The 57,671-nt window shown below is 51.4% G+C and carries 46 protein-coding genes and 1 riboswitch (2 of these 47 cut by a window edge); of the genes, 19 read left to right on the forward strand and 27 right to left on the reverse strand.

Annotated elements, in window-relative coordinates; genetic code table 11:
- A protein-coding gene (locus QWY82_RS16880; RefSeq protein ID WP_290264750.1) for an extracellular catalytic domain type 1 short-chain-length polyhydroxyalkanoate depolymerase crosses the window boundary here: on the forward strand, positions 1-240 show its 3' end. It extends 1,905 nt beyond the left edge of the window; 240 of the gene's 2,145 nt are visible here — the last part of the coding sequence; its start codon lies beyond the left edge, outside the window; it ends in the stop codon at positions 238-240.
- A 160-nt stretch (positions 241-400) separates the two neighbouring features.
- On the opposite strand, the gene QWY82_RS16885 is transcribed toward QWY82_RS16880, so the two are convergent.
- From QWY82_RS16885 to QWY82_RS16905, 5 genes are all read right to left on the reverse strand, one after another.
- Positions 401-1,879: a sensor histidine kinase gene (locus QWY82_RS16885; RefSeq protein ID WP_290264752.1), complete on the reverse strand. Its 1,479-nt coding sequence runs from the start codon at positions 1,877-1,879 to the stop codon at positions 401-403.
- The gene (locus QWY82_RS16890) at positions 1,876-2,610 is read right to left on the reverse strand and encodes a response regulator transcription factor (protein WP_290264754.1); all 735 of its coding nucleotides are present in this window, start codon (positions 2,608-2,610) and stop codon (positions 1,876-1,878) included. Before QWY82_RS16890 ends, QWY82_RS16885 begins: the two co-directional genes overlap by 4 nt.
- Before the next feature lie 158 nt (positions 2,611-2,768).
- Positions 2,769-3,506, reverse strand: coding sequence for a spondin domain-containing protein (locus QWY82_RS16895; protein WP_290264758.1), 738 nt, complete (start codon positions 3,504-3,506; stop codon positions 2,769-2,771).
- A gap of 10 nt (positions 3,507-3,516) precedes the next feature.
- Complete coding sequence (locus QWY82_RS16900; protein ID WP_290264761.1) at positions 3,517-4,239, reverse strand: spondin domain-containing protein; 723 nt, start codon at positions 4,237-4,239, stop codon at positions 3,517-3,519.
- A 178-nt stretch (positions 4,240-4,417) separates the two neighbouring features.
- Positions 4,418-4,819, reverse strand: coding sequence for an SMI1/KNR4 family protein (locus tag QWY82_RS16905; RefSeq protein ID WP_290264765.1), 402 nt, complete (start codon positions 4,817-4,819; stop codon positions 4,418-4,420).
- A gap of 388 nt (positions 4,820-5,207) precedes the next feature.
- On the opposite strand from QWY82_RS16905, the gene sstT reads away from it, so the two are divergent.
- The 6 genes from sstT (at position 5,208) to QWY82_RS16935 (ending at position 11,042) form a co-directional block, all read left to right on the forward strand.
- Positions 5,208-6,413, forward strand: coding sequence for a serine/threonine transporter SstT (gene sstT, locus QWY82_RS16910; RefSeq protein WP_290264768.1), 1,206 nt, complete (start codon positions 5,208-5,210; stop codon positions 6,411-6,413).
- A gap of 80 nt (positions 6,414-6,493) precedes the next feature.
- On the forward strand, positions 6,494-7,885 hold the full coding sequence (locus QWY82_RS16915) for an alpha/beta hydrolase (RefSeq protein WP_290264771.1): 1,392 nt from the start codon (positions 6,494-6,496) through the stop codon (positions 7,883-7,885).
- Positions 7,886-7,970: 85 nt separating this feature from the next.
- Positions 7,971-8,705: an ABC transporter ATP-binding protein gene (locus QWY82_RS16920; RefSeq protein WP_290264772.1), complete on the forward strand. Its 735-nt coding sequence runs from the start codon at positions 7,971-7,973 to the stop codon at positions 8,703-8,705.
- On the forward strand, positions 8,702-9,868 hold the full coding sequence (locus QWY82_RS16925) for an ABC transporter permease (RefSeq protein ID WP_290264775.1): 1,167 nt from the start codon (positions 8,702-8,704) through the stop codon (positions 9,866-9,868). The genes QWY82_RS16920 and QWY82_RS16925 overlap by 4 nt, the downstream gene beginning before the upstream one ends.
- A 29-nt stretch (positions 9,869-9,897) precedes the next feature.
- Complete coding sequence (locus QWY82_RS16930; RefSeq protein ID WP_290264776.1) at positions 9,898-10,320, forward strand: DUF1801 domain-containing protein; 423 nt, start codon at positions 9,898-9,900, stop codon at positions 10,318-10,320.
- Positions 10,321-10,388: 68 nt separating this feature from the next.
- A riboswitch (SAM-I-IV-variant riboswitch) is annotated at positions 10,389-10,534 on the forward strand.
- Between the two features lie 142 nt (positions 10,535-10,676).
- Positions 10,677-11,042, forward strand: a complete 366-nt coding sequence (locus tag QWY82_RS16935) for a hypothetical protein (protein ID WP_290264778.1) — start codon at positions 10,677-10,679, stop codon at positions 11,040-11,042.
- A gap of 124 nt (positions 11,043-11,166) precedes the next feature.
- Here QWY82_RS16935 and QWY82_RS16940 read toward each other — a convergent pair whose 3' ends face one another.
- The 6 genes from QWY82_RS16940 to QWY82_RS16965 form a co-directional block, all read right to left on the reverse strand.
- The gene (locus QWY82_RS16940; protein WP_290264779.1) at positions 11,167-13,758 is read right to left on the reverse strand and encodes a TonB-dependent receptor plug domain-containing protein; all 2,592 of its coding nucleotides are present in this window, start codon (positions 13,756-13,758) and stop codon (positions 11,167-11,169) included.
- Positions 13,759-13,933: 175 nt separating this feature from the next.
- The gene (locus tag QWY82_RS16945) at positions 13,934-16,528 is read right to left on the reverse strand and encodes a TonB-dependent receptor plug domain-containing protein (RefSeq protein ID WP_290264780.1); all 2,595 of its coding nucleotides are present in this window, start codon (positions 16,526-16,528) and stop codon (positions 13,934-13,936) included.
- Positions 16,529-16,748: 220 nt separating this feature from the next.
- Positions 16,749-19,601, reverse strand: coding sequence for a TonB-dependent receptor (locus QWY82_RS16950; protein WP_290264782.1), 2,853 nt, complete (start codon positions 19,599-19,601; stop codon positions 16,749-16,751).
- Positions 19,602-19,672: 71 nt separating this feature from the next.
- Positions 19,673-20,656, reverse strand: a complete 984-nt coding sequence (locus QWY82_RS16955) for a FecR family protein (RefSeq protein ID WP_290264783.1) — start codon at positions 20,654-20,656, stop codon at positions 19,673-19,675.
- Positions 20,657-20,710: 54 nt separating this feature from the next.
- Positions 20,711-21,277: an RNA polymerase sigma factor gene (locus QWY82_RS16960; RefSeq protein ID WP_290264784.1), complete on the reverse strand. Its 567-nt coding sequence runs from the start codon at positions 21,275-21,277 to the stop codon at positions 20,711-20,713.
- 148 nt (positions 21,278-21,425) lie between these two features.
- On the reverse strand, positions 21,426-22,319 hold the full coding sequence (locus QWY82_RS16965; protein WP_290264785.1) for a LysR substrate-binding domain-containing protein: 894 nt from the start codon (positions 22,317-22,319) through the stop codon (positions 21,426-21,428).
- Between the two features lie 161 nt (positions 22,320-22,480).
- Here QWY82_RS16965 and QWY82_RS16970 point away from each other — a divergent pair, with 161 nt between their 5' ends.
- The 5 genes from QWY82_RS16970 (at position 22,481) to QWY82_RS16990 (ending at position 29,112) form a co-directional block, all read left to right on the forward strand.
- On the forward strand, positions 22,481-23,893 hold the full coding sequence (locus tag QWY82_RS16970) for an aldehyde dehydrogenase family protein (RefSeq protein ID WP_290264786.1): 1,413 nt from the start codon (positions 22,481-22,483) through the stop codon (positions 23,891-23,893).
- 524 nt (positions 23,894-24,417) lie between these two features.
- Positions 24,418-24,933, forward strand: coding sequence for a hemerythrin domain-containing protein (locus QWY82_RS16975; protein ID WP_290264787.1), 516 nt, complete (start codon positions 24,418-24,420; stop codon positions 24,931-24,933).
- A 236-nt stretch (positions 24,934-25,169) separates the two neighbouring features.
- A complete protein-coding gene (locus QWY82_RS16980) occupies positions 25,170-27,170 on the forward strand; it encodes an FAD-dependent oxidoreductase (protein ID WP_290264788.1) in 2,001 nt (666 codons plus the stop codon).
- A gap of 4 nt (positions 27,171-27,174) precedes the next feature.
- Positions 27,175-28,521, forward strand: coding sequence for a cytochrome c3 family protein (locus tag QWY82_RS16985; protein WP_290264790.1), 1,347 nt, complete (start codon positions 27,175-27,177; stop codon positions 28,519-28,521).
- A 36-nt stretch (positions 28,522-28,557) separates the two neighbouring features.
- Entirely contained in the window at positions 28,558-29,112 is a 555-nt protein-coding gene (locus QWY82_RS16990) for a Tll0287-like domain-containing protein (protein ID WP_290264792.1), read from the forward strand.
- Between the two features lie 274 nt (positions 29,113-29,386).
- Here QWY82_RS16990 and nhaD read toward each other — a convergent pair whose 3' ends face one another.
- Positions 29,387-30,628 (reverse strand): sodium:proton antiporter NhaD, encoded by a 1,242-nt coding sequence (gene nhaD / locus QWY82_RS16995; RefSeq protein WP_290264793.1) that lies wholly within the window; start codon positions 30,626-30,628, stop codon positions 29,387-29,389.
- Positions 30,629-30,810: 182 nt separating this feature from the next.
- Between nhaD and QWY82_RS17000 the strand changes: the two genes are divergently transcribed.
- Entirely contained in the window at positions 30,811-31,311 is a 501-nt protein-coding gene (locus QWY82_RS17000) for a DUF6491 family protein (RefSeq protein ID WP_290264795.1), read from the forward strand.
- Positions 31,312-31,331: 20 nt separating this feature from the next.
- Here QWY82_RS17000 and QWY82_RS17005 read toward each other — a convergent pair whose 3' ends face one another.
- The 4 genes from QWY82_RS17005 to QWY82_RS17020 all read right to left on the reverse strand — a co-directional run bounded on the left by QWY82_RS17005 (position 31,332) and on the right by QWY82_RS17020 (position 35,646).
- Positions 31,332-32,519 (reverse strand): glycine C-acetyltransferase, encoded by a 1,188-nt coding sequence (locus QWY82_RS17005; protein WP_290264796.1) that lies wholly within the window; start codon positions 32,517-32,519, stop codon positions 31,332-31,334.
- A 99-nt stretch (positions 32,520-32,618) separates the two neighbouring features.
- Positions 32,619-33,644: an L-threonine 3-dehydrogenase gene (gene tdh / locus QWY82_RS17010; RefSeq protein WP_290264798.1), complete on the reverse strand. Its 1,026-nt coding sequence runs from the start codon at positions 33,642-33,644 to the stop codon at positions 32,619-32,621.
- Positions 33,645-33,883: 239 nt separating this feature from the next.
- A complete protein-coding gene (locus tag QWY82_RS17015) occupies positions 33,884-34,864 on the reverse strand; it encodes a hypothetical protein (protein WP_290264799.1) in 981 nt (326 codons plus the stop codon).
- Positions 34,865-35,007: 143 nt separating this feature from the next.
- Complete coding sequence (locus QWY82_RS17020) at positions 35,008-35,646, reverse strand: helix-turn-helix domain-containing protein (protein ID WP_290264800.1); 639 nt, start codon at positions 35,644-35,646, stop codon at positions 35,008-35,010.
- Between the two features lie 243 nt (positions 35,647-35,889).
- Here QWY82_RS17020 and gcvP point away from each other — a divergent pair, with 243 nt between their 5' ends.
- The gene (gene gcvP, locus QWY82_RS17025; RefSeq protein WP_290264803.1) at positions 35,890-38,763 is read left to right on the forward strand and encodes an aminomethyl-transferring glycine dehydrogenase; all 2,874 of its coding nucleotides are present in this window, start codon (positions 35,890-35,892) and stop codon (positions 38,761-38,763) included.
- 560 nt (positions 38,764-39,323) lie between these two features.
- Positions 39,324-40,217 (forward strand): chemotaxis protein, encoded by an 894-nt coding sequence (locus QWY82_RS17030; RefSeq protein WP_290264805.1) that lies wholly within the window; start codon positions 39,324-39,326, stop codon positions 40,215-40,217.
- A 258-nt stretch (positions 40,218-40,475) separates the two neighbouring features.
- On the opposite strand, the gene QWY82_RS17035 is transcribed toward QWY82_RS17030, so the two are convergent.
- On the reverse strand, positions 40,476-40,817 hold the full coding sequence (locus QWY82_RS17035; protein WP_290264807.1) for a PBPRA1643 family SWIM/SEC-C metal-binding motif protein: 342 nt from the start codon (positions 40,815-40,817) through the stop codon (positions 40,476-40,478).
- 518 nt (positions 40,818-41,335) lie between these two features.
- Between QWY82_RS17035 and QWY82_RS17040 the strand changes: the two genes are divergently transcribed.
- Positions 41,336-41,836 (forward strand): 6TM ABC transporter family protein, encoded by a 501-nt coding sequence (locus QWY82_RS17040; RefSeq protein WP_290264808.1) that lies wholly within the window; start codon positions 41,336-41,338, stop codon positions 41,834-41,836.
- Positions 41,837-42,048: 212 nt separating this feature from the next.
- Here QWY82_RS17040 and QWY82_RS17045 read toward each other — a convergent pair whose 3' ends face one another.
- The 3 genes from QWY82_RS17045 to QWY82_RS17055 all read right to left on the reverse strand — a co-directional run bounded on the left by QWY82_RS17045 (position 42,049) and on the right by QWY82_RS17055 (position 43,929).
- Positions 42,049-42,402: a DUF1428 domain-containing protein gene (locus QWY82_RS17045; RefSeq protein WP_290264809.1), complete on the reverse strand. Its 354-nt coding sequence runs from the start codon at positions 42,400-42,402 to the stop codon at positions 42,049-42,051.
- Positions 42,403-42,522: 120 nt separating this feature from the next.
- Positions 42,523-42,990, reverse strand: coding sequence for a YehS family protein (locus QWY82_RS17050; protein ID WP_290264810.1), 468 nt, complete (start codon positions 42,988-42,990; stop codon positions 42,523-42,525).
- A gap of 459 nt (positions 42,991-43,449) precedes the next feature.
- Positions 43,450-43,929, reverse strand: coding sequence for an Hsp20 family protein (locus tag QWY82_RS17055; protein WP_290264811.1), 480 nt, complete (start codon positions 43,927-43,929; stop codon positions 43,450-43,452).
- A 470-nt stretch (positions 43,930-44,399) separates the two neighbouring features.
- Between QWY82_RS17055 and QWY82_RS17060 the strand changes: the two genes are divergently transcribed.
- Entirely contained in the window at positions 44,400-45,239 is an 840-nt protein-coding gene (locus QWY82_RS17060; protein ID WP_290264812.1) for a substrate-binding periplasmic protein, read from the forward strand.
- 681 nt (positions 45,240-45,920) lie between these two features.
- Here QWY82_RS17060 and QWY82_RS17065 read toward each other — a convergent pair.
- The 4 genes from QWY82_RS17065 to pdsR form a co-directional block, all read right to left on the reverse strand.
- Entirely contained in the window at positions 45,921-46,937 is a 1,017-nt protein-coding gene (locus tag QWY82_RS17065; RefSeq protein WP_290259239.1) for an IS110 family RNA-guided transposase, read from the reverse strand.
- A gap of 288 nt (positions 46,938-47,225) precedes the next feature.
- Positions 47,226-47,930, reverse strand: coding sequence for an OmpA family protein (locus tag QWY82_RS17070; RefSeq protein ID WP_290264813.1), 705 nt, complete (start codon positions 47,928-47,930; stop codon positions 47,226-47,228).
- A gap of 169 nt (positions 47,931-48,099) precedes the next feature.
- A complete protein-coding gene (locus QWY82_RS17075) occupies positions 48,100-50,157 on the reverse strand; it encodes an ATP-binding protein (RefSeq protein ID WP_290264814.1) in 2,058 nt (685 codons plus the stop codon).
- Between the two features lie 12 nt (positions 50,158-50,169).
- Positions 50,170-50,862, reverse strand: a complete 693-nt coding sequence (pdsR, locus tag QWY82_RS17080; RefSeq protein ID WP_290264815.1) for a proteobacterial dedicated sortase system response regulator — start codon at positions 50,860-50,862, stop codon at positions 50,170-50,172.
- 175 nt (positions 50,863-51,037) lie between these two features.
- Here pdsR and QWY82_RS17085 point away from each other — a divergent pair, with 175 nt between their 5' ends.
- Both QWY82_RS17085 and QWY82_RS17090 read left to right on the forward strand, forming a co-directional pair.
- A complete protein-coding gene (locus QWY82_RS17085) occupies positions 51,038-53,296 on the forward strand; it encodes a marine proteobacterial sortase target protein (RefSeq protein WP_290264816.1) in 2,259 nt (752 codons plus the stop codon).
- Entirely contained in the window at positions 53,293-53,886 is a 594-nt protein-coding gene (locus tag QWY82_RS17090; protein WP_290264817.1) for a class GN sortase, read from the forward strand. Before QWY82_RS17085 ends, QWY82_RS17090 begins: the two co-directional genes overlap by 4 nt.
- Before the next feature lie 22 nt (positions 53,887-53,908).
- Here QWY82_RS17090 and QWY82_RS17095 read toward each other — a convergent pair whose 3' ends face one another.
- The 3 genes from QWY82_RS17095 to QWY82_RS17105 all read right to left on the reverse strand — a co-directional run.
- Positions 53,909-54,865, reverse strand: a complete 957-nt coding sequence (locus tag QWY82_RS17095; protein ID WP_290264818.1) for a sensor domain-containing diguanylate cyclase — start codon at positions 54,863-54,865, stop codon at positions 53,909-53,911.
- Positions 54,865-55,923: a response regulator gene (locus QWY82_RS17100; protein WP_290264819.1), complete on the reverse strand. Its 1,059-nt coding sequence runs from the start codon at positions 55,921-55,923 to the stop codon at positions 54,865-54,867. The genes QWY82_RS17095 and QWY82_RS17100 overlap by 1 nt, the downstream gene beginning before the upstream one ends.
- A 150-nt stretch (positions 55,924-56,073) precedes the next feature.
- A protein-coding gene (locus QWY82_RS17105) for an aminopeptidase P family protein (RefSeq protein WP_290264820.1) crosses the window boundary here: on the reverse strand, positions 56,074-57,671 show its 3' portion. 205 nt of this gene lie beyond the right edge of the window; the window shows 1,598 of its 1,803 coding nt (coding positions 206-1,803); the start codon falls outside the window, past its right edge — the gene reads right to left on this strand; the stop codon is at positions 56,074-56,076.

Genomic DNA, 57,671 nt, shown 5'->3' on the forward strand with positions numbered 1-57,671 from the left:
GATAGCGATTCCGACGGCTTAGGCGATGCGTGTGACAGCACACCGAACGGCGACTTTCAGTGTACCCAAACCACGTCGAGTAACTATGCACACGTGCAGGCAAATCGAGCTACCACGAGCGGCGGTTATGTTTACGCGAAAGGTTCGGGCACAAATATTGGCTTGTACAATATTTTTGTCAGCAAAACACTGGCGCAAACGAGCAGCGGCTTTTACATTCTAGGCAGTTGCCCAAACTAAAATAGCCATTGGGCCTGAGCGAGTTGTAAAAAACCGCCAGGTCCACACCCTACTCATAACTAAAACTCAGTCACAAAATCTACCGCCACACATTGATGCAGCGCGCAGCTTTGATGCCCTCTCACCGCTAACAAACAATGTATTCACAAACTAGCCAAGGCTAGGCTGCGTGTAACATAAACGCAAAACAACTGCCCTGCCCTAAGCGCGAGGTCACCTGAATATTGCAGCCATGCAAATCTAAAATCCGCTTCACGATAGCCAAACCTAAGCCCGTGCCTTGGTCAGATTCAACATTGGAACGCGCTACGCGATAATAGCGATCGAATAGTTTTGGCAACTCTTCCTCGCTCACGCCAACACCGGTATCGGCAACGCTGACCTGAATGTCGGCAACACCCGACTTCAACCCCAAGGTGACGCGGCCGCCGGCTGGCGTATAGCGCAAGGCATTGTCCACCAGGTTTTCTAACACCCGCTCTATCAGTGCAATATCGGCATCCACTTGAAACAAGCCACCGTCCACTTGAAATACCAGCTCAACAGTTCGGTCCTTTGCTTTCAGCTCAAATTTTTGCATCACATCTTGAAGCAATTCTGCCAGTGAAAAACGCTCCAACTTAGGCGCCACTCGACCCGCGTCTAGCTTGCTCAACTCGAACAGCTCACTGATAAGACGCCCTAAACCTTGGCAATGTTTATAGGCCGTAGACAAATACCGAGACCGCTCAGCCTCGGTCAGCTTTTGACCCGGTAAACTTAACACTTCGAGATAGCCCTGCATCGATGCCAGCGGCGTGCGCAAATCGTGAGAGACATTCGAGATCAGCTCGCGCCGCAGACGATCGGTTTCTTCTAGGCTGTGCATCTGCGCCTCAATGCGACTTTGCATGGCATGAAAAGCTTGGCTCATATGGGCTATTTCATCGCGCCCTAGCGCCAAGGTATTTTCACTCGATGCGGGCACCAATTGTTGCGCGCGGGCAAATTTATGCATATCCAAAGACAGTTTTCGAAGCGGTTTTGTCAGGCTACTAAACATTAAAAAGCCCACTGCCACAGCAAAACTCAACAGTGCAAATATCGCGCCGGCAGCTAATTGCAATGAATAACTTCCCTTCAGTGAATCGCCTAAGGTGTTATAGCGCTCGCCGCCGAGTATCACGTACAGGTAGCCTTCAGGCTCCTGCGCCGAGCCCACGGGAAAGACCGAAAATATTTTTTCACCGGTGACTGAACGCGGATCTGTGCCTAAAACCGTTGCCGCATCGGGCTCTGCCAACCAGTGTAGTAGCGGCGGCAATGCCACCTGAGCCCGTTTTACCGAGTCGGCGGGAACCCCCTGGGACAAAATACGCCCGTCGGCATCCAGTAAATAAACCTCAACAATAGGGTTGACCACCATCACCAAGCCGGCCAACTCTTGCATGGCAGCTTCGTTCACCACGCCTTGCTCTATGAGTGGCGCACGATTGACAATATACATGGCCAAACTGCGGTTTAGCTTTTGCGTGATTTCATCGTAATAGCGGTCACTGCTCCAAAAAATAAGCGATACATAACTTAAGCCAATCAAGCAAAACAACAAAATAAAACTTACACTCAGCCGCGATCTGAGGCTCCAGGCTCGCCAGTTCATAGCGCCTCCTGAAACTTATAACCCACACCCCAAACGGTCAAAATATATTTAGGCTGCGATGGGTCCCGTTCAATTTTGGCGCGCAATCGATTGATGTGGCTGTTGACCGTGTGTTCGTAGCCATCGTGACCGTAACCCCAGACTTCTTGCAGTAAATCCATGCGGCGAAAAACTTTACCTGGGTTGCTCACAAAGTAACGCAACAGATCAAACTCCTTTGCCGTGCAATCTATGTTTTGCCCTCGCACTTCAACCCGACGCTGCTGGCTATCAATCAGTACATCGCCCACGTGCAATAGGTTATCCACAGAATTTGGCGCGGGCGTCTGATGCATAGCCGCGCGCCTTAGTAGCGCCTTGACTCTCGCCACCAGCTCCAATGAGCTAAAGGGTTTGGTCAGATAATCATCGGCACCCAATTCCAAGCCGAGCACACGATCTAATTCCGTCGCGCGCGATGTCAGCATCAACACCGGCGTTGTTATACCCTTGGCGCGCAACTCACGGCAGACATCTAAGCCGTCCATACCCGGTAAACGCAAGTCGAGTAAAATCAGATCCCATTGTTGCGCAAGCGCGAGCGCAAGGCCCTCACTACCGCAATGACATTTGATGCATTCAGCCGACAGATCGCGCAATTGCAGCTGAACCAATTCCGCTAAATCCTTTTCATCTTCGATAATGAGAAAGCGTCGCTCCGGCGTTGGGTAGGCCAAAATTTTCGCGCTCATAGGCACTCCTTAAGCTGCAAGGTGAATGACATAGCTGACCAAAAACAGACAGAGAATTCGCTCGAGCGTGGTTTAGCTTTTTTGGCAAAAACCAAACCTAATACAACCCGAGCGAACAGCGCGATACGGCCATGGACGATAAATGCGGTTAAGACGCACTATTGCATGCGGGTAACCACAACCCTTAACACCGGGTTATCGAAGCGATGGGCATGGGTTAATACCGACGTCATCAGGCCTTCGTCGCTGGTTAATACTCCCGCATGCATAGCCACTTCATCGCGTATATCATCGCGCAGCGCATTAAAGCCCTCCTGCGCACCGCCGGCCGCCGCTGGGCCTGGCACCGTATCTGCCGACTCGGTGTTTGCCTCTGTACCGGCATCATAAGCCAGAGTGGTTAGCGACATTGAGTCACCCACGGCGAGGTTTGTTACATCCAAACCATTAAAGCCGGTGATGGCATCATTGGTATTGACCAACATAGTCACGGCACTTAACTGCACCGAGGCCAATTGCGCCGCATCAAACTCGGCACTCACCGTTAAGGTTTCGCTCACGCCTGGCATCAACACCCCGGCTCCACCCACGTTGTTAAAGGTCATGCTGTTGGCGTTCAATTGCGCGAGCAGGTCTGCATTGGCGCCGCTTTCCGCCAGCTGCTCCAGCGCAGCACTTGCCGCCGCGCCCACGGTCATCAAACGCACCGACTCATTGTGCAGGCTTGCAACCAATGGCGACACGGGTTGAGCATAGGTGAGGTTAGTAACCTGAATGGCATACTCGCGCATTTCGGTGCTCGGTTCAGGGTCGTCGTTCTTTGGGCAGCCGGCCAGCAGCGCTACCGCGCAGGTCAGCAGACTCCAGCGCCCAAGTAAGGTTAATGGCTTATTCATAGGTTTCTCCTTACTGCACAGTGACAGTGATGCGCGCCACAGGGTTCAACCAACGATGTGCCGTGGCACTGATATCGCTGAGGCCACCGGTTGCATCCATATCACCCAAAACACCGCGATGAATGTGCACGAAACCTTCAGCTGAGCCCGCCTGCCCGGTACCGTTCATGCCAATCTCGGCCTCCAGCGGTGGCGGCACAGGCATACCGGCTTGTCCGGGCATACCAGAGCCACGCAATTCATTATTGGCTTCGGTACCGGCGTCGTAGGCATTCAGGTTATAGGTATAGGTGCCCGGCTCGGTGGGCAGGGTTAAGCTATCGATACCAACAAAGCCATCGTTGGTGGGCAATAGCATGGCCACAATGGAAAGCTGGGTATTGGCAGCATTGGCGTCGTTATTGATCATCGCCGTCGTGCTAGCGCCCGGGAGCAATAATCCAGCGGCTGGGTTTGCCACCATATCTCCGGCCACGGCAGTAACCGCCGCCGCTAAACCTGATATATCCCCCCCTTCAGCCATGGCCTGTAAGGCACTGCTAGACGCCATGCCCGACTGAAACAAATGGGTGCTTTCGGGATGCGCGGCCACTAATAGCGGTGTGAAATAGGTGCCTCGGGTTAAGTTTTGAATTTCTATGGCGTAATCCGCTGCAACACTGGGGAGCGACGATAAACTCGCGGCCAGAAAAGCGAGCGGAGCGAAAAGCCGTGCGGTATTTTTTATTTGCATGAGACTGTCCTTGAGAATGCTGTTGATGAATGAGCTATCAGTCTGCTCTTCAAGCACAGCGCAATCCTCACAGAAGTATCACAAGAGAGTCACTTTTTTGTCGACCCAAGCGCGACAAGGCTAAGCCCATAAAAAAGCCCGCAGCAGCGGGCTTTTGAATTTTCACTTAAAGCTAACGCTAACTTTCCAACCAAACATCGCGCGCCCAGTACCAAATGGTTTCCCAGGTTTCGCCGGTCAAGTCGCCATCGGCCCAAAGTACCACTTCGCCTTCTGGCTCCAAACAATAGTACGCGTCTTGATGTTTACAAAAGGGCAGTAAATGCCGTGGCACACCGTCAGACCAAGCGGTGGCGCAAAGTTCAGGTAAGTAATTGTGTGCCGAAGAATCGGCAACAACGGCAGGCTCTAACGAGCCGACAATCACATCGCTAACTTCTAATAAAAATTCGCGATAATCGCGCGGCATAGGCAATAGAATTTGCTCCTCTGCCTCCACGGTCATTTCGTGTGTTGGTAGCTCCATACCCCAGGCAACGGCGGTATTGGCCTCGCGCAACATGTCAACAATTTCGTCCATAGCTCTCCCTCAATCTGGCGGCATTAAACACTATGCATTTAACAGCTGCAATCAAGATAATGTGTCGACTAAAAAGCACTCGACCGCGAGCACCGTTATCAAGCAACAAAGGCGCTGCCGGGTTTGCTTTAGCGCCGCAAGATTGACGCTAAAATACGGAAAAATTAGGTTAATATTGCTAAGAATCAGCTAATTTGCTGCTGTCTAGCCGACAACCATGGCATCCACCAAAATATCCTTGCGCAACAGGGCTAATGCCATTACTTTTGTTGCCAATCTCATTGGCTAAGGATAGGGCTCAAGCCTAACAACCGGTCAACAAATCTAAACCGACACCCATAGCTAAATCGATCATCAATAATTTATAACTTATAAAACAGGCGCGTACATGCAGTCGACATCGGTAATATCCCGCATTCTCAACACCAGCCTCATCAGCCAAATTGCCGTGGGCATTGTCGCCGGTATCGCACTCGGCCTAATCGCACCAAAGGGCGCCGAACAAGCTGCCATGCTAGGCAACCTTTTTGTTCAAGCATTAAAGGCTGTAGCGCCGCTGCTGGTGTTCATCCTTGTGGCCTCAGCCATTGCCAACCAAAGCAACACAGCCAAGGGGCAAATGCGCCCTATTATTGGCCTCTACCTCATTGGCACCTTGAGCGCTGCCATGATTGCCGTCGGCCTCAGCATGTTATTTCCAAGCGAATTAACCCTAACGCTCACCAGCAAAAGCTTAGATGCGCCACAAGGCGTGGGTGAAGTACTGCAAAATTTGCTGTTTAAGTTGGTCGATAACCCCATAAACGCGCTGCTTACCGGCAATTTCATTGGCATCTTGGTCTGGGGCATTGCGCTCGGTCTAGGCTTAAAACACGCACAGGCAAGCTCCAAACAAGTACTTGCCGATAGCGCTCACGCCATCACCCAAGTGGTGCGCATCGTCATTCGCACCGCGCCCTTAGGTATCTTTGGTTTAGTGGCCGGTAATCTAGCTGAGGGCGGCTTAGACGTTTTAGGTGGCTACCTACATGTGTTAGCAGTGCTGATCGGCGCAATGTTATTGATGGCGCTATTGGTTAACCCGCTCATCGTTTGGTTTAAAACCGGTGCCAACCCCTACCCGCTGGTGTTCACCTGCTTGCGCGAGAGTGGCATCACCGCATTTTTCACTCGCAGCTCTGCCGCAAACATTCCCGTCAACTTGGCGTTATGCGAAAAGCTGGCACTGGATAAAGATACCTACGCCGTTTCCATTCCACTGGGCGCCACCATCAACATGGCCGGTGCGGCAATTACCATTACGGTGCTAACCTTGGCGGCGGTTAATACGCTCGGCATTCAAGTGGATCTGCTCACCGCGCTACTGTTAAGTGTTATTGCCGCAGTTTCCGCCTGCGGCGCCTCGGGGGTAGCCGGTGGCTCGCTGCTATTAATTCCACTCGCCTGCAGCTTATTCGGCATTCCCGATGATGTTGCCATGCAAGTGGTTGCCGTCGGCTTCGTTATCAGCGTGGTGCAAGACTCGGCCGAAACCGCGCTCAATAGTTCCACCGACGTGGTTTTTACCGCCGCTGTTTGCCGAGCCAAAACCTAGCTTCATCGAATAGCCTGCCTAGACGGGGTCTAAATTGATAAGATTCAGGCCTCGCTTTCATAACACCCAAGGATTGCTGTGTGAAATTACTGATTGCCATCACGCTGACGCTGCTACTCTCGAGCCAGCCCAGTTTCGGTAACGAACTTAATAGCACCGAATGTCACTTAAAAGCCCTGCCCGACCTCGCCCAGTGCTTCAGCCTCGAGCGCTTAGAAAACCCCAAAGACCCGAACAGTAAAACCTTCACCCTGCATGCGGCTCGGTTAAATGCACTGACGCCCAGTCAAAAGTCACCCTTGGTTTTCTTGGCCGGCGGGCCAGGGCAATCTGCCATCGAGGTGGGCGGTCAAGTGGGGCTGGTATTAAAAGCGCTGCTCGCAGATCGCGATATCGTATTCCTTGAGCAACGGGGCACGGGCAGCAGTAACGGCTTCAAATGCGAAGCGGAAAACGAAGACATTTACGCCGACCTTTTCAATGCCTCCATCAGCCAAACTTTAGCTAAAACCTGCATTGAAAATTTTTCCGGCGATTTAAGCCAATACAACACGCCCAATGCTATTGATGACTTTGCCGCGATGGTAGTGGCCATGGGTTATGGCAAAATTAATCTGTACGGCGGCTCCTACGGCACGCGCGCGGCCTTGGTGTTTATGCGCGCCTACCCAGACTTAATTGATAGCGTTGTGTTAGACAGCATTGCGCCCGTGCAAACCATTGTTGGCCCCTTTGCCAGCCACGGTTATCGCGCCCTAAACCTTTTATTTGACGAGTGCGAAGCGACGCCAACGTGCAACAATTCGTTTCCACAACTGCGTCAGCACTACTGGGAACTTTGGCAGCAAGTTAAACGAGCACCGATCGACACCACCATTTTTCACCCCACCAGTTTGCAAACACAGCGTTTTCAACTCGATACCAGCAAATTGTTTCAACTCACCATCAGCAACCTCTACAGTCAACAACAGCGGCAATTGTTGCCGATCGTTATCAGCCAAGCCCAGCAGCAAAACTACGCACCCCTGGCAGGGCTACTCGCGGCCGGTGGCGATAACAGTATTTACACAGGTTTAATGGCAAACATTATCTGCAATGAAGACATTCGTCGCGCTACACCGGCACAACTGCAACAAGATACCAACACGCCCTTTGGCGATGTGTCGGTAAAATTTTGGCAAAGCCTGTGCGAAACTTGGCCTGAGTACAGGCTCGATGACAACCATTATCTTCCGGTAAAAAGCGATATTCCCGTGCTCGCGTTATCGGGCGAGCTCGACCCTGTCACACCGCCGGCTTGGGGCAATATTGCAGTTGAACACTTGCCCAATGCCACTCACCTGATAGCCAAAAATGCCGGCCATATCGTGGGTTTAAAAGGTTGTGGCCCCAAACTGGTTCGGCAGTTTTTTAAACCACCCGAACCAACCCCTCGACAATGCCGAGTGCCTAGCAACATTGCCGACGGTTAGATTTATGCGCAGTATTAATGCCCATTAATTAGCGATCATTACACAGCCTTCCCATGACGCCAAAACACGTAGGAAAGATGACACCATGTTAAACGTGCAATCGCTGACCAAACATTTCGGTAAACTTCGCGCTTTAGACAACATGAGCTTTTCCGCACTCGACGGCGAGATCACGGGCATATTAGGGCCTAATGGCGCGGGGAAAACCACCGCCTTGCGCATTCTCTACGGGCTATTAAAAACGGAATCAGGCCAAGCCTATGTCGATGACATTGATGTGGCAGTGCGCCCCATTGAAGCGCGCAAACGCCTGGGCGTATTTCCCGATAAGTTTGGCCTATATGAACGTTTAACGGCGTTTGAGCAGATTAATTATTTCGCCGGGCTGCACGGGCTGCATGGCGCTGAAGGCAAAGCCGCTACGCACAACATCATCACCCAATTAGCGCTAGAAGATATTGCACAGCGCAGGAGCCAAGGTTTCTCACAGGGCCAGCGCATGAAGGTGACCTTAGCGCAGGCGCTGGTGCACAGACCGCAAAATTTGGTGCTGGACGAACCAACGCGCGGGCTAGATGTTATGAGCACCCGTATCCTGCGCGAGCAACTCAAAAACCTGCGCGATGCCGGTCACTGCATTTTATTTTCCAGCCACGTCATGCAAGAAGTTGCGGCGCTCTGCGATAAGGTCATTATTGTCGCCCAAGGCAAAGTAATTGCCACAGGCACACCGCAGCAACTGTGCGAACAAACGGGTGAAACGCAGTTAGAAGAAGCCTTTGTAAAACTCATTGGTAGCGACGAGGGCATTGCCGCATGAATCGCATTTTCTACACTCTGCTCCATAAAGAAATTATCGACGCCTTAAGGGATAGGCGCGCACTCATGGGCGCACTCCTCTACGCCTTTTTTGGCCCTTTGGTACTGGCCGCGGCGCTCAACTTTGCCATCTCAAATAATGAAGAAGAGCTATCTCTGTATATTGCCATAGAGGGCGCAGCGAACGCGCCGGTTTTAGTCGAGCGCCTTGCACAGCAACGCATTTTTCAGCTCGGCACAGGCACTGAGAGCGACGAAAAGCGCTGGCGCGACAAGCCAATCACGCTGGTGATTCCCGATGATTATCAAAGCCAAATAGAACAAGCAAAAGCGCTGGCGCTGGTGTTAAAAATCAATCAAGCCGATAAAAATCGACAGGCAGCTAGCCATCGTATCAGAGCCGTGTTGCAACAATACGCCAACGAAGTAGCAACCTATCGGTTGGTATTGCGCGGCATTGATGCACATTTGCTTAATCCCTTTTCCATTGAGCTACAAGATCAAGCCAGCGCCCAGGAAAAGAGCGGTATCGTGATGGGTATGCTCGCGGTATTCGTGCTGATGAGCGTGTTTGTCTCGAGCACAAGCATCGCCATAGATACCTCAGCGGGCGAGCGCGAGCGACATTCGCTCGAACTTATTCTGACCCAACCCATATCGACCCAACAACTGATCGGCGCAAAACTGATCGCTGTTGCCATGCTCGGCACCTTGGGCGCACTACTTACCCTGTGCATCACCTCTGTGGTGATGGGTTTCGTGCCCTTGGCTAAAATGGGCATCGGCTTTGAACTCGAACCGCTCACCATCGCCACTATCATGCTGGCGTTATTGCCCTTGGCTTTTTTTGCCGCCGCGTTTCAATTATTTTGCGCCTTTCAGGCGCGCAGTTTTAAGGAAGCGCAATCTTATATTTCACTCACTATTATGGTGCCGCTCACCATACCCTTCGCCATTCAATTCATGCCCCACAAGCCGGAGTGGATCGACTGGGTGCCAGTGGCCAGCCAAAGTAATCTGATTGAAACCATTGCCAAAGGCCAAGCCATAGATCTGCTAGCCACCGCAACTGGCGCGGCGTTGACACTGGCGCTAGCGGCGCTGCTAGCGCTTTGGTTGACGCGTGCGCTCAAGTCAGAGAAAACCATTTTGTCTTTGAGCTAGACTTCAATAAAACCTTGTAGGTACACCTGATGATCTCGCTTAAAACTCAACCCTCCAAGCAAAGCGTTGTCGCGTTTATCCAGCGCCTCGAGCACGCGGTGCGACGGTCGGACGCATTGCAGTTATTAACGATTTTTCAGGATATTACCAGGGAAAAACCGGTCTTGTGGGGCGACAGTATCATCGGCTTTGGCAACTACCTCCACACAACCCTAAGCGGCGATAGTTACCCTTGGTTTTACACCGGGTTTTCACCGCGTAAACAAAACCTGACACTGTATATCAATTGCTCACTCAATGATGTGACGCCTCTACTCGCCGCACTAGGAAAACATAAAACGTCGGTCGCCTGTTTGTATATCAATAAATTAGCCGACGTTGATATTGCGGTTTTGAGGCAGCTCATCGCGAGCGAGTTTGCTCATCGCCAAGGCAAGAATCAATCTTGTTAGCTAGCCAGTTTATGGTGTGCAACTTCGTGCTATAGTCTTGACTTGTGCCGGCCACTGGCGGTAGAGTGCGCGCACATCAAGAGAGTGGCTGACGCCAACGCCAACCTGCCGAATCTGGGCAAGGTGGTACTCGAACCAACTTACTGGCAGTTAACTGCAAGTAACGCGGAACGAGATGCGGTCTGAAAAACTTCAGACAATCATGCAGAAATAGCTAGCACAAAGTACCTAGCTAACCGTCAGCCCTCACCTAAGAGGGTTTTTTTATGTGTTTTTTATCTGTAAACAATCTATTCCGAATGTGTAGCTGATAGTGCTTTATACCTATCCTTACTCATTTTTTTGGAATTTTTGACATGCCACTGCACGCTATCTCATCACAACTTTTAGGCCACGCAGCAAAGCCTGCGCACACCTTTACCGATCACTTTGTAGGCCAGCAACACCCCTTTTTCGGTATCACCAGCCAGCGCTGCCACACCCTGCTGAAACTGTCCAACTGGCAACAAAAGGGTATTCTTGAGGGGCACAACTATATTTTTGTGGCGCCAGCTTTTCAGGCCAAGGGCCGGCTAAAAGGTTATTGCATTAATCACTGGTCGCAGGAAACCCATGGTTTCGTTAGCCAAACCTTCGTCACAGAATTGCGCTTAGCCTTGGTACTGGCAAACAGTTTGGCCCAGGGGTTACGAATGTCTAGCTACAGACGCTTGGCCGCCTGACATTACACCCTTAGGGCAAAGCTCCGAACAATTCACGCCTTAAAATGACCGGTATAAAAAAAGCCCTCGCTCCCAATAACTGCAGCAGCTATTGGAACCGAGGGCTCGATAACGCTATCCCTTACTAAAAGCTGGCGTTTGCCCGCAAATACCAGTAAGAGCCATTAAAGCCGAAGGGCGACGTTACCGCATACTGCTGACCTAAAAAGTTTAGCGTGCCATTAGCTTCCTTATCTGGGTATTCATCCGTGATGTTTTCCCCACCAATGGATACCGAGTAATTGTCGTTTATATCCAGCGTAAACTGCACGTCCACTAGAATTGCACCACCGTAGCTAGCGGCATCAGATGCATCGCCAGGGCCAAATAAACCGCCTGTACTAGACCAGCCATCGTAGCGGTTGAAGCGCAGCAAACTGCTAAGCTCCATGCCGGCAACAGGCTGAACAAAATCAAAACTTAATACCGTGCTGTGATTGGGAATTTGATTTTCCAGATCATAGACTCTACCTGCATCAATGGTGCCCGCAGCCACATCAGAAACTTCCTGCGTGTTGTAGTTATGGCGGAAATCAATATCCAAATTACCGCCACCTATTTGGTGACCCGAGTGAATATTTAGATCAATACCGGAAACCGTCGAGGTAAATGCGTTAACAAAATAATTGCCATTGCTTCCCACCAAAAGATTCGCATCGGGAATACCGGCATCGACCAACAACTGCAGTTCATCCGCGCCAATGGTAAAGCTCTTCAGCGCCAATCGGTCATTAATTTCAATATTGTAGTAATCCAAGGTGACGTTGATGTTATCCATTGGCGTGTAAACCAAGCCCAAGGTGTAACTCACCGATTCTTCTGGCACCAGTTCTATCGCGCCCAACGCGCTGGCGATGGGGTGACTTACGGGGTAAGTGCCACTGGGCACAAGATTGCCCGAGGAATCAGACGTCGTGGTGACGTTTAAGGTATTCACCTGACCCGGGGTTGGCGCGCGGAAGCCCGTGCTAACTGTGCCACGTAAAGCAAAGTTATCGCTCACGTCAAAACGGGTCGACAACTTATAGTCGAGAGTTGAGTCATAGGCGTCGGAATCTTCGTAGCGCAAAGCAATAGCGCCGGACCAACGTTCGGTAATATCGGTTTCCAAATCCACATAGGCACCGTAGCTATCGTTTTCAAAAGATCCCGCCGACTCAGTTGGGAAGCCTTGGAAGCCATCCGATCCAACACCGAATTGTGCATAGGTTGGGCCTACCGCGATAGACGCCGCATCGCCCGCACCTATCTTGTAAGTTTCATTTCGCCATTCGACACCAAAGCCCAAGTTAAGCGGCGAGTCGTCCCAGGTTTTGACAAAATCGGCATTCACGCTGCTTTCTTGTTGGGTCAAGGTGCCTGGGTTAAACGTAGTGGGCGAAAGACGTCCCAAGCTTGGGTTAATACTATCTTCCAATACATAGGCGACCTCATTCTCGGCAGTGCTGCCACGTAGATCCCAGGTTAGATTCGGATTGAATTCACCTTTGGCGCCAAATACCAACGAGTAATCACTGATATCAGCACCGAACAATGGGCTATAGCCACCCGGAAATTGCGTGTGGATAGGGTTGAGTAGCGCATAACCGCTGATACTCGTGCTGTCTTCGGTTAAATAATCGGCTGGGTCTAAGCCGCGACCAAGAATTTCGCTAATTAGCGCATTACTCGCGCCGTCTGCAATGCCGTCACTGTTAGCGTCGATCATCAACGTGGTGCGCGGCGGGTTGGCAATATTGTCGGCGGCGGTGGGCAGCACGGGGCCACGGTAGAAAAAGCCAGACAGGGTTTGCGTATCCATATAGCTCGCGTGGCCATACAGGGTTACTTTGTCATTGAGGTCATAACCCGTATTAACGAATAGTTTTACCGACTCAATATCTGGGTCGCCCCAGCGCTGACCAAAACCGTTATAGGGCACCTGATCGGCACCAACAATCTCGGCAATAGCGGCAGCGTCTGGCCTGGCTGTACCACGACTCGTGATTTCAGAATTGTTGTACTCGGCAGTAACGTTGACAAAGCCCTGCTCACCCAGCGCAAAACCGGCATTGGCCGCCAGCGCTGTCCGCGCGCCATCACCCTCAGAGTACTCACCGTATTGGCCACTTAAACTAAAACCTTCATTGGCGTCGTCTAACACCAAATTGACAACACCGGCGATAGCGTCTGAACCGTACTGCGCCGACGCGCCATCGCGCAACACTTCAACACGCTTAATCGCGGCCGAAGGGAATGCAGAAAAATCCACGCCTTGCGAACCTTGGTTCACCGTGCCGAGGGGTGCCAGCTGTAAATTCACCAGTGCAGAGCGATGCCGACGACTGCCGTTAACCAGCACGAGGGTGTGATCTGGCGATAGGTTCCGCAGCGTTACCGGCCGCACAAACGCGGTGCCGTCGGCAATAGGAAAACGCTGGGTGTTGAGCGAGGGCATCACTTTCGTCAATGAATCGGTTAAATCGGTGGCACCTTGCTTACTGAATATCGAGCCACTTAATACGTCGATCGGAGAGAGTGTTTCCGTTGGCGACTGGCCCTCTTTACGGGTACCAATAGTCACCACCTCCTCAAGCAACTCTAAGCTCTCACCCTGCTGGGCAAAGCTGGGTTGTGCTATCACACCGGTCACCGCCAGTGCTAACAAGGATGGTTTCAAAGCCTGTATCTTTTTCATTGTTTGCTCCAATTTTTTATTTTGTTTTTATAACAGCTGTGTTGTAACTAAAACGCCCTCTTTCGAAGGCGCGGTAAGATTTAGTAAATCAATAGGGTGAAGTTACTTAGAAAAGGACGCACATGCCAGACTGGCCACGGGCGTCCATCCGTATTACAAAAACACACGTGTTTGTTTAGAAGCTGTAACTTGCTTTCATGTAATAGAAACTTCCGTTAATACCGAATGGCGATGTTTCATAGTAGTAAGCACCAGACCAAGAAGGCGATGGGTTACCATTAGCACCGGTATAACGCATTGGCTCCTGATCAAAAATATTATTTCCACCCGCTTTAATTGTGAAATTTTCATTGATGTTGTAAGCCAGCTCTAAATCAATGGTTACAGCTGGATCGCCTTTAATTGCATCCGAAGAGTCATCGGCGTGAATAGCCAAATACTCACCGTAGTAATTAGCGCGCAAGAAACCAGAGAAGTCACCCCAGTACTGCGCCCAGCTGATATTAGCTCGGTGATTGGGTAACTCCTCTTCCAAGCGCTGCACATCCCACGCACTGGTAATGGTATAGCTATCAACTTCTGTTTCGTTGTAGTTGTAAGCCATTGAGAAGTCGGCAGAACCACCGAACAAATCCGTACCGTAAGTCGCGACTATATCAACACCTTGAGTAGTAGTATCAAAATCATTGGTGAAGAAGTTGAAGTGGGTCAAGGTACCGACTAAATCAGCTGCAGGCATATCGCTCGGCAAGGTGGCACGAGTAGCGTCATCTAATAATTTAGAATCGGTTACGGTGATACGATCGGTGACTTCAATATGATAAAAATCGATGGTCAGATCTACATCGCCCAAACCAGCCACCAAACCTAAGGTAACGCTCTCCGATTCTTCAGGCGTCAGCGCTTGTGCGCCTAAAGCAACAGAGACGGGATGACTTGGCGCCAAGGTGGCAACGTTCATTAATCCAAAACCTTCGATATTAGTGGTTTGAGAGTTAACGACGTTGGTTTGACCGACGGTTGGCGCACGGAAACCTGTACCCATTGAACCGCGGAAGGCGAAATCATCGGTCAGCGACCAGTTAAACGTTAACTTGTAGTTGAGGGTGTCGCCAAAATCGGAGAATTCCTCATAGCGCAATGCACCGCCTATCAATAAACCACTGGTAACTTGATGTTCAATATCGGTGTAAAGCGCATAGTTGTTACGCTCAAAAGAGCCTGCTGAATCTGGGTGGAAACCAGGGAAACCGTGTGAACCAACGGTAAATACCGCCAAGGTATTCGTTGGGTCTGGATCACCGGAGATCACATTGTCCAATTCAGCGTAGCGCCCAGCCTTCCACGACGCTGTTTCGCCGGCAACAATTTGGAAGCTGTCTTCGCGCCACTCAGTACCGAAGGCGACACTGGTATCGCCGAATTGGTGCGAGAAGTCTATGTTTATAGTTTTTTCTTGCTGAATATATGAACCGGTATCGAAATTAGTGGGTGAATCTGGGCCCATGGAGGGGTTTAGCGTGTTATTTAAACCGAAGTTGCTTTCACTACGACCGATACCAGCACTGAAATCGTAGGACCAATCATTCATGAAGCCACCCTGGAAGGTGCCTCGTGTACCCGCTGTTAACGCGCTGTCGGTAACGGTGCCAACGAAGCGCGGTGTATAACCGCCGGAGTACAACTCATTGACAGACCAACAACTATCGGAAGCAATAATTGCCGCCAATAACGGATCAGTATCTGGGTTACCCGAACCAACTGGACCTGTGGCTAAGTTACAATTGCCATCCACGTTTGCAATCAGGCGCTGATTTATCAACGGACCATCACCATCAGGGTCCCAAGTAAATACACCTTGACGATTATTTGGATTACGGTAATAGAAACCACCATCAGCGCTACGGGTTGCATGATTACCAAATAGATAAGCCTCGCTGTCGTTGCCCAACTCTAAGCCGGCATTCACAAAAAAACTGACGTCATCATCTATCTTTGGTGAACCCCAGATATAAGCAGGATCTGGCACATTCTCTACGCCCGCAGCTTCAAGCGTGACATTCTGCGAAGAGCGGCCATTGCGCACAGTGTCATCCGCTTGGTTCCACTGCAGGCTGGCATTTACAAAACCACTACTGGTAAGTGGCATGCCGATGTTGGCCGCTATAGTTGTGGTATCTCCGTCACCTTCACCGTATTGTCCGTACTTCACCTCAACGCTACCGCCCTCGGCATCATCTTTAAGCACGAAGTTCATCACCCCAGCAATGGCATCCGAACCATATTGAGCCGCAGCTCCGTCGCGCAACACTTCAATTTGTTTAAGTGCGATGCTGGGGATAACCGATATATCAGGCCCTTGCGCACCTTTATTTAAACCACCGCCTTGGAAAACAATCACCGATGAACGATGACGACGCTTGCCATTGACTAGAACTAGGGTGCTGTCTGATGGCAATCCGCGCAGGTTAACGGGGCGAATAATGGATGCCGCATCGCTGATGGGCTGCGAGAGAACATTAAAAGACGGGATGGTGCCCTTCAGCAGCTCGAGCATGTCGCTACTACCCGACTTCGCCAGCTCATCGGCATTGATCACATCCACTGGCACTGGCGAATCCGTGGCTGAACGCGCTTTGGTACGAGACCCGACGGTGACAACTTCTTCAAGTAAATCCATATCCGTTGATTGCGCCACAGCCAAAGGCGTGCCCAGACTACCCGCTAAAGCAATGACAGACAGTGAAGTAAACAGGTGCTTGTGTCTCATAGTATCTCTCCCAGTGAGATAATTTTTATCTTATTTATTAGTCCTACGGGTAAAACTACCCATGTGAGAATAGTTCACCACTATGACTCCATACGAAATCCGGACAAAAAACCGCTATAGATAAATGAGTGAACAAATCAAACAATTATAAAAAGAGAAACCAATTAAGAGAAACTAGGACAAAAACACTAACAGACACAGAAAAATTAGGACATATATTTCACAACTGATAAACCGCACGAGCGTAATAGAAGGCGCCATTAATACCATAGGGCGAGGACTCCCAAGGGTATACAAAGCTGTTGCCGCTTATCTCGCCTAACAAACTGGGCTTGGCTAAGGGCTCTGGGTAGGTATTGAGCAAATTGTTGCCGCCGAGTGAAATTGAAAAACCGCCATTGAAGCGGTAGGAAATATCGGCATCCAACAACCAAGCACGGCCCGACTTGTGGAAGGTTTCGTCCACATCTGGCAGGTCGACGCCCAGCCCCGCCTCGGTGAAATAGCTGGTTTTAACCGAGCCAAAACGATTCAGCCTCACACTTGTAGACCAGCTGGCGTACTGCCAGTCGGCGCTCAACAAGAGGCGGCGCCGGGGCTGCCCCTGTTCAGTCAGCATCACCTGGGCATCAGAATACAGCTCGCTTGGTGCAAAGCCTTGCGGGCCATGCAGGGTTAAAACCCGAGTTCGATTGTAATGCCCAAGCAGTGAAAGTTGGGTCTGGCCCCAATCGTGGCGCCACTGATAACGCGCCACCAGATCGAAGCCGGTGGTGACCGTATCCATGGCGTTATACATAAACTGCACGGCACCAATGTTATTTCCCTGCGCCGCCAAGGCCTGTGCAAACGCGCAGTTGGGCAAACAGGCGCCCGGCTCTGCGGCAATCACATCACTCAGCGCTATGGCATCGGCCACATCAATGTGAAAGCCATCTAAGCTCAGAGACAACCCCTGCACCGGCTGCCAAATAGCGCCAATACTGGCATGCTTTGAGCGCTCAGCCGCCAAGGGCGCCACCCCCAACGCCTCTAGCACTTCGCTGTCCTCAGCGGCGTGTAGCGTATTGGTGAGCACGTCCGGGCCAATATTGGTGATCACGTGGGTAAAGCTGCGCTGGTTAATGCCCGGCGCTCGAAACCCAGAGGCCACCCCACCGCGCAACATTAATGCGCGCGTTAGTTGATAACGCAATGACAACTTGCCATTGAGGGTGCGACCCACATCGCCAAAGCTTTCCCATCGGCTAGCCAAAGCAATCGCCAGACGCTCATCGAAATCGATCTCTGCCTCGACAAACCAAGCCATGCTGTCGCGTTGATCTGAAACCGGCAAGCGGTAACCTGGGTAAGCCTGCATGCCCGCTTGGGCGCGACTTCTCGCCTGACCGTCGGCGCACACTAAACCGGTTTCTGTGGGGCATGGGTCGATGGGGCTGGGAATAAACAGGCTAAAGTCGTCCTCGGGGCCATAGGCATAAGAGGCAAATTCGCCCGTGGTTATCTGGTAATTTTCCCGCCGCCACTCGGCGCCGCCGGTCACCAATAACTCCTCTAGGCCTGAGGCATCCACCAAGCCACTCGCCACCACCGCATGCTGCAGCTGGCTGTATTTGAGCTCGCCATTAGTGGCGCTGGTGGGCGTCTGCTCGCCCAGTGACACATTGACAGAATAATCCGTGCCCTGAATAAAGCGGTTCTCACCCCAGCTCGAGCTGATATCTAGGCTCCACGCCTCTGGCAATTCGATCACAGCGCCCAGTGCGACGCTGTCGTCCTCGGAGCGGGTGCTTTGCAGCGGTAGAAAGCCTTCCGGGTCTAAACCCGGCAAATACCTAGCGCTGACAGGCGCGGTGCCATCGCTGGCGCCAGCACCGCGATAGAAGCCCGCCGACAACCCCGCGCGCCGCGCGCTGCCACCAAAGCCATAGACTTCAAGCTGCTCACTCAACGCCCATTGGCCATTGCCAAATAGATTCCAACTTTGCTGCTCAGTATCGCCAATGCGCATACTGACTCGCGCGGGCTCAAAGCGCTGATCCGGGGCGGCTCTGTTGGTGGCCGCCCTGTCCTGCACTTCCAAGGCGATAAAGGCACTCGCATCTGCACCCAGATCGAAGCCACCGGCAAGGCTGCTGATCAACGACTGGCCATCGCCCTCGTGGGTTTGACCGTATTGCACGTTCAATTCAGGGTCTTGCTGGCCGCTCTTCAGCACCAGATTCAACACACCCGCAATAGCATCCGAGCCATACAGGGCGCTGGCGCCGTCGCGCAACACTTCAACCCGCTCGAGCATCACCGTTGGAATGGCGTTCATATCGACCCCCGAGGAGCCTCTGCCGACCACCTGCTGAATATTGATCTGCGCCTGATGGTGCCGACGCTTGCCATTTATCATCACCAACAGTTGATCTGGGTTCATGCCGCGCATGGTGGCCGGGCGCACTAAATCGGCGCCGTCACTCACCATAGTGCGAGAAAAGTTAAAGGAAGGGGCTTGGCTTTGCAGCTGCTCGCCGAGCGACGCTGGCGCCGAGCGAGACAGTGAATAACCGTGCACGATATCGATGGGCACAGTGGACTGCAGCAGCTTGCGCGTGCGACTGCGGGTGCCGATGGTGACCAACTCCTCGATAATCGGCAGCGAGTCAGCAGCATCTGCGCCGACATCGTCGCGGCTCTGCCTTGCTACTGCCGCCTTTGAAGGCGCAACCGTTGCTACGGGTAAAGGCTCAAGTAAGTAGGTATTGGGCTCGAGCTCGCGTTTACGTAAAGGTTGGCCGGCGAGCAACATTTCCAGGGCCGCTACGGGTTCATATTGACCTATGACGGCACCGGCGGTTAAACCCGCCAGTTGCTCGGGCCTAAACACTAGGCGCACATCTGGCACCAGGGCTGCATAGGCCAACAAGGCGTCACTTAAGGGTTGAGATGGCAGGCTAAACTGATGCGGCGCGGCACTGCCCAGTGGCGACCACAGCAAAAACAACAGCAAAACGCGCGGTGCCATGCGCAATAGGGTTAAAGGCATGCGCGCTTGAACAATTCGAAGCAAGATTGACAGGTTCACGGTGTCTATTTTTAGGGTTATACCGCTGGCAGCAGGTGCGACTAAAAGCCTACCTACTGTTGCATTTCAGATCATTCTACCGCGTCTGGCGCAGAACGATAGAGCAAGGTCAATAATGGCGTTAATTGAACCGCTTTTACGGCAAAACCAGCTTCTAACATACTCACCGCAGCAGGTGTATCGCCAGTGCTAAAGGCACCACCCACACGCACCGAAGACAGCTCTGAATCGACAATCACCATATGCTGGTAGCTATAGCGATTCATTTCTTCGACAAACTCCGCCAAGGCGACGTTGCTAAAAAACAAGCGCTGCTCGCGCCAGGCCAGAGCTGCCACTACATCTTCGCTGCGCCGCTCATTGATTAAGCCAATCTGATCGGCCAACTTAATGCTCTGGTTCGCGGCCAAACGCTGTGGCTCGCCAACCTTACCGGTCACGTCCACCAAGCCTTCGGTCACTAACACCGACGCCGCGTCATCGCGCAACCTGACATTAAATGCAGTACCCACAGCCCTGGCCTCGCCCCGTGCTGTTTCTACGATTAAGGGGCGATCGGGATTTTTAGCGACGTCGATGAATATTTCGCCACTGCGCAGTACTAGCCGCCGCTCGGCCTCGGTAAACGCTATATCAACTTCCGAACTGGCATTTAAGGTCAGCTTGCTGCCATCCTGCAGCTCGACCGTTTTAATCTCGCCAATACCGGTTTGAACGTCAGGGCTAAGTATCCAAAAACTCATCGCAAATAAGCAAAAAGCAAACGATGCTACCCGCAACCAAGGGCGCTGAACTGGCTCCGCTGGCCTGTCTAACACAATGGACGCGCGCACCGGTAGAGACTGCACACTCGGCGCAGCCATTAAATTTTGCACCGCCACTTGCACTTGGAGCCAGTCTTCCCGCGCCTGTTTAAACGCTAGGCGATGGCAAACATCGGCTTCCAGCCACTGCCTTAAAAGCTGCGCTTGATGGGCGTCCAAGCCGTCGGCCTGACGCTCTGCCCAGATACTCGCCTGCTGTGCGATATCGTTATTGTGAACAAGTTGAATCATGCTATTTCGTTATCGTTGTTAATGAGGCCTTTCTAGCTATCGCGTAATTCATGCTTAGCCAAGAGGCTTTACTAGGCGCTGCCGGCACTGTTTCATACCCATGGCAATATGCTTCTCAACAGTACTTACGGATATGCTCAGCTTTTCCGCAATATCTTTTTGTGACAATTGATGTATTTTCCGCATCACAAAAACCCGCCGGCACTGGCTCGGCAAACTTTCAATTGCGCTATTCAAGGCTTTGACAGCCTCGGCGTCGATAACCTGCTGTTCCGGTGTCGGCAGCGGGTCTAACAGCTGCTCCACGTCCACATCTTGGTCAACCTCACTGACGCGCTTATGGCGCACGCGATCAATGATTAGGTTGCGGGCAATGGTAAACAGGAAGTTTTTTGCTGTGGCGAGCTCGATCCGATCCCTATGGCGCTGAAACCGCTCATAGGTTTCATGCATTAGATCGGCCACATCCTCTTGCGAGCGAACTTTAGACCACATGTATCGCTTCAGCATGGCGCTGTACTGTTCGAAAATCGCGGCTACCTGCTGGTCATGTGCACGCCCACTCACTACATCGCGTTCGCACTGACTGCCGCCTTCTGCTGTTGGCTGCTGCAATGGCACTCTCTCTCGTTGCTTGCTCTGATTATTGTTATATCAGCTCGAGCCGTTAACCGACCCTAACTTAAGGTGAATCTACGTCCACCTGAGACAGCTACATAGAACTATGTACATAGAACGAAGGTACCTTAGCATGGTTGTCAGCGCCAAATCACGCATTATGCGCCAATTGCACCAACCACTGTCGGAACTCGCCCACCGGGCTCTGATCGGCCACATCGACGTCTGATAAGAGGTAGTAACCGCCGTCGCAGGGAAGCCGCTCACCAAGCTGACACAGCTCGCCCTGTTGAATCCGGTCGGCAACAAAATACCAAGGTAATACCGTCGCGCCCATGCCTTGCAGCGCCGCTTGCAACAGCAAGGGAAAGGTTTCGAAGCGCTGGCCCGGTAAGCGCCCAATGGCTTGGGCGCTCAGCCCGGCTTGACGCCACCAATAGGCGGTCGAGGACTCGGGGCTGGTGTGGTGCAATAAGGGGTAGCGCTGCAACTGCTCGCGGTTATCAATTGCCCCCCAGGTGGTCAACAACCGCGGGCTTACCACGGCCACCAACTCGTCGCCCATCAAATAATCGACCCGCATACCCGGCCCATCGCCCTGGCCAAAAACAATAGACAGATCGCACGCCAACTGCCGCCGGTAGAGTTTATGTATATCTGTCATCAAGTGAATACTGGTATCTGGGTGCGAATCGGTATAGCTGGCAAGCGCTGGCAAGAGCCAATGGCTGGCCAAAGCGGGTTCAATGCCGAGCACCAATTGCACCCCCGGTCGAAACTGGCGCGCCTCCTCGGTGGTTTGCAACATTAGCTGCAGTAGCGGGGCAATTTGCTGATAGTAGCGCTGCCCTACCGGGGTCAAGCGCAAGCGTTGGCGCACCCGCTCAAACAGGGTCTGACCTAAGGTCTCCTCCAACTGCTTGATCTGCCGGCTCACCGCGCTCTGAGTAAGACAGAGGTGTTCGGCGGCCTTGGTGACATTATCTAATTCAACAACCGAGACAAAACACTGCAAACTGGCGGTTGACGGTAACTGACCTCGCATCTGGCACCACTTCATGCATAAATGGAATAGGTTTAGCAGACTAAATCGTTTTTAACCGCAACGCCAGTAAGCGTAAGCTGACATCTTTGGGGCATAGTCTGCGGCACCGAAAGCGACTAGGCTTTAGCGCATTAATATCCGGTTAAAGAAGGAGTAGCTTCATGAAGGTTTACGACAGTTTTTATATCGACGGCAAATGGGTCAAAGCCCTCGGCAAGGAAACCTTCGCGGTGATCAATCCGGCCACCGAGGAAACCATTGCGAGCGTGCCCATGGGCAACACCGAGGATGTCGACCGCGCCGTGGCGGCGGCGCGCAAAGCCTTTCCTAGCTGGTCCAGCACCAGCGCCAAACAACGCTGCGACATTATCAACAAAATTGCCGCGTTAATGACCGAGCGCCAGGCCGAATTAGTGAGCGCCGTCAGCAGCGCCATGGGTTGCCCCAAACACCTGACGCCCGACTTGCAAGTGAAGGGCCCAACTTTTGCGATGGCTAACTTCGCCGAGCGCGCCTTCAAGATGGAAGAGACCCGAGAGGCCGGCAACTCACTCATTGTCAAAGAGCCCGTGGGCGTATGCGGATTCATCAACCCGTGGAATTACCCGCTGCACCAATTTGTCGGCAAAGTCGCGCCCGCCTTAGCGGCTGGCTGCACCATCGTGATAAAGCCGTCCGAACAAACGCCATTACAGGATTTGGTGATGGCGCAAATCATGCACGACGCTGGCGTCCCTGCGGGCGTGTTTAATCTGGTTATTGGCGCCGGACCAATTGTCGGCGCAGCACTCAGCAGCCACCCGCAAGTGGACATGGTATCGTTCACCGGCAGCACCCGCGCCGGCAAGATGATTGCAATATCCGCCGCTGAAACCGTAAAACGAGTGACCCAGGAACTCGGCGGGAAATCACCCTACATAATCACCGCCGATGCAGACTTAGACGCCGCCGTAAAATACGGCATCGACGATGTGATGATCAACACGGGACAAACCTGTACCGCCCTAACCCGTATGCTAGTACCCCAGAGTCGCTACGAAGAAGCCGTAGCGCTGGCGAAAAAACACACCGAATCTCTGACGGTAGGTTGCGGCGAAGACGCATTCGTTGGCCCAATGTCTTCGGCTAGGCAACAGGCAACCGTATTGTCCTTTATTGAAAAAGGCATTGCTGAAGGTGCTCGGCTGGTTACCGGCGGCACGGACATGCCGGAACATTTAACCAAGGGGTTTTATGTTCGCCCCACGGTGTTTGCCGATGTTAACAATCAAATGACCATCGCCCGCGAAGAAATTTTCGGCCCAGTGCTGTGTATGATTCCCTACGACACCCTTGAGCAAGCCATTGATATCGCCAACGACACGCCTTACGGTTTATCCAGCGGCGTATTCGCCAAGGACAAAGACAGCGGCGTCGCCATTGCGCGCCAACTGCGCGCAGGGCAATGCTATGTTAACGGCGGAAGCTTTAATTATTTGGCGCCCTTTGGTGGTTACAAACAGTCGGGCAACGGACGGGAATTTGGCGATGAAGGCATGCATGAGTTTATTGAAACCAAAGCCATGCAACTTTGAGTAATCATTCAATTTACTGGGCGCTGAGGCGCCCTTTTTCATTTAAAAGCCAGCAAAAAGGCAAAATGGTACGAATGAACCAACCTGAGTGAGATTTTCTTTGTCCTAATAAGCAACGGGAATTATTTCAATCACCATCTGCACAAAACAGCCTAAAAAACCACCGTCTCCGTTCGAAATTACACATATAGTTAATTAGAGGACTTTAAAATGCTTTTTAGTCGTCTAAATTAATATATCGTCGTCTAAATCTTTTTGTTTGTGTTAATGACGAGCACGGCGCTAAAAAAACCGCTTTCTTTAGAGCTAAAACTGTTAGTAGAACTTGATTTTCTAGAACTGATTCACACATTATCTCGGCTGGGGTTATACTCCGCCCTTGCACAGAATTGCACTACGGAGATAATGAGCTTCGTTCTACATGTAGTACAAGAGCACTAATAGGGATAGCAGCCAAGTGGCCTAGCCGGCATTTGGGTTTGTGCATGCAGTTCAAAACAAAAAGACACAAAAGGTAGCTATCTATGTTTGGATTTATTTCTGATTTTTTCACAGGTCGCAGCGCGCCCCAAGAAGCACCAAAACTTGCCGAAGCACCAAAACCGGGCACCACGTCTATTCCTTACGACCCAAACTTGATTGCTGCACTTGAAGCCGACCACTCAAAGCTTGTCGAACTTTATGGAAAAATGTGGGATGAAGGCTTCGACAAAAAGAATTACGTCAAACTATCTCGAATTCTGGGAGAATTTAAATCCCTCTTTCAAGGTCACCTGCTTAAAGAAAATGTAAGATTTTACGTTTACCTTGAACAATCATTGGGTGGCGATAAGCATACTCTAGCCGTGGTTAAGGAATTTCGATCAGACATGAATGATATCGCCAATGCGGTAATCGGCTTTTGCAAGCGCTACGGCAAAGGGCAATTTACCGCGGCTATGGAGTTGCAGTTTAAGAAAGATTATACCGCTATTGGCGAAGCCTTAACCCGTCGAGTTCAATCGGAAGAGCGCGACCTATATTCACTCTATCAAGCGTAGCGGCACCGACACTGCCGGCACAGGGTGCCGGCCCTGCCAGCTAGTCAGGTAAAAACCAGCATAACTATAAGAATGGAATCAGTAGATTGATTTAACGGCGCGCAGGCTTACGCACCGTTGTTGTTGAACAATTTACGGAGTTAAGCCGCACTGGATCAGAAAAATTGAACTCGCCCAAGGGCGGTCTGTTATTTCTTGCGCGATATATTGTATTAACCCACTATCCAGTGAGTGACATGGAAAACGCAAACCAACTTCGGCCTACAGCACAGCCTAGCGGTCGACCCAAAGCCTCGGGCAGTCAAACTGATTGCACCAACATCATTGTTGTTGGCACCGGGCCCGTCGGTATTCGTGCCGCCCGAATGCTAAAGGGGCAAAACCCTTGTCACAACATTTTGGTTTTCGGCGAAGAAACGTCTGCACCCTATAACCGCGTTCAACTATCCCTCTATTTATACGGCGAAATTTCGCGGGACGCGCTCACACTTCCCACTAAAACTGAACTCGAAGACGACATCGAATACCATTTCGGCAAGAAGGTCGTTGCCATCAATAAAGAAGATCGCCTGATTGTCGACCAATATGGCCAGAGCTATTTCTACGACAAGCTCATACTCGCCACAGGCTCCAAAGCGGTTTTCCCAGCTATACTCGGGAACACCTTAACCAACACCTTTACCTTCAGAACGCTCGAAGACACAGACAACTTATTAGCCCGAAAAAAGCACGGGCACGGCGTCTACATTATTGGCTCTGGCCCTCTCGGTATCGAAGCCGCCATCGGCATGAAAACCCGCGACAACCGCGTTTATCTACAGGCAAGAAATTACCTATTGGACCCCTCCTTGGATCGAAAAGCGCAAGAGATTCTCGGAGACAGCCTACAAACCGCCGGCATTTATGTCATCGAAGGCGATAACACAGAAAGTATTCTCGGCACCGACCACGTTATCGGTGTAGAGCTGAGCAGCGGCCGAATTATCGAATGCGATACCGTAGTATTTTGCACCGGCGTTACGGCAAATAAGGCCTTGGCAGATGGCGCCGAGCTAGCGACCAACAAAGGCATTCTCGTCAATGACGTCATGCAAACCAGCGACCCCTATATTTACGCGGTGGGCGAGTGCTCGGAACATGAGGGCAGAACCTATGGTTTAGTCGCACCTGGGTTTGAGCAAGTTACGGCTATGAGCACCCATGTCGCGGGCAACGCGCTGCCTTATACCGGTAGCAACACTAACATCAAATTGAAATTCGGCAGCCAATCGAGCGCCCTTATCGGTAAGGTCACCGATGCAGACTGCGAGACCTTTGTTTACGCAAATCGATTGAAAGGCATTTACCGTAAGCTGTTTCTCCACAATCAGGTGCTCGTGGGCTACATCTACATCGGCAACTGGATCGAACTAGCTCAACTACAGCAGGCGTACGCGGCTTGCACTCGGATTAAAACCAAAAGCCTCGAGCAATTCGAACAGACAGGGGTGCTATGGGACGATCCCAAACCCACCCACATTAAAGATCAGCCGGAAGAATATATCGTCTGCCTCTGTGAAAACGTCACTCGTGGCGCGCTAACCAAAGCCATGGAATCTGGTAACCGAACAATCGACAGTTTATGCAGCGCAACCAATGCCGGCGTTACCTGCGGGTCTTGTAAACCCTTGCTGGCAGAAATGCTTGATGCGCCCACACAAAATTTGGTGATGCGCCATTACAAATCCATTTACTGGTATTCCATTCTCGCCATCGCGCTGATGGTCGCAACGGTGCTGCTCAATCCCATCGGCATTGGCGAAAGCAGCCAGGTTAACTGGCAATTGGAAAAGCTCTGGTTCGATAATTTTTGGAAGCAAGTGAGCGGCTACAGCCTGCTTCTACTCAGCTTATTAGCTGCTGGGATATCCATTCGAAAGCGCTGGAAAAAACTCAATGTGGGCCATCTCGACGACTGGCGCTACGTTCACTCCATTATCGGTGTTATCGCATTGGTGATGTTGATGATCCATACCGGCATGCGCTTGGGGCACAATATGAACTTCGTGCTCATGGTGGTTTTTCTCTCGGCAACACTAACAGGCTCATTAGTAGGCGTGTTTATGGCTAGAAACCATCACTGGACCGACCTTAAGCTGCGCGAGCACCGCGCTTGGTGGTCGCGCGTACACTACACACTTTTATGGATGCTGCCAGCGCTGCTGAGTTACCACATACTGGCGGTTTACTATTTCTAATAATATGACTAATTACAATTTCAGGTTTTGGCATTACGGGCTGATTATCACTGCGCTGCTTTCGGGATTTCTCGGTTACAACTTGTGGCTGGGCGACAAGCGCGTTTTTATTTCCGGCCCGCCCACGCACGGCCATCATCAAATAGAAATGGCCTGCACCAGCTGCCATGGCGAAGGCTTTTCCGACGCAACCGTTATGCAAAATGCCTGTGAATCTTGCCATTTGGATGCACTCGACAAGTTTAGCGACACCCACCCCAAGTCAAAATTCACCGACCCACGAAATGCCGAGTTACTGTCACACCTAGATGCCACCCAATGTGTGAGCTGCCATCGAGAGCACAAACCGGAAATCACCCGGGCTTACGGCGTCACCTTAGCAAAAGATTTTTGCGCTCACTGCCATCAAGATATCGCCGAAGAGCGCGACAGCCATAAAGACTTTGGTTTTGAAACCTGCACTAACTCTGGCTGTCACAACTATCACGACAACACCGCTCTGTACGAAAACTTCCTCCGCAAACATGCCAATGAACCTGCACTGGGTAAAAAGCCCAAAATCCCGGCGCTGACTGGTTTAATTGAGTGGACCAAGAAAAACAAACAAACCCCAGCTCTGCAACAACAAGACGCCGATGCGCCATTAGAAAATAGCAACCAAAAAATTGTTAGCCAGTGGGCACTGAGTCACCACGCCATTGCCAATGTTAACTGCACACAATGCCACAGCCAAAACGAAAACTGGCAATCGAAGGGCACCGCGTTAACCATCGATAGCTGTGTCGAGTGCCACATCAAACAAAATGAAAGTTTTAAACAGGGCAAACATGGCATGCGCCTAGCAGATAGGCTAAGTGGCCAACTTTCGCCCATGTCGCCGACACTGGCAACCTTACCTATGCATAAAGATGCAATGCAACGGGTTAACACGTGTGTCAGCTGCCACGATCCACATCAACCCGACTTAACCTTTGCCGCGACCGACGCCTGTTTAGCGTGTCATAACGACGAACATTCGGCGAATTTTTACAACTCGAAACACGGGCAACTCTGGCGCGATAGTCAAAACGGCCTCTTGCCAGTAGAGCAAGCCGTTAGCTGTGCAACCTGCCATATGCCACGCCTGAAAAAAGGCAAAAAGGTTCACGCTGAACACAACCAAAATGCCAATTTACAACCCAACAGTAAAATGATTCGCAGCGTTTGCAGTCATTGCCATGGTGTGGAATTTACACTCGAAGCGCTGGCCAGCGAAGCGCAAATACAATCGAATTTTTCCAATAGCCTAGAGGGCCATCACAGTAGCATGGACCTCGTGCGCGATAGGATCGAGCAACGAAAGAAGCAGTAATTAATAAGGCCAACACTAGGAAAAGGAGTCACCAACATGAACAAGCAATTATTGATAGCCTCTCTTGCATTTGCCTCATTGAGTAGCGGCATAGCTCATGCAGAGATCACCCCGCAGCGCATGGCTGACGCCATCTACGCCGTCATCGCCTCAGATCGCGCTGTTTATACCACGCAAGTGGTCAATCGCCTGCAGAATGAAGACGAAGTCATCACTGCCGACGAGCACTGGAAAGAAGAATCTGCGCTACCGCTGCCCGCGCAAATGTTGCGCATGGGTGCCGAGGGCGTCGCCAAGCAGAACGCAGGCTTCACCTATGCGCTGCTATCAGAATGGCCCATCAACTCACAAAACTCGCCCAAAACCCCGATGGAAGCACAAGGGCTAACATTCGTTAGAACCAACCTGGGTAAAAACTTCTATGGCACTGAAGAGCTAGGCGGCAAGAAATACTTCACCGCCGTATACGCCGACATGGCCGTGTCTGAAGCCTGCACCAAATGCCACAACGATCATATCGACAGCCCTAAAACCGATTTCAAACTCGGCGATATTATGGGCGGCGTGGTCATGCGCATTCCGCTCGACTGATGCAATACAAAAAAAATGGGCGCCTAGCCACTGCTGTCCCACAAAAACGATATGACTATCGTTAGGCTTTAAGCCTCACAATAGATGCGACATCTCGGCGTATACTTGGACATGAGTTTGGCGCCCGCACAAGCGACACGACGTGAATACATCCATGTAGTCTCAACACCCGCATCCATGCGGGTGACGTTCGCTAGTACGGGCACCAAACTCTCCCGCGACATAACTGTGGGACAGCAGTGGCCTAGCGCCCTTTTTTTATTACCAACTGTGATTACAGCACTTGGTGCGCCAACACAAAGGTCAGCCAATAGCCGACAGAATAGGCAACCAGTAGATAGCCAAACATCGATAAGTAGCTAATGAAATTCAGCTCCTTCACTTTACTCATGGCAATAATACCGGCCGCCGAGCCGATAATTAGCATTGACCCACCTACGCCGGTGGCGTAAGTCATAGATAGCCAACTGGCTAGGTCCATTTCGACATCCGCCTTTAACACCGCCGCCGTCAATGGCACGTTATCAATCAGGGCCGACGACAAGCCCAACAAATAGTTAGCGTATTGTGGCGCCATCACTTCGTACATGCCGGTCAGGTAATTCAAGGTGCCAATCTCCTTTAACATACCAACGATGAGCAAAACGCCTAAGAAAAACAACAGCGTTTCAAACTCAATTTCGCGAATATAGTTCAAAATATTACGGTTGGTTTTTTTGCGCATTAAATACTGGGCCACCAAGAACATGCAGCTCAAACCAAATAGAAAGGTCAATACCGGTGGAATTTGAAAAAAGGCATTGAGAAAAAGCGTAGCGAAAATTGTCGCTAAGAATACACCAGAGATCACAATATCGTTGGACTCCAAGGGCTGGTGTTCGCCGCTAAAAACGATCCTGCCGCGCATGCGTACCGACATCATCGCGGCCAGTACTACCACACCGCAGAGTGACGGTGCTATGAGTAACAGCAAGTTGGGAATGCTTACCTTACCGGCTAGGAAAATCATCAGCGTTGTTACATCGCCCGTAATCAATGATACGCCACCACTGTTAACGGCAAAGACCACCAAGGTGGCGTATTTGAGGCGTTTGCGCACATGAATTTTTAAACTGGTTATCACCGCCAAAGACACCAAAGTGGCCGTGACGTTATCGGCAAAGGACGAAAACACGAAGGCGAAGCCACCCAGAAACACCATCAAGGTGCGCTCATGTAACTGGTTGGGTAGAATCCGCTGCACCAAACTCGAAACAAAGCCCTTGCTGTTAAGGTAAGCAACAAAGGTCATGGCCGACATTAAAAACAACCAGAGCGTGGCAATCTCGAGTAGGTTTTCATTCAACTGTTCCGATACCTGCTCTGGGCCGGAGCCATGCATGGGAAACAAATAAGCTAAAATCCAACACAAGGTGCCAATAAACAAGGTGGATTTGGCCTTGTTAATATGGATGACCTCCTCGAACACCACCATCAAAAAGGCAACAAATGCCAACAATCCTATAATCATACTCATTGAGGCCAAAACTCCGGGCTAAAATTTTGCCGCGCAGTTTACCCCTTAGTAGAAGTCGAACCAAGGTATTACTGAGCCCTCAGCCACCCATACCTCCTTTGAACTTTCTGCTTTACACAGGCTCTAAACCTCAACCCGCGACGTTCAAACCGAAAATCAGGTCGACCACAAAGGATGCACCTATGGCTGTTGTCAAAAATCTGTTTCTACTTTTAAGCCTCAGCTGCTTATTTAACTTAGCTCAAGCGGAATCAAACACTAAACCCGATTACCACTTCGAAGAACTGAAGTCTGTGAGCAGTATTCGAGCCTCTGACGTGAACGGCTGGGGTCGCATTAACGACCAAGTACTGGTGACAGGCCGAACCGCCTCGCGCAAATATATACTGGTACTGGCTCGGCCAGACCACGACCTCGCCTTTAGCACGGCACTAGGGGTAACCTCAAATGCCGGTCGAGTAGCCGTTAAATTCGACGAGGTTTACGCCGGCAATAGCACCATTCGGGTGGGCAACCGCATCATGATGATTTACGAAGTGAAAGGCAGCGACGCCATGAAACATGCTCGCGCACTGTTTGAGCTACGCGATTGCGAAAGCCAAAAAAATGCGGATTGTTCGAGCTTTACCAAGGCGGTAGAAGACACCACTGTGCCGGCACCGAAACAAGGAGCGGCACAATGATGATCAGGTATTAACAGAGCTTAAAAGCCTAAGGCCATTTTCGCCTTACCAAAGGCATCAATGGCCATATCCAATTCCTGCTGGGTAATGGCCGCCGACATTTGGGTGCGAATGCGGGCCTTGCCTTTGGGCACAACAGGGAAAGAAAAAGCCACCACGTAAACACCTAATTCGAGCATTTTTTCTGCCAGCGCGGCAGCTTTTTTAGCATCGTATAACATCACCGGTACGATGGCGTGCTCGCCCGGCAATAGATCGAAGCCGTGCTTTTCCAGACCGGCGCGGAAATAGGCCGTGTTAGCTTTAAGTTGTTCACGCAGCTTATCGTCTTGCACCAATTCCAACGCCTTGATAGCTCCAGCAACCACTGGCGGCGCTACGGTGTTAGAAAATAAGTAAGGGCGCGAGCGCTGGCGCAGCATGTCTACCACTTCTTGGCGCGCGGCAGTGAAGCCACCACTGGAACCACCCAAGGCTTTACCGAGGGTGCCAGTGATAATATCCACCCGCCCCATGACGCCGCAATGCTCTGGACTGCCGCGGCCTTTATCGCCGACAAATCCCGTGGCATGGGAATCGTCCACGTGCACCAGTGCATTGTATTTTTCCGCAAGATCACACAATTTTTGCAAGTTGGCGATATAGCCATCCATGGAAAACACACCGTCGGTGCTGATCAATTTAAACCTAGCACCGTTTTTATCGGCTTCGATCAACTGCGCCTCTAGGTCTGCCATGTCGCTGTTTTTATAGCGATAACGCGCCGCTTTGCACAGGCGCACACCATCGATAATTGAAGCGTGATTTAACTCGTCGGAAATAATCGCATCGTCAGCGGTCAGCAGCGTCTCGAATAAACCGCCGTTGGCATCGAAGCAACTGGGGTAGAGAATGGTGTCTTCCATACCCAAAAAAGCACTGAGCTTTTGCTCTAGGGTTTTATGCAATTGCTGGGTGCCACAAATAAAACGCACCGACGCCATACCGTAACCCCAAGTTTTCAAGCCCTCGGCACAGGCCGCTTGAATCTCCGGGTGTTGCGCCAAGCCTAAATAATTATTGGCGCACAAGTTGAGCACTTTTTTTCCGCCATTAACGGCAATCATCGCGCCCTGCGGGCCCTCAATGAAGCGCTCGCTTTTATACAAACCTGCTTCTTTAATTTCTTGCAGCTGAGTTTGTAAGTGTTGCTGAAATTTTCCGTACATAATTTTTCCTGAAAAAGTTAACAGGAAAAGTCCTTGCGCGCCCGCGCGCGCCCTTCCTGTAAGCTGTAAGCTGTAAGCTGTTTACTGTCAGCTGCTTTTTTATTCCCAACTCAGAATCACTTTCGCCGCATCGCCGGCGATCATGGCATCGAAGCCCTTTTGAAATTCGGTGTAATGTAAACGGTGAGTGATGACCGGCGTGATATCCAAACCGGTTTCCACCATCACGCTCATCTTGTACCAGGTTTCGTACATTTCGCGGCCGTAGATGCCTTTGATGGTGAGCATATTAAAAATCACTTTATTCCAATCAATGGCCACGTCTTCGGCCGGAATACCGAGCATGGAGATCTTGCCACCGTGGGCCATGTTGTCGAGCATGGAGTTAAACGCCGCGGGGCTACCAGACATTTCTAAACCCACGTCAAAGCCTTCACTCATGCCCAAGCTTTTTACCACATCTTCCAACTTTTCTTGGGTGACATTGACTGTGCGCGTTGCGCCTAACTTGGCGGCGAGCGCCAGACGGCTATCGTTTAAATCGGTAATGACAATGTGGCGTGCGCCTGCGTGTTTACACACGGCTGCAGCCATGGCGCCAATGGGGCCACTGCCGGTAATCAAGACATCTTCACCCAATAAGGGCCATTGCAGGGCAGTGTGTACGGCGTTGCCGAAGGGGTCGAACAAGGCCGCCACGTCGAGATCGATACCAGGGCGATGCTCCCACACATTGGCCGCCGGCAGTGCCACATATTCGGCAAAAGCACCGGCGCGATTAACGCCAATACCGGAGGTGTCGTTGCACAAATGACGGCGCCCGGCCATACAGTTGCGACAGTGGCCACACACCACATGGCCCTCGCCCGAGACAATTTGGCCGGGCTCGAAGTCCACTACGCTAGAACCCACCGAGACTATTTCGCCAACAAACTCGTGGCCGATCACCATGGGCGTTTTAATGGTTTTTTGCGACCATTTATCCCACTTATAAATATGCAGGTCGGTGCCGCAAATGGCAGTGCGTTTTACCTTAATCAACACGTCGGTGGGGCCGACTGTGGGCTCAGGAACATCTTCCAACCATAAACCGACTTTGGCTTCGCGCTTAACGAGTGCTTTCATGAACAACTCCTGATGTAGACCCTACAGTGATAGGCCAAACTCGGCGGTTTAACCAACCCTTTTAAGGAAAATGAGCGGGGCAACCTGCATCAGCTTGCGGGCCACCAAATTTGCGACGCGAAGATTATCGGGGAAAGCGTCGGCGGTAACAGACCCCGCAGTCAAATGACAATAATTTCACACTAGGCTTGGTTTCAAGCAAGGAATATTAATTAGGGCAAACTTAGACGCAATAACTGCTAGCGTGCACCGATGATCACATCGCCTAATTCAAGCACCCGGGTATCTTTGGTCAGAGATGCCAAATCCGCGGTCTGTAGATAGCGACGGAACTCGGTATCGGCCAGCATTTCTGCCACCCTCGGGTGGGATTTCACTCGGTTGATGCGGTGATAAGCATCCACCAACTGCGCCGCCGTCTCCTGTTCGAGCTGGCGATCGGTTAAGGCTTCCAGCTCGCGCTGCAGTGCCCATAGGTCTTTTACCGGTGCCGTGGCGATCAACTGATCAAAGGTGGGATCTTCGGTGAGTGCGAACACATCGCGATCTAGCAACAGATGTTGAGCCGAGGGCGAGGTTAGCAATTGGGTGAACTCTGGCTGCAGGGAAATTTTCTGTAATAACTTCACCCCTTTAAGCGGCGACAACACGATGGCATTAATCAGTTGGCTCACCGGCAATTCAGAGGGGGTGTCGAAGGCGTCCGTCTCATAGCCGTAATCGGACAAGCTGGTGGACTCGTCGAGCAGCGTCGAATGCTTGCGCAGCTGATCAAAGTCAGGCTTTACTCCGGCCAGAAACGCGATAATGGCCGCCATAGCCGCACCAGCCAACAAACCGACAATCATTCCCATCAGGCGCGAACCAAAACCAAGCTTGGCGGCGTCTGCGCTATTAACAACGGTTTCATCAACGTCGCTATCAGCGCATGGCTTAGGCTCGGCTTTTGGCTTCAACATGCGCGTTAACAATGAGCAGCCGGCACTGTAAAACAAGCCAAACATCAAGCCACCCACCACCAGCTGGTGGAAGTAGCTTGGCCAATCAAACCAAGTGCGGGTAATCGCCACCGCCGGCGCCAGCAAAGCCCCGGTAATGACCAGTGCCAATACCAAAAGCTGTAGGCGAAATAGGCTGTGGGAAAAACCTTGCAGGAAGCCACGCACACCCATACCGAGGGTAAGGGCTACAGCTATCCAAAATATCGGCGACTCAATCATAGTATTACGGCCTCTCCTTCGACCTTCTCTTACGCTTTGCCATGACTCCGCCCTGAGTCAAATTCTTACACCTTTTCGACACTTGCGGTAATCGGCCACAGACCAAGAACTACCAAGCGCCATATTTATGCGACCAACTACCGCTATCGGCTAGTTACCCATAGCACCACGGCATCGGCCTTAGACACAGATACCAAACAATGACCCATGCGCGCGTCATAATAGATGGAGTCACCCTCGGAAAGTTTCACCGGTTCGTAAAATTCTGTGTAAACCTCTACCACGCCACTCAGCACCAACATGAACTCCTCGCCCTCGTGCCGCACCCAATCTTCAAAATCATCGAAGCTGCGCGCGCGCACTGTGCATTTAAACGGCACCATCTTTTTATCGCGCATTTGGGTGCACAACAACTCGTGCTCATAGGTGGTGGTTGGGTGCGGCGTGCCCTCGTCCTTGCGAGTAATGTCGCGCCGGCCATTGGCCGTGGGGCCATCTTGGGGCGGCACGAACAATTGCGGGATATCGATACCCAAACCGGCGGTTAGCTTTTGCACTGCCTGAAAGGTGGGGGAGATTTGCTCATTTTCAATCTTTGATAGGGTCGATCGCGCCAAACCCGTTAGCCGGCTGGCCTCTTCCAAGGTCAAATTGTTGGCCAAGCGAATCTCTTTAAGGCGCTTACCCAGCTGCAAGGGCTCAACAAATTTACCGTCGTCTTTACGGGCTACTTCCAGCACAGAGGTTTGATCAGGCATTTTCTTGGCTTCCAACTCGCTCATGTCCGTCCTTTAAGCCGCTAAAAACGGGGGCTTTGCCGATGATGGGTGCGATACTACACGCGAATTTCCCCACTGCAAGGATAATAACAAAAGTTTCCTATAGGAAATTTGAATTGCTGGTTAGGAAACCTCCTGCTAGTATGCCGGCCTTAAAATCCGCCCAAGTCGAGCACCTTTTTGGCTGCTAGACTTGGCACTTTCCCAGCAGCCTTTTCACTGCAGCCATTGCGACAGGTAGATCATATGACCAGCCGTCTTCACCAGCTTGCCCATCACCATGAATTCATCGGCCGCCACATAGGCCCAGACCCACAGGACACCAACGAGATGTTGGCAGCTCTTGGCGTCTCTAGCATCGATGAACTGGTGGATAAAACGGTTCCGGCAAAGATTCGCTCCAATACCACGGCGGTATTGGGAGCGGCTGTGACCGAAAACGAGGCGCTGGCTTACCTGAAAGCCGTTGCCGGCAAGAACAAGGTGTTCAAAAGCTACATTGGCATGGGCTACCACGACACCCACGTACCTCATGTGGTGTTGCGCAATGTGTTGGAAAACCCGGGTTGGTACACGGCCTACACGCCCTACCAACCGGAAATTGCCCAGGGTCGGCTGGAAGGCCTGTTGAATTTCCAGCAGATGATCCTGGATTTGACCGGCATGGAACTGGCCAACGCCTCCATGCTCGACGAAGGCACCGCTGCGGCTGAAGCCATGGCCATGTGCAAACGCCAGATGCGCAAGAACAAGTCCGACAACTTCTTCGTGGCCGACGACACCCACCCGCAAACCATCGCCGTGGTGCAAACCCGCGCCGAGCACTTCGGTTTCAACGTGATAGTGGGCAACCCCGAAACGGATCTAGACCAGCAAGATTACTTCGGCGTATTACTGCAATACCCAGGCACCACGGGCGAAGTGAAAGACCTCACGGCCATTATCGACAAGGTTCACGCGGCCGACGCGCTAGCCACGGTGGCCACCGACCTGATGAGCATGGTGCTGTACAAGTCGCCAGGTTCTATGGGCGCCGACGTCGTAGTAGGCACTAACCAACGCTTCGGCGTACCCATGGGTTTCGGCGGCCCGCACGCCGGTTTCTTCGCCTTCCGCGATGCTTACAAGCGCTCGGCACCCGGCCGTATCATCGGCGTCTCCATCGACGCCCGCGGTCGCCAAGCCTTCCGCATGGCCATGCAAACCCGCGAGCAACACATTCGCCGCGAGAAAGCTAACTCCAACATTTGTACCTCACAGGTCTTGCTGGCCTTGATGTCGGCCTTCTACGCCATTTACCACGGCCCAGACGGCTTGAAGCGCATCGCCACGCGCATCCACCATTTAACTAACATGCTGGCCATAGGCTTAAAAGATGCCAACTTCACCTTGGCCCACAGTAGTTGGTTCGACACCCTCACTGTGCAAGTGGGTAGCAAGCAACAGGCATTATTCGATAAAGCCATCGCCGCCGAAATCAACCTGCGCAAGGTCGGCACAGACGGCCTCGGCATCAGCCTAAACGAAACCACTACCGGAGAAGATTTGGCCAAGTTGCTGGCTGTGTTTGGCGCCAGCACCGATATCGACGCCCTCGATGCCAAGGCCGAAAGCCCGATCACTGAAGCGCTCGAGCGCAAGCTGCCCTACCTCACCCACCCGGTGTTCAACAGCTACCACTCAGAAACCGAAATGCTGCGCTATTTGAAGCGCTTAGAATCGCGCGACTTGGCCTTAAACCAAGCCATGATTCCGCTCGGTTCTTGCACCATGAAATTGAACGCCACGGCGGAAATGATTCCCGTCACCTGGCCCGAGTTCGGTAAGCTGCACCCCTTCGCGCCTATCGATCAAGCCGACGGCTACAAGCAGCTGTTCGAAGAGCTGCAAGATATGCTCAAAGCCTGCACCGGTTACGATGCCGTGAGTTTGCAACCCAACGCCGGCTCGCAAGGTGAATACGCAGGTCTGGTGGCCATTAAAAAGTACTTCCAATCAAAAGGCGAAACCAACCGTAACATCTGCTTGATTCCACAATCGGCGCACGGCACCAACCCCGCCACCGCGATGATGGTGAGCATGCAAGTGGTGGTGGTGAACTGCGACAAGCAAGGCAACGTCGACCTGAACGATTTGCGCGCAAAAATAGAAGCCTACGGCGAGCAAATCGCCGCGCTGATGATCACCTACCCGTCTACCCACGGCGTATTCGAGGAAGGCATCACCGAAATTTGCGACATGATCCACGCCATTGGCGCGCAGGTATATATCGACGGCGCCAACATGAACGCGCTGGTGGGTATTGCCGCACCGGGTAAATTCGGCGGCGATGTTTCACATTTGAATTTACATAAGACTTTCTGCATTCCACACGGTGGCGGCGGCCCGGGCATGGGTCCCATCGGCGTGGGCGCGCACTTGGCACCCTTCTTGGCCGGCCACCCGGTAACCGCAGTACCTGGCACAGACCCAAGCAACGGCACCATTTCCGCCGCCCCTTGGGGCAGCGCTTCGATTCTGCCGATTAGCTGGATGTACATCAAAATGATGGGCGCCGAGGGCATGAAAGCGGCGACCGAGTACGCCATGCTCAACGCCAACTATGTGGCGAAAAAATTAAGCGAGCACTTCCCCATTCTGTACAAAGGCAGCAACGGCTTCATCGCCCACGAGTGCCTACTGGATTTGCGCCCGCTCAAAGAAGCCTCAGGTGTCACCGAAGAAGACATCGCCAAGCGCCTAATGGATTACGGCTTCCACGCCCCCACCATGAGCTTCCCGGTTGCCGGCACCCTGATGATCGAGCCCACAGAATCGGAAGCCAAAGTAGAACTCGACCGCTTTATCGAGGCGATGATTTCTATTCGCAACGAAGTGGCAAAAGTGGAATCTGGCGAGTACAGCGCCGACAACAACCCACTACACAACGCGCCACACACGCAAGAAGATGTGCTGTCAGAAACCTGGGACAGACCCTACTCGCGTGAAGTGGCAGTACGCCCAACAGCCTTCCTAAAAGGTCACAAATACTGGCCGACAGTAAACCGTATCGATAACGTGTACGGCGATCGGAATTTGGTGTGTGCGTGCCCGAGTATTGAGAATTATCGGGAAGACTGATGCCTAGTATGCTTGGCAGATTTTGAAAAGAGCGCTTCTGCGCTCTTTTTTTTCAGGTATTAATCTAGGAATATTCCGTTATTAAGGTTTACATTCTAGGTAACAATGCGACCACGCTTACAGAAATGGACGATAAGCAATCATCTATCAGCCGTTTAATAATTACATGCTTTGGAGCGGCTAACCGCTAGGTTTGACGGAAAACGTGCAGACTATATGGCTTGCAGATGTATTTGAACAATGAAAACTATCAAGACGGCTCCAATCGGCACAGGTAGCAGACAGGTCAGTAAATAAAGGCGCTTCGGCGCCTATATTTATGGGCACTCGAAAATTCGAACATTCGCTTTCAATAGCGGCGATTCAATACCGCGATCGCCACCGGTGTGACCTACCGTAGTAAGCTAGAATAATGGACTATAGTGTTCTATCTAATAAAGCTGTTTTCTTTTGGATGGCAACGCGTATGGAGAGAATCGGGTAAACTAGTCACAAACGTGCGACGATTATCGCAATCTCAAAACGCCGCTTGAGCAACTGGTTTTACTAGGAATAAATTCGTGACTTCTAAAGCACAGCACTCCCAAGGTCTACTGCTGTTCCGGCTCCACAACGGCCGACAATTCGCCTTGGGAACATTGAAGATAAAAGAGCTTTTCCCGTATAAAACGATCACGCCGCTCATTCACTCCGAACCAGGTGTGATGGGTGCAGTGACCATTCGCCAACAAACCATTCCTGTTATCGACATGGCTCAAGTTATCGGTATCGGTGCAATTCCCCAGGATAAAATTGAGCAATCATTTATTCTGGTTACTGACTGCCAGCGCAAAACCGTCGGCTTTTTAGTCAGCGGCATAGACCAAATTATTGAGACAAACTGGAAGCAAATCAAACCGCCGGCTAAAGCCTTAGGAAAAAACGTCTATATTACCGGCACAGTTAACGTCGATAACGAACTGGTGCAATTGATGGATATAGAGTTGCTGCTTGCGAGAATGTATCCCGACGCCGACAACCACACCCATGTCGCCATTACCGACCTAGAAAGAGAAAGACTGAAAGCGTTAAACATTTTGGTGGTGGACGACTCACGAATCGCCCGAAAGCAACTCACCGATGTGTTAAATCAGCTCAACATCAGTTTTCTGGTAACGGACAATGGCTCAAACGCACTAGACATAATGAAGAAGCAAGCTAGCGAAGGCCGCCCCATTGATATTCTGGTCAGCGATATCGAAATGCCAGGACTGGACGGCTACGAACTGACCTTCGAAGTTCGCAACGTTCCGGCGTTAGCGGGTGCGTATATTATTTTGCACACGTCGCTTTCCAGTGCCATCAGTGTGAGCCAGGCTAAGCAGGTTGGCGCCGACGAGGCGCTGGAAAAATTTGATGCTAGGGAATTAATTGCGTCTATGCTTTCAGGGGCGAACCTTAGAGTTAAAAATTGAATACTATGCCGTGATACAAAATGCGCTTTTAGTAACAGCAAAAACGCATTATCTTGGCTATGGCTGGTTCGTATGAGCGCGACAATAGCCACTCTCGTCTAAGCTGATGGTCTCCGCTTCGCTCCCGAGCACTGAAGAAAAACATTCTTAGTCTATGGCTCGCATAAAAAGGCAATGAGAAAACCATCAGCACTGGTAAAATTTCCGAGAATAATATTGAGAATTAAAAGACATCAACAGCAAGGCTAATTAATTCATTTACCCGCAACACTTCTTAAATTTTTTGCCACTACCACAGATACAAGGGTCATTACGCGCTGGTGTTTTTTCGACGGTAACCGTGCCAGTCTTACCAAGCAGTGCGGTGAGCTCCGCGATAGATTCAACCGCACCTTCGCGCGTGTCTACACTAACCACAGCATGTAACTTAGCTTCAGCCACCAAAGCCTGCATTTCCTGTTTTCTAGCCTCGCTGGTAACAACCAAGACTAGGGGCTTTTTCTTGGTGCCAGCCTTAACACTACTCTTTGCTTCATAGCCGAATGCTACATGATTCTCGCGCGCATCAATGCGGCCCATGAAAAACATTTTGTCTGACATTTAATAACCCAACACAGGGGGAAAGGACAAGCAGCAACCCTAAAGGCTGGCTGCTGCGGTAGCCGACAAGCTTAGCACGACGGCCCAATTAACACCCTATGGGTCAAGCTGGGCTCTAAGAATATTTGGTATCTTTGGCTGCCAAGGCTTCGAAAAATGATTGGGACAATGTAAAAGCTCACCCACATCATCGAGCATTCAATATAGGGCTCGGTCTCCGAGTTCATTTGCGAAGTGAAGAAGTTGAATTAAGTGTGATAATTGCTGGTGGATGCTGCGCGCAATGAGCGCCATTTGGTAGCTGTCAATTCTCGGCTTCATCGCACTTAACATCCATGCCCGTTAACCGCGTTCCACCATAAACCTCGAACCGCTTGACCGTGCCGACGAGCGTCTATCTCAACGTCATGTCAGCGCACCTCAGCTATCCGACCTAGACCTGCTCACTTATTAATAGACTGCTAGTCTATTCGGGTCGCACTTCTCACAACATCCGTTTTCGCAACACTGGAGCACACATGAATAAACTATTGCTCGCCACCGCCCTCGTCTGCAACGCATTGAATACTCAGGCCGCACCGTGCGAGGGCGAGGCTTTCCGCCAATTTGATTTCTGGCTCGGGCACTGGAATGTCTACACCCCTAACGGCACGCTAGCCGGCACTAACAATATCACCCGCAGCTATGGCGGCTGTGTCGTGCAAGAACATTACGAGACGGTCAAAGGCTATACGGGCGAAAGCCTGAATATTTACGACGCCGGGCGCGAGCGCTGGCATCAGACTTGGGTGGATAACCAAGGCACGTTACTTTTGCTCGAAGGCGGTATGGTCGAAGGCGGTATGGTCGAAGGCAGCATGATTCTGGCCGGGCAAACCCAAAGCGCAAACGGTGTGATAACCCAACACCGCATTAGTTGGACAGCGAACGCCGATGGCAGCGTGCACCAACACTGGCAGTCCACTGATAAAGAAGGCCAATGGCAAACAGCGTTTATGGGCCGCTATACCCGGCAGTAACATTTAGGCCACCACACACTGCCCGAAATAGTTCGGTTCGGTGCTACTAGCTTAAGGGTGACCGGCAGAACATTGGACAATGTTGACTTGGGGCCTTTACGTTAAGGGGAAAAATCCGGTTAAGCTTCAATTCTGTCGGTTCACCTTCTTCGAGGTAAAATAAACCAAGCCTATAATCCCGATAACTCAAGAACCCAACCCGTGATCAAACCTTATTCTTCAGATACAACTGAAAAGCCGCCATAGATAAGTCGCTTGCCGTCGAATGGCATGGGATTGTTATCTGGGTGCATTTTTGGGTCATCCATGGCTGCTTGCCAACCAGCATCCCTAACCGCCTTCGACGGCCAAATAATCCAAGAGAACACGACCGTTTCATTTTCCTTCTTTTGCACGGCCATTGGAAAAGACGTGACTTCGCCATCGGGCACATCATCGCCCCATGTGTCGACCACTTCTAGTGCGCCATGCTGCTTAAAAACAGCCGCCATAACCTTGGCGTGCTCTACATACTGGCTTTTATTTTCGTTCGGTACAGCGGCGACAAATCCATCGACATACGACATATCAAGCTCCTTACACTAGATTAAAAATAAAAATTAAGCAGACAACTTAGTTAGCAATAACCAAATTCTACATTAAACACAGACATGTAATCAGGGGTTAGAAAGTTCCGCGGTCACGACCTAGCGATATTGCAAAGCCAAACCGGCGAGGAAATTGCGTAAAAATTGATCCATACATTCCCGATAATGTTTATGGCCCGGCTTTCTAAACAGCGCACTCAACTCATGCTTACTAATATTCACTTTCGCCAAAGACAGAATGGCAAGCATGTCTTCCGCCTTCAAATCGAGTGCAATTTTCAATTTCATGAGAATACTGTTATTAGTGAGCACCGTTTCCGGCAACCGTTCTTGTAGCGGATCAACCCCTTCCTTTTTACCGCGCTTTTCGACAATAAGGCCATTGAGAAATGCCGCGAGATAGGTATCACTGCATAACTCGGTATCAGTCTCATCTTTAGCGTTTAACCACTCGCTAACCTGTGCTTGAGTGACACGCTGACCTCCCATCTGAAACAGCGCGATAAGCTTTGTGTCATTAAAGTCAAAGACGTAACGGATGCGGCGCAATATATCGTGGTTATTCATGCGTATTCCTGTAGGACTAGGGTTGAAAGCCCGGTTATTATGCGTGCGCAGCCAGAACAGGAGCAAGGACAGTCGTCAACTAAGGCCTCCTGACCTGTGTGAACTTCAAATAAAGCCTAGCGCAATACGCTATGTTTCGCCTTTAGCGCCCACCCAGAAGCGATGTAAGGCTGCTAAGTCTTAGCATGATGGGCTTGGCGAAGCGCCGAGATATTGGGCTTCACAACGCCGCATCGACGCAAAACTGGAGCGTGTGTCCATCACAGAGAAACTAGCTAACCGTCGGGTCGAAACCTAGGCCCGCATTTGTAAAGACTATCGACACGGATTGCTCAATCGAATGTCGAAGCCGACAAGATCCGGCCCACTTCCCAGCTCTCCATCTTCCCCAGCAAAATCCTTAGGGTTGATAATGACAGCCACAAAAAAAGGGTGCACATACGTGCACCCTAGGTCGAGTTAGGCCGCCTTATCGCCTTTGTTAATATCCTCCTTTGCCGTGTGTTCCAATACATTGCCGCGGTGGTTAATGGCAATAGTCTTAGGCTTCATGGCCTCGGGGATTTCTTTCACGAGATCGATGGTAAGCAATCCATTAGAAAGATCTGCGCCGGTCACTTCGACATAATCTGCCAAATTGAACTTGCGTTCAAAGGTTCGGTTAGCAATACCTTGGAACAGGTACTGACCGTCATCTTTGGCGCCTTTAGTGCCGCGAACGGTTAGTACGCCCTTTTCAACTTGAATATCGAGTTCAGCCTGAGTAAAACCGGCAACGGCCAAAGTAATGGCGTATTGGTTGTCCTCGCACACCTCGATATTGTAAGGCGGATAACCGCTCGCACTTGTATCGGTTGTTAAGGCACTATCGATCAACGATGCCAAGCGATCAAAACCAACGCTACTGCGATAGAGAGGTGTTAAGTCAATTGATTTCATAGAATATTCTCCTTTAAGAAGCAACACAAAATAAAAGCAATTAAGGGTGAAAAGGCCTCCAACGGACTACCCAATCACACCTCGTATCTAGGTTTTATTGAGGAAATTTCAAGGTTAGGTAAATAAAATTTTTTCATGAAAATTTTATTTACTACGAATCTTTGTGATATATCTCAGAGCTACTACACCTGAACTCTAGGCAGATAAGAAAGCCTGAAAGCCCTATTATCATTAGCCCTAGCACGCCAGCGGAGGGCAAATTAGCGATGGATGATATACAGTAGACAGGACTACTGCGCATGCCAAGGCTATCCCAATAGCGCGGCTTAGTGCTCGCAAAACCCATCGGGAAGATATGGCACTAATAGGGCTCAGAAAGACAGGTTTAGCAGCCCGTTGCCAAACACTCTATACTAAGATTCTAGCTCGGCCTAAATTCCGATAGCTGTGCAAATAGATTGAAGGAAGACATGGTCCAACAGAACAATCAATCTGGCGGCATGAACATTCAAAGCCAATCCTTGGTCGGCTTTTTTCTTGGTCTCGTATTCTTGGTAGGCGCTGGAAACCTTAGCGCCAAATGCATTAAAACTGTGCGTTGGAGTGACGACCCGCCTTATTCTTGGCGTAGCGACGATGGTGAATTACACGGCATCTACATAGATTTCAGTCGTGCGCTAATGCAGCGTTTAAACTGTGAACCTCAATTCGTGCAATTACCTTGGGCGCGAGCCTTGGCTGAGCTAGAAGCTGGCCGGCTGGACCTGTTATTCGGCGCATTTATCGATACCAATCGAGAGCGTTTTGCGTATTTTTCTCTTCCTATCAACCGTTCACCTAATGTACTTTTCATCACAACGACGGCCGCTGAAAAATACGATTTAAAGCAGCTCGCGGATATTATGGGCACAAATTTTCGCTTGGGCGCCCAGATCGGGGTCAACTACAACGGCGACTTCGAAAAGCTGCACCAAAACCCCGCGCTTAATGAGCGGCTGCTGAAAATGACAAACCGGCAAGGCGGCTGGAAGATGATGGCGGTTAATCGATTAGACGGGCTCATCGCCGATGAAGTAACTGCGCTCAGGGAGCTACAGGAACTCGGGTTGATGCACGTCATCCATAAAGGTACCATTGAAATTTCCGGTCAGGCCGCCGCTATGGCCTTCAGTAAAAAAAGCGTCAGCGCAGATTTCGTGCAACAGTTCAATGCCAACTTAGAAGCCATGAAATTAGAGGGTAGTTATAAAGCCGTACTAGCTCGTTACCTTCCTTGCGATATCGACATTGAGCAACTTGGCTGCCGCTAGGTTGCGGCTCTACACTGCATCGATTCGATTGTTTTAGGTCCTCATAGACCGGCAGATTACACTTACTAAGCGGCAAGGACGCTTATTATTTAGGTTGCCAAATTACAAAGGCACTAATTAGTGCTTTGATTGGAAAGTCTGAACAGAAACGTCGGACCGCGGCGTCCTGCCTCCTTTCGGATAGGGTCCGTACGAATGACATGGAGTGTATGCACGTTGCTGCTTGGTGGCACTCTGACTGAGAGAATCCGAACCGAAACGTCGGACCGCGGCGTCCTGCCTCCTTTCGGATACGGTCCGTACGAATGACATGGAGTGTATGCACTTTGCTGCTTGGTGGCACTCTGACTGAGAGAATCCGAAGCGGCGTCCTGCCTCTTTTCGGATACGGTCCATATATGGACCCACCCCGTTTGCAAGACATTTGATTCTGATAATGGATAAAAGTCATTGCTCTCATATATCCGGCCTGTTGGTGGAAGTTTTTGTCCTCCTGGCCCCGATGGATATTTGCGCTCGTCCTCCTCATCATCCCTACGGCTTTATTAAAGCCAATGCACGGAACAGGTTTTGAACGAGCCGGTCTGACCTATCTCACCATCCAATCAATCTATCTTTGCAACTGACGCGACGGGTTAAACTCTTGCAGTACGCTATCGCGTACTGTGATAAAACGCTGCTCTATACCGCAGGGCGATAGCGCTCGCCTTTTGCCATGATCACCCAAGCAATTCTGGCTAACTTATTTGCTACGGCGACGCAGGCTCGGTTGTGGCCTCTTCGCTCCAGTAACGATTGCGCCCAGCGGCTAAAGCGATCTGTTTTCTCCGCAGAATACCGCAGTACTGCGCGTGCCCCATGTATCAGCAAGGTGCGCAAATAACAATTACCTCGCTTACTGATACCCAGTAACACGGGCTTACCACCCGTACTGTGCTGACCCGGTACTAAGCCTAACCACGCGGAGAAGTGTCGGCCATTCACAAAGTCACTACCATCACCAGCCGCTGCATACAGTGCACTTGCGGTAATAGCTCCAATACCGAGCACCTCATCTAAACGCTGGCACTGTTCATTACCCTGATTAACCGCTTTTATACGTTGCTCGCAGCGCTCTAGGCGTTCGTTAATGGCTATGAGCTCATCGAACAGTTCTGCAAACAGTTCCCGAGCACCTACGGTTAAAGCGTTACTCCCGTCTTCGAGTATCAATGGCAATTCTCGTTTCAAGGTAGCAATACCCTTGTGAATCGCTACGCCATACTCCGCTAATAACCCTCTTATCTGGTTCGACAGGGCTGTACGCTCGCCCTTTAAACGCTCTCTTTGTCGATGTATGTTCTGAACATCTTGCTGCTCAATATTCTTAATGGGCACAAAGCGCATAGTAGGGCGTTGAGCTGCTTCAGCAATTGCCTCCGCATCGTTGTAGTCGTTCTTGTTGCCTTTGACATACGGTTTCACGTACTGCGGCGCTATTAGTTTCACATCATGCCCCAAGGCTTGAAGCTCTCTTGCCCAATAGTTGGCACTGCCGCAAGCTTCCATAACAACCAAGCAACTCTCTAGCTTGGCAAAGTAAGCCAAGAGCTGATGCCGTTTTAGTTGTTTCTTCTTTAACGGCTTGCCTCGTAAATTTACAGCCACTAAGTGGAAAACAGACTTTGCGATATCCAGCCCAATCGTTGTAATCTTCATCTCGACCCACTCCTCATTCTGTTAAATGGTATGTTCGTAACTTCCATTTTGGCTCATTGCGAAGCCGCTTTAGAAGTGGAGTGGGTCCATACCATTATCCCTGGACGTAAAAGGCCCACGCGGGGTGGGCAAGCTGTGTGGCAGCACACAAAAAATTACGCTTTATAAACTCAGATAGTTTCACACCTCCTTGGTTAGTGGTCTCCAGTTAGTTCTTCCTTGAATTAACTGGAGTGTTTTACCGTGCGCGTCCTTGTGCACCTGACACACAGGGGCTTTAGAAGCTTGTTAGTGACCCATTGCCATGGCTTCGTGCGCCGGCTTGATGATGTCGATATCGACCCGGCGCTCCAATGCGTAGGCTTCCAAGTCACCACGATTGGCGCGCGACTGGCCCGAACCGTAGGCGCTAACGGCAATGCGATCGGACTCTATGCCTTGCGCTTCGAGCGCTTGTTGTACCGAGATGGCGCGGTATTGCGACAGCACATTGTTGTATTCATCGGTACCGCGTGGGTCTGTGTGACCATTGAGATGAATGACTAGGTCAGTATTTTTCGATAAAAATGTCGCCAGCGATTGAACTTGTTGCGCGCCCTGCTCGGTGAGTACATCTGAACCTGTGTGAAACATGACTTGTAGCTGTAACTTATCGAGCGCAAGGTCTTGCAACTGGGCCAAATTTTCCTCGCGCTCGGCCAACTCCGCATTGCGCCTGGCCAGTTCTAAACTCAATACTTTTGATTGTTGTTCGGCCTGCACTAATGCCACGGCGAGATCCTCCTGTTGGTCAACTTGTTTAATTTGTTCCGCTACATAGGCACCGCCCAATGCGCCGATAAACATGCCGATAGGGCCGCCTAGCACCGCGCCAACCACACTGCCGGTAGTGAAAGCGGTGCCTTGTTTAACTTCGGTGTAATCAGCTTTGGCCGCTGGGCTATTCAGGGCAAAGGTGGCGATGGCGATAGAGGCTGCGATAACTTTTTTCATGATCATTTTCCTGTTGTGTGTTGTTGGCATAAACCTTGTTGAATCTGTTTACTTCGCTCGGGTTGTTTCCCTTGATGCTTAGTAAAACAATTCAAACGGGCGAAGCTGTGACAGGAAAGCGACAGTTTACGGATGAATTATGACGAAATGTGGCGGGCGAAAAGACAGACTATGAAGCGGGTAAAAGTACCGTGAACACAACACCGGTTTTATCGCTGCGGTTAGCCGCGAGAACCTTACCTTTGTGGTGCAATGTAATCAGTCGCACTATGTGTAAACCTAAACCGAGGTGGGCCTTTTCCGTACTGGCTGTAGCGCGAACAGACACCAGTGAATCAAACAGTTGCTGTTGCATCACGTTCGGCAATAGAGGGCCATCGTTATCAATCGATAGGCTAAACCAGTCACCCTTGCGCGTTAGCTGTAACACAATGCGACCATCGGGCGGGCAAAAATCGACCGCATTGTCCACCAGTTTATCCAACAGCTGCACCAACAGTTCCGGCACTACCCGTGCGATACAATCAACAGGCTCGATTTCTACATCGATGGCGCGTGCGAAGATATCACTATAGGCCTGCCCAAGTTCGGTGATTAAGGCGCCTAGTTCAATCATCTCAAACTCTGATTGCACCAAAGACTCTTCCAAGCGACTCGCCGCGCTCATGGCATTTAATATGCCCGATAGACGGTTGGCGCCAGCCTGAGCGCGCTCGGAATAAATCGCGCGCTGCTCGGTTAATGTTTCATGCTGTAAATTATCAAGCGAAGTTTTTACCACGGCCAAGGGCGTGCGCAACTCGTGCGACAATTTACTCGACAGGGTTTTCAAGTAACTGGTGTACTCGTGCAACTGACCCAACACACGGGAAAAACTTCGGCTTAAATCACCCAGTTCATCGGCGCTAAGGTTTTCCGGCAGCGCCTGTTCGATGGCACCCTGCTCGCCCAGCGCATTTTCCACCGCGCGACTCAAACGCCGCACCCGCCAGCTTAGCCAACTGGCGTAGCCAATCAACGCCAAGCCGATTACCGACACAGACAGCAAGCTGTAGCGCAACAAACGCCATAGGGCGCTTGCCGATGCCGCACTTTCGCTGTCGGTGGCCTGCTCGATGGCGACGAAGCCCGCAGTTTGATCGCTAGCCACGGTAATAGGCACCACCACGCGCGCCACCAAACTCTCGCGCTGCCGATACCATTGGCTATGGACTAAACCACTCGCTTGAGCTTGCCCTAATTGCGTCGATAAACGGCCGTCAATGGCGGGGTCGATTAATGCTGGAAAACTCGGCTGGCGAATAAACAGCCGCCACAACCACTGGTAGCGCGAGTGATCAAGCTGATCACTGAAATCATCAAAGTCGTTAGGCTGGTATTGCCCTGCGTAGTGTCCGGCATCGGCCACCAACCATTGATCCACCGACAACAAATACAAACGTTGATCGCGCTCGGCGAAAACGGCGAGCAAATTTTCCAACTGCGGCTGCACACGCACTATCGACGGCACTGTTTGCAAAGCGTTATGCGTGGCCAGCGTTCTGTTGGGCGCGCTGACGTCAGCGTCGATAACGGCTAGTGCCAGAGCACTGCCAAAATTCGCCTCGGGAAACTGAAACTCAATTTGATAGCCGCCGGCTCGCTCTTGCCAATAGGCTTTAATACTGTGCTCTTGGCTGAAACGCCCCGCAGCCCCTTCCCGGTAGGCTTGCGCCTTGCCTGGTGCACTGGCGGAAATTTTATAGGTCGTTACGGAGCCCTTTGTACTAATGCCTAAGAGCTGAACATAATCACCGCTAGCAACTGGGTGCCTAGACGGGTTGTGATAATTTAACTGACGGTCTTGTACCCGCAAAAAACCATAGTAATGGCCGTTAATAAAAGCCAGTTGTAAATCGGCACTAAAGTCGCGGTCGGCGCCGGTTAAGCGGCGTGCGGCGAAAGGAAAATGTCGCCACTCATCGTCGTAACCGTCGACAATAGGCGCGGCCATTAAGGGGTGTGCATACAAAGCCTCTTGCGCACCGGGTCCGAGATGCCGGCTCAATAAGCTAAAATAGTTTGGGTCGCTCGCCACCAATTTTGCTACAGCCTGAGCGCTCGCTTTCATGGCGCGGGTTTGGCCATCGCGCAAGCTTGCTTCCATTTCGGCAATAAATTGCAGCCCAGACCAAGGCAAAATTAATGTCAGTGTGCCAACCAGCACCAGCTGCCGGGTTAACTGCATAACAACAACTCATTACGCATCCCAGCGATAACCCATACCGTAAGCGGTTTTGATGCCGTCAAAATCGGTATCGATCAGCTGAAACTTTTTTCGCAGCCGTTTAATGTGTGAGGTAATGGTGTTGTCGTCGAGCACGACATTTGCCGCATCCATGAGTTGTTGACGGCTTTTTACATGGCCTGGATGACGGGCCAATGCCTGCAAAATCCACAATTCGGTGACGGTGAGCTCCAAAATTTGTTCTTTCCACGTGGCCGACATGCGATCTAGATCGATACACAAGTCGCCACGGGTTAACAGATCTGCATGGGTAAGGCTTACTTGGGTGAGCGCGTCAATGCGTCGAAACAGCGCGTTCACCCGCGCCAACATGTGTGGTTGGCTAATGTCTTTGGTTAAATAATCATCGGCGCCCAAACGCAAACCAGACACCACATCGAAATCGCTGTCGCGCGCGGTTAAAAAAATAATGGGCACAGACGAAGACAGACTGCGCAATTCCCGGCACAACTCAAAGCCACCCTCAAACTCGGCGCCGAGGCCAACATCAATAATGGCCAAGTCTGGCAACCTAGCGCGAAAGGCTGTCAACGCGCTGGGCCGGTCGGCAAACACAGAAACTTTGAATCCCTGTCGCTCGAGTGCCGAACGACAATTGGCCGCTAAATCGGCCTCATCCTCTACTACTGCAATATGTCGTACCATAGATTGATCCTTTGCTTGCGCCCATTGTAACGGTATAGGCCCGTGTCGGTCACCCTCGCCATATTTCGCCACAATTGATCATCAACTGGCCAAGTTTTGCACCCTTTCCCGACGGTTTTATCGCGCTAAATAACATCACGAGGTCGATTTAGCCTTAAACCTATAGGAGAACACTATGTGCTTCACACCGCGCCGTATCCCCAAACACTTGATTCTGGAAGAGCCAAAACGCCCCGGCTTTCTCCAGCGCCACTGGGTGAAAGTTATCGGCACTACCACGTTTTTATTACTCGGCCTCGCCATTTCCGATATTGCCAGAGCCGATAAAGTTTCTGAACCGAGTCAACTTGAGTCAGGCAACTTGGTGTTTCAGCAAGGCGCCAACTATGTGCAAGCAACCCACCTAGAAAGTCGCGCGCAGGTGACGATTAACGGCATGGTTGCCCGGTTGGTGCTAAGCCAACACTTTAAAAATCAGACTGACCAATGGCAAGAGGCGGTCTACAGCTTTCCATTGAGCGAGACCTCTGCGGTCAATCGCGTGGAGATGCACATTGGCGCGCGCCATGTGGTGGCACGCATTCGGGAGAAAACCGAAGCAAAAAAAATCTACCAAGCAGCGCAACAAGCGGGAAAGAAAGCCGCGCTGACGGAGCAGCACCGGCCCAACGTATTTAGCCAAAGAGTCGCTAACATAGCACCGGGAGAAAGCATTTCTATTGAACTGCACGTCACCCAGCCGGTGGATTACAAACAAGGAAAATTTTCTTGGCGCCTACCGATGACCTTAACGCCGCGCTACATCCCAAACCCGCCCTTGATGCTAACAAGCTCCGAAGATGAACCCACGGCAACGGCGACTGAATCCACTTCCGGGTACGAACTAGCAACAGATAGTTTTTTATTGAATGCCATGGGCTGGGGCCTGCCAACGCCGAGCGTGCCGGACGCCGCAAGCATCACGCCCTACTACTACCCACCCGCCGCCGCGACTAAGCGCGAAGCCATGCTCACCAACCCAATGAAACTTTCTATCGACTTAAATGCAGGCCTACCCTTGGCGCTGGTTAGCAGTAGCTATCACGACATTCAACTTTATAAAGATGGCGACACCCACCACATCAGCACCCAAACACCCTATATTGCAATGGATAGAGATTTTGAACTCAGTTGGCAGCCTGTTGCCAACCAGCAGCCTGAAATTGCGCTATTTACCGAAACCATTAATAACGAGAACTACGGCCTTTTGTTGTTCGTGCCACCCACGAGCCGTAATGCAGTCGCGAGCCTCGCCAGAGATATTACCTTTATTATCGATACCTCTGGCTCTATGTCAGGCCCATCAATCATCCAAGCCAAGGAAAGCTTGTTATTAGCCATTTCAAAACTTAACGCCAGTGATAGATTCAACATTATCGAGTTCAATTCAAACTTCAGCCAACTTTTCGCGCACTCGGCCAGCGCCGATCAACACAATCAAGCCAAGGCGCGACGTTTCGTTAACAATTTGCAGGCCTCTGGCGGCACTGAAATTTACCCACCTTTAGATGCTGCACTGAGTGCCAACACCGACAGCGACTGGTTAAAGCAAATCGTTTTCATCACCGATGGCAGTGTCGGCAACGAAGCTCAACTGTTCGCCTTGATTCACGAAAAGCTCGCCAATGCGCGCTTGTTTACCGTTGGTATAGGCTCGGCACCGAACAGTTTTTTTATGCGCAAAGCGGCACAATTTGGCCGAGGTACGTTTACCCATATCGGCGATAGCCACGAAGTGGCCACAAAAATGCAGCCCCTATTTGATCAATTAGGTGCAACGCTATTGAGTCAAGTGAAGGTGCAGTGGCCGGCGGGCATTGAAACTGAAATATGGCCGAACCGGATTCCGGATTTATACACCCACGAACCCTTGCTGTTAGCCGTTAAATTTCAGGGCGAACTCGCGGATCAACAAACCGTCAGCGTCAGTGGCAACAGCCAAAACGCGCGCTGGAGCCGCGATGTAACAGTGAATATACCGACGCCGGCAAAGGCGCCATTAATCTCGCCGACACAGCCAAAAGGTATCGCAACCTTATGGGCAAGAGCAAAGATTGAAGCACTACTCGACGAAAAAGTTCGCGGCAGAAAAGACACAGAGGTAAGGGCCGACGTTTTACCTATCGCCCTGCGTCACGAACTGCTGTCGCCCTATACCAGCTTCATCGCGGTGGACGAAACACCCGAAGCCGAGCGCCCACAAGATCAAAAACTCAGCGCCAATCCGGTTGCCAATCTCGTGCCCTTTGGTCAAACGGTGCCCACGATTGCCTATCCAAAGACAGCCACCACGGCACCTCAACAAACGGTGATTGCACTGACTCTTCTGTTACTTGGGTTGCTATTGCGAGGCTGGCGCCTAGGCCGCACCAGAGTGTGGAGGCTTGGGGTATGAATGTGTCTAGGGCGATGTTAATTCGCCTGCTAAATGCCCGCCTGCTACAAACCCTACTGCTGCTTTGCAGTCTTTACTTCGGCGCCAACGCCTGTTGGATACATATAAAAGCGGAAATTGCCCAACTATTGATCAATCAGGCCTGGCAAAAAACGCTCGCAGCACCTGAACAAAAAACAGCGCCCTGGGCTTGGGCCGACACCCAACCGGTGGCACGCTTAAAGCTTCCGAATGAAGAGACTTTCGTGGTGCTAAATGGATCACAAGGCAACAGCTTAGCCTTCGGCCCAGGGTTGGTGGAGGGCAGTGACGCACCTGGGCAGGGTTTTAGCGTAATAGGCGGTCATAGAGATACGCATTTCGCCGCCTTAGAAAAAGCAGAGCCTGGGCAGAGGCTCGCGATTCAGAATACACAGGGTGCGTGGATCGAATACCGCATCACCGAGGCAAAGGTTATCGACATTAATCAGGTTGCATTGGAAAAATACGCATTAGAAAGTATTGTGCTGGTGACCTGCTATCCGTTTAATTCGATAGCAAGCGACCCAAATAAGCGCTGGGTGGTGAGCAGTGAGCGCATTAAATTTTAACCTGCTGGCAATGGCACCATAACTAAGTGCCGGCCGGTGTCGGCGCGATTGACACCAGATTTCGGCCACCGTGTTTTGATTGATATAGCGCTTGGTCTGCTGCTTCAAACCAGGCGGTTTCAGAGTCATAACCTGAATCTATTTGTGCAATACCTAAGCTCACGGTAAAGCGTATTTCATGTTCTTCATAGGTGACCACTTGTGCTTCAATTTTTTTACGCAGGCGCTCGGAAAAGATTCGAGCCCCTTCGCTATCGGTATGGGGCAATATAATGGTGAATTCTTCGCCACCGTAGCGGCCAACGCAATCACTGTCGCGCGCGCACTCCTGCGCTATTGCCGCAACCAATTTAATGATGACATCACCGGCTTGGTGGCCGTAGGTGTCGTTAACCTTTTTAAAATGGTCGATATCAAAAATAACCAAACTGTATAACCGGTTGTAACGCTTATGTAGCGACCAGGTATGCTCTAACTGCTCCTGCCAATAGCCACGATTAAACAGCCCAGTTAAACGATCTGTGCGGCTCAGCACAGCCAGCTCTTTATTGGCCGACTGGAGTGCCAATTTATTTACCGCAATGTCGGTAACGTCGTAAAGCGTCATAGTCACGAGATTAGTTTCACCTTCGGCTGAGTGAATCGCGCGCAGGACAATATTTTGATACATAAAATGCGATTTGGCGGTCACTGGGCGATAGGCTGAAAATGCCATCAAATGCGGCACCTGCTCCCAGGTAATGAACACTTCATTTTCCAGTAGTAACACGGTATCCAGCTCGCGCTGGAACCAAGGTTCGGCAAGTATTGGGTAGGTTTCAAATAAACTGCGCGCGCGCATTTCTGTAGAGCTGTAGCCCGAGTGGTTTTCCATAAAATGGTTCCACACCTCAACTTTACCGCTACGGTCAAACACCACCAACCCCAAGTCGATATGGGTAACCATATCCATGAGCCAATGTACTTCGCGCATCTCCATTAGTTGAGCTCCTCGTCTAACAACAGACCAACGCGCTCTAATATGTGCTCGCCGCTCACCTTCGGCATTAGAATCATTAAATCGCAACCAAAACCGCGCTCGGAAAATACGTAGGGGATTTCCACCATGAGTACATCGTCAATCGCGGAGTTGTAAATATATTCACTGCCCATAATATTTTGTGCCAACATGACCGGCTGGCTTTTACTGAAGCTCAAATCCACTTCTTTGCCAAAGCGAGATAAAAAGGCACCAATTAATACCGATGCCGCGTCTAAAATTGGCGCATTATTGGATTCGGCTTGTGAGCGCAGTTCGGCCATCAACCGACGCAGCCCAGTCACGCCATCGCGGTCGGCATAGAGAATTGCTTCGCCCGCCATACCACGCGATACGAAACCTTGGCTGACAACTGTTTGACCGCCCAACTGAAAAACGCCAAGCGCCATTTCCAATTCCGCCGGCGTTAGCCAAGCGACATTGGGGATGGGCAGCTGAATAAAAGTACCGAGCAACTTAGCCAGTTTGGCGGCGGCATCGCCCATGGCAATGTTTGACACTTCGCGCAAGCTATCGAGTGGGCTTACGGCTATGTCTTGATCTTGGCGACTTGCGGCAACAGCGGTAGGTGCTTCCTGTTGCAGTGGCTGGCTCACGCTAGGAGCTGATGCTTGCGCTTTGGCCATCGGTTCTTCGGCGCCAATAAAGCCGTAATCGCGCAGGGTTTTTTGCAGTTTGTCCGCATCGATCGGCTTTTGAATGAAATCCAGCGCGCCCAACGCCATCACTTTTTCTCTGGCGCGGGGCTGAATATCGCCGGAGATAACAATCACGCCGCATTCAATTTGACGCTCGCGCATGGCGGCTAGGGTTTCGAAACCATCCAGCACCGGCATGGTTAAATCGAGCAACAATAGATCAATGGTTTCTGCGGCAAATACCTCGAGGGCCATGGCGCCGTGCTCGGCAAAAACAATATGCTCGGCAAAACCAGACGGCAGTGATCTTGCCGCCTGCTTTCTGGCCATACCAGAGTCGTCACAGATGAGTATACGCACGTGTTAGCAGTACCCTTTTATTTTAGGCTTATGACAGTATGGCATAGGCTCTGTGCTTTGCTGGGTAATGATGAAAATCTCATCCCTGACCGGTCTGCTAGAACTGCGCTAAATCATTATCACCAAGACGCCTGTTACCCGAATTCAGCGCTACCCTATGGCTCGGGTCGCTTGCACTAACCAGTCGAGATCGGCGCCAGACAAGCGCGGCGCAATGGCCTTTGCTACCTGCAAATGATAATTGTTAACCCACTCTATCTCTTGCGCGGTCAACATGCTCAGGTCAAACAGCCGCGTGTCCAATGGCACCAGGGTCAGCACTTCGAACTCATAGGTCTCCCGCTCTGAACCTTCGAGTGCAGCGCAGTGTTGCACCGCCACTAGATTTTCAATGCGAATGCCAAAGGCGTGATCGCGGTAATAACCCGGCTCGTTTGAACACACCATCCCGGGCATGAGAGGCACCCTTACAGGGCTCTTGCCAATGCGCTGCGGGCCCTCGTGCACATTGAGAAAATGACCGACGCCGTGACCGGTACCGTGATCGTAATCAAAACCCTCGGCCCAGAGAAATTGCCGCGCCAACGCGTCCAATTGATGCCCCGTAGTGCCCTTGGGAAAACGCGCCAAAGACAAGGCAATATGGCCTTTTAGTACCAAGGTCACCATACGTTTCATTTCTGCCGTTACCTGCCCTATGGCAACCGTGCGGGTAATATCCGTGGTGCCATCTGGGTATTGACCACCTGAATCGACTAAATAAAGGCTGTTATTTGGCATGACGGCTGGGGTGCCGTTGAGGTGACTGTAATGGCACATGGCGGCGTTACCACCTACCGCAGAAATGGTATCGAAACTCGTGTCCCTAAACTCCGGCAGCGCCTTGCGAAAGCTCAGCAGTTTGTCGGCCAATTGGCCTTCGTCGTGAAAACGCCCAGCCGTTACCTCGGCATCAAGCCAGGCCAGGTAGCGACACACCGCTACCGCATCGCGAATATGGGCCTCGCGCATACCGGCTAGTTCAGCGGCGTTTTTACAGGCTTTCGGCAACGCCACGGGATCACTACCTGGTACCAAGGTTGCGCCGGCGGCTTTGGCCAATTGTTGCGCCCAGGCATTCGATTGGTCGCTGTCGATTAGAAGGCGCTGATCTTTCAAGCCAGACAGTGCAGCCGCTAGGTCGGCCTCTGGCGCAAAGCTAACCCCGGCGCCCACATGGGCTTCAACGCCGGCAGCTAACTTGCGGGTATCGAGGAAAAAGGTCATATCACCGCGGCTATTTATCAGTGCCGCACCCAGCACCACCGGTAAACAGGGAATGTCTTGACCGCGGATGTTTAACAGCCAAGCAATGGAATCCAGTGCAGTAATCAGGGCCACATCGGCGCCTTGTTCGGCAATCAGCGCCCCGATTCGCTGGCGCTTTTCTAGACTCGTCGCGCCGGCTCCAGCATGGTCGAACAGGGTGATGGCGTCCACACTCGGCTCCGGTCGATCGAGCCAAAGGCTATCGATGGGGTTAACCACCGGCACCAAGGTCAAACCACGCTTGGCCAGCGACGCTTGCGCTTGCTCGGCCCAGCTGGCGGTGTGCATTCTAGGGTCGTAGCCGACCCGCTGTTGGCCGCTACCCTTGTCCATAGATTGCGCTAGCCACGCCTCCCAACTGTCGTCAGTCATGCTCTGGTAGCTAAAGTGATCGGCCGATACCTGCGACTTCACCTGAATGGTGTAGCGGCCATCGACAA

The organism is Simiduia curdlanivorans, assembly GCF_030409605.1.
Taxonomy (GTDB): Bacteria; Pseudomonadota; Gammaproteobacteria; order Pseudomonadales; family Cellvibrionaceae; genus Simiduia; species Simiduia curdlanivorans.

Bases quoted from the DNA above. Each gene is read 5' to 3' on its own strand.
- QWY82_RS16890 (WP_290264754.1), bottom strand. From the start codon at position 2,610: ATGAGCGCGAAAATTTTGGCCTACCCAACGCCGGAGCGACGCTTTCTC.
- QWY82_RS17035 (WP_290264807.1), bottom strand. From the start codon at position 40,817: ATGTCAGACAAAATGTTTTTCATGGGCCGCATTGATGCGCGCGAGAAT.
- QWY82_RS16990 (WP_290264792.1), top strand. From the start codon at position 28,558: ATGAACAAGCAATTATTGATAGCCTCTCTTGCATTTGCCTCATTGAGT.
- QWY82_RS17020 (WP_290264800.1), bottom strand. From the start codon at position 35,646: ATGAGCGAGTTGGAAGCCAAGAAAATGCCTGATCAAACCTCTGTGCTG.
- sstT (WP_290264768.1), top strand. From the start codon at position 5,208: ATGCAGTCGACATCGGTAATATCCCGCATTCTCAACACCAGCCTCATC.
- QWY82_RS16930 (WP_290264776.1), top strand. From the start codon at position 9,898: ATGATCTCGCTTAAAACTCAACCCTCCAAGCAAAGCGTTGTCGCGTTT.
- QWY82_RS17050 (WP_290264810.1), bottom strand. From the start codon at position 42,990: ATGAATAACCACGATATATTGCGCCGCATCCGTTACGTCTTTGACTTT.
- QWY82_RS17085 (WP_290264816.1), top strand. From the start codon at position 51,038: ATGTGCTTCACACCGCGCCGTATCCCCAAACACTTGATTCTGGAAGAG.
- QWY82_RS16945 (WP_290264780.1), bottom strand. From the start codon at position 16,528: ATGAGACACAAGCACCTGTTTACTTCACTGTCTGTCATTGCTTTAGCG.
- QWY82_RS17060 (WP_290264812.1), top strand. From the start codon at position 44,400: ATGGTCCAACAGAACAATCAATCTGGCGGCATGAACATTCAAAGCCAA.
- QWY82_RS17075 (WP_290264814.1), bottom strand. From the start codon at position 50,157: ATGCAGTTAACCCGGCAGCTGGTGCTGGTTGGCACACTGACATTAATT.
- QWY82_RS16935 (WP_290264778.1), top strand. From the start codon at position 10,677: ATGCCACTGCACGCTATCTCATCACAACTTTTAGGCCACGCAGCAAAG.
- QWY82_RS17095 (WP_290264818.1), bottom strand. From the start codon at position 54,865: ATGGAGATGCGCGAAGTACATTGGCTCATGGATATGGTTACCCATATC.
- tdh (WP_290264798.1), bottom strand. From the start codon at position 33,644: ATGAAAGCACTCGTTAAGCGCGAAGCCAAAGTCGGTTTATGGTTGGAA.
- QWY82_RS16895 (WP_290264758.1), bottom strand. From the start codon at position 3,506: ATGAATAAGCCATTAACCTTACTTGGGCGCTGGAGTCTGCTGACCTGC.
- QWY82_RS17065 (WP_290259239.1), bottom strand. From the start codon at position 46,937: ATGAAGATTACAACGATTGGGCTGGATATCGCAAAGTCTGTTTTCCAC.
- QWY82_RS16885 (WP_290264752.1), bottom strand. From the start codon at position 1,879: ATGAACTGGCGAGCCTGGAGCCTCAGATCGCGGCTGAGTGTAAGTTTT.
- QWY82_RS17045 (WP_290264809.1), bottom strand. From the start codon at position 42,402: ATGTCGTATGTCGATGGATTTGTCGCCGCTGTACCGAACGAAAATAAA.
- nhaD (WP_290264793.1), bottom strand. From the start codon at position 30,628: ATGAGTATGATTATAGGATTGTTGGCATTTGTTGCCTTTTTGATGGTG.
- QWY82_RS16970 (WP_290264786.1), top strand. From the start codon at position 22,481: ATGAAGGTTTACGACAGTTTTTATATCGACGGCAAATGGGTCAAAGCC.
- gcvP (WP_290264803.1), top strand. From the start codon at position 35,890: ATGACCAGCCGTCTTCACCAGCTTGCCCATCACCATGAATTCATCGGC.
- QWY82_RS16985 (WP_290264790.1), top strand. From the start codon at position 27,175: ATGACTAATTACAATTTCAGGTTTTGGCATTACGGGCTGATTATCACT.
- QWY82_RS16925 (WP_290264775.1), top strand. From the start codon at position 8,702: ATGAATCGCATTTTCTACACTCTGCTCCATAAAGAAATTATCGACGCC.
- pdsR (WP_290264815.1), bottom strand. From the start codon at position 50,862: ATGGTACGACATATTGCAGTAGTAGAGGATGAGGCCGATTTAGCGGCC.
- QWY82_RS17090 (WP_290264817.1), top strand. From the start codon at position 53,293: ATGAATGTGTCTAGGGCGATGTTAATTCGCCTGCTAAATGCCCGCCTG.
- QWY82_RS16975 (WP_290264787.1), top strand. From the start codon at position 24,418: ATGTTTGGATTTATTTCTGATTTTTTCACAGGTCGCAGCGCGCCCCAA.
- QWY82_RS16900 (WP_290264761.1), bottom strand. From the start codon at position 4,239: ATGCAAATAAAAAATACCGCACGGCTTTTCGCTCCGCTCGCTTTTCTG.
- QWY82_RS16955 (WP_290264783.1), bottom strand. From the start codon at position 20,656: ATGATTCAACTTGTTCACAATAACGATATCGCACAGCAGGCGAGTATC.
- QWY82_RS17005 (WP_290264796.1), bottom strand. From the start codon at position 32,519: ATGTACGGAAAATTTCAGCAACACTTACAAACTCAGCTGCAAGAAATT.
- QWY82_RS17070 (WP_290264813.1), bottom strand. From the start codon at position 47,930: ATGAAAAAAGTTATCGCAGCCTCTATCGCCATCGCCACCTTTGCCCTG.
- QWY82_RS16965 (WP_290264785.1), bottom strand. From the start codon at position 22,319: ATGCGAGGTCAGTTACCGTCAACCGCCAGTTTGCAGTGTTTTGTCTCG.
- QWY82_RS16980 (WP_290264788.1), top strand. From the start codon at position 25,170: ATGGAAAACGCAAACCAACTTCGGCCTACAGCACAGCCTAGCGGTCGA.
- QWY82_RS16905 (WP_290264765.1), bottom strand. From the start codon at position 4,819: ATGGACGAAATTGTTGACATGTTGCGCGAGGCCAATACCGCCGTTGCC.
- QWY82_RS17055 (WP_290264811.1), bottom strand. From the start codon at position 43,929: ATGAAATCAATTGACTTAACACCTCTCTATCGCAGTAGCGTTGGTTTT.
- QWY82_RS17000 (WP_290264795.1), top strand. From the start codon at position 30,811: ATGGCTGTTGTCAAAAATCTGTTTCTACTTTTAAGCCTCAGCTGCTTA.
- QWY82_RS17040 (WP_290264808.1), top strand. From the start codon at position 41,336: ATGAATAAACTATTGCTCGCCACCGCCCTCGTCTGCAACGCATTGAAT.
- QWY82_RS17015 (WP_290264799.1), bottom strand. From the start codon at position 34,864: ATGATTGAGTCGCCGATATTTTGGATAGCTGTAGCCCTTACCCTCGGT.
- QWY82_RS16920 (WP_290264772.1), top strand. From the start codon at position 7,971: ATGTTAAACGTGCAATCGCTGACCAAACATTTCGGTAAACTTCGCGCT.
- QWY82_RS16940 (WP_290264779.1), bottom strand. From the start codon at position 13,758: ATGAAAAAGATACAGGCTTTGAAACCATCCTTGTTAGCACTGGCGGTG.